51 protein-coding genes, 1 tRNA gene and 2 pseudogenes (2 of these 54 running past the window's edge) are annotated in these 57,671 nt (G+C 59.1%); 31 read left to right on the top strand and 23 right to left on the bottom strand.

The genetic code is table 11. The features are described from left to right. Together C5B85_RS09060 and C5B85_RS09055 are read left to right on the top strand one after the other, a co-directional pair. Nucleotides 1-627, top strand: partial view of an acetoin reductase gene (locus C5B85_RS09060; protein WP_104285698.1) — the 3' portion only. The gene continues 156 nt to the left of window position 1, outside the view; only the last 627 of its 783 coding nucleotides appear in the window; its start codon lies beyond the left edge, outside the window; the stop codon is at nt 625-627. A gap of 127 nt (nt 628-754) precedes the next feature. Then, a tRNA-Pro gene (locus C5B85_RS09055) sits at nt 755-831 on the top strand. Here the strand turns inward: C5B85_RS09055 and C5B85_RS09050 are convergent. The 4 genes from C5B85_RS09050 to C5B85_RS19385 all read right to left on the bottom strand — a co-directional run bounded on the left by C5B85_RS09050 (nt 794) and on the right by C5B85_RS19385 (nt 5,357). Continuing rightward, nucleotides 794-2,548, bottom strand: a complete 1,755-nt coding sequence (locus tag C5B85_RS09050) for a recombinase family protein (protein WP_181064362.1) — start codon at nt 2,546-2,548, stop codon at nt 794-796. The two genes, C5B85_RS09055 and C5B85_RS09050, sit on opposite strands and share 38 nt — an antisense overlap. 91 nt (nt 2,549-2,639) lie before the next feature. Continuing rightward, the gene (locus C5B85_RS09045) at nt 2,640-3,056 is read right to left on the bottom strand and encodes a hypothetical protein (protein WP_104285696.1); all 417 of its coding nucleotides are present in this window, start codon (nt 3,054-3,056) and stop codon (nt 2,640-2,642) included. Nucleotides 3,057-3,073: 17 nt separating this feature from the next. Then, entirely contained in the window at nt 3,074-3,805 is a 732-nt protein-coding gene (locus tag C5B85_RS09040) for a replication-relaxation family protein (protein ID WP_219819386.1), read from the bottom strand. Nucleotides 3,806-4,037: 232 nt separating this feature from the next. Next, a complete protein-coding gene (locus C5B85_RS19385) occupies nt 4,038-5,357 on the bottom strand; it encodes a type IV secretory system conjugative DNA transfer family protein (protein ID WP_219819385.1) in 1,320 nt (439 codons plus the stop codon). 405 nt (nt 5,358-5,762) lie between these two features. On the opposite strand from C5B85_RS19385, the gene C5B85_RS19380 reads away from it, so the two are divergent. Further along, nucleotides 5,763-5,963, top strand: a complete 201-nt coding sequence (locus C5B85_RS19380) for a hypothetical protein (protein ID WP_219819384.1) — start codon at nt 5,763-5,765, stop codon at nt 5,961-5,963. Nucleotides 5,964-6,406: 443 nt separating this feature from the next. On the opposite strand, the gene C5B85_RS09030 is transcribed toward C5B85_RS19380, so the two are convergent. The 4 genes from C5B85_RS09030 to C5B85_RS09015 form a co-directional block, all read right to left on the bottom strand. Further along, entirely contained in the window at nt 6,407-6,607 is a 201-nt protein-coding gene (locus C5B85_RS09030; protein WP_104285693.1) for a hypothetical protein, read from the bottom strand. Between the two features lie 12 nt (nt 6,608-6,619). Beyond that, nucleotides 6,620-7,264, bottom strand: coding sequence for an MT-A70 family methyltransferase (locus tag C5B85_RS09025; RefSeq protein WP_104285692.1), 645 nt, complete (start codon nt 7,262-7,264; stop codon nt 6,620-6,622). A gap of 234 nt (nt 7,265-7,498) precedes the next feature. Then, nucleotides 7,499-7,786, bottom strand: coding sequence for a hypothetical protein (locus C5B85_RS09020; RefSeq protein ID WP_104285691.1), 288 nt, complete (start codon nt 7,784-7,786; stop codon nt 7,499-7,501). Continuing rightward, complete coding sequence (locus C5B85_RS09015) at nt 7,787-8,089, bottom strand: hypothetical protein (protein ID WP_219819383.1); 303 nt, start codon at nt 8,087-8,089, stop codon at nt 7,787-7,789. It lies immediately after the preceding gene. A gap of 127 nt (nt 8,090-8,216) precedes the next feature. On the opposite strand from C5B85_RS09015, the gene C5B85_RS09010 reads away from it, so the two are divergent. The 6 genes from C5B85_RS09010 (at nt 8,217) to C5B85_RS08990 (ending at nt 14,671) form a co-directional block, all read left to right on the top strand. After that, nucleotides 8,217-8,981 (top strand): hypothetical protein, encoded by a 765-nt coding sequence (locus C5B85_RS09010; RefSeq protein ID WP_104285690.1) that lies wholly within the window; start codon nt 8,217-8,219, stop codon nt 8,979-8,981. Between the two features lie 255 nt (nt 8,982-9,236). Then, a complete protein-coding gene (locus C5B85_RS09005; protein WP_181064361.1) occupies nt 9,237-11,153 on the top strand; it encodes a hypothetical protein in 1,917 nt (638 codons plus the stop codon). A 366-nt stretch (nt 11,154-11,519) separates the two neighbouring features. Next, entirely contained in the window at nt 11,520-12,218 is a 699-nt protein-coding gene (locus C5B85_RS18955) for a hypothetical protein (protein ID WP_146077911.1), read from the top strand. Between the two features lie 170 nt (nt 12,219-12,388). Then, a complete protein-coding gene (locus tag C5B85_RS09000; RefSeq protein ID WP_104285689.1) occupies nt 12,389-13,558 on the top strand; it encodes a hypothetical protein in 1,170 nt (389 codons plus the stop codon). Nucleotides 13,559-13,734: 176 nt separating this feature from the next. Continuing rightward, nucleotides 13,735-14,022, top strand: a complete 288-nt coding sequence (locus C5B85_RS08995) for a helix-turn-helix domain-containing protein (protein ID WP_104285688.1) — start codon at nt 13,735-13,737, stop codon at nt 14,020-14,022. A 202-nt stretch (nt 14,023-14,224) separates the two neighbouring features. Beyond that, the gene (locus C5B85_RS08990) at nt 14,225-14,671 is read left to right on the top strand and encodes a hypothetical protein (RefSeq protein ID WP_181064360.1); all 447 of its coding nucleotides are present in this window, start codon (nt 14,225-14,227) and stop codon (nt 14,669-14,671) included. A gap of 216 nt (nt 14,672-14,887) precedes the next feature. Here the strand turns inward: C5B85_RS08990 and C5B85_RS08985 are convergent, their stop codons facing one another. The 7 genes from C5B85_RS08985 to C5B85_RS08950 form a co-directional block, all read right to left on the bottom strand. Beyond that, nucleotides 14,888-15,508: a zinc ribbon domain-containing protein gene (locus tag C5B85_RS08985; protein WP_146077909.1), complete on the bottom strand. Its 621-nt coding sequence runs from the start codon at nt 15,506-15,508 to the stop codon at nt 14,888-14,890. Nucleotides 15,509-15,752: 244 nt separating this feature from the next. Further along, nucleotides 15,753-16,277 carry a hypothetical protein gene (locus C5B85_RS08980; RefSeq protein ID WP_104285685.1) on the bottom strand — a complete coding sequence of 175 codons (525 nt, stop codon included), beginning with the start codon at nt 16,275-16,277 and terminating at the stop codon, nt 15,753-15,755. Then, complete coding sequence (locus tag C5B85_RS08975; protein WP_146077908.1) at nt 16,274-18,643, bottom strand: hypothetical protein; 2,370 nt, start codon at nt 18,641-18,643, stop codon at nt 16,274-16,276. Before C5B85_RS08975 ends, C5B85_RS08980 begins: the two co-directional genes overlap by 4 nt. A gap of 2 nt (nt 18,644-18,645) precedes the next feature. After that, a complete protein-coding gene (locus tag C5B85_RS08970) occupies nt 18,646-19,008 on the bottom strand; it encodes a DUF6507 family protein (protein ID WP_146077907.1) in 363 nt (120 codons plus the stop codon). A 445-nt stretch (nt 19,009-19,453) separates the two neighbouring features. Further along, nucleotides 19,454-20,506, bottom strand: coding sequence for a DUF6177 family protein (locus C5B85_RS08960; RefSeq protein WP_146077906.1), 1,053 nt, complete (start codon nt 20,504-20,506; stop codon nt 19,454-19,456). 178 nt (nt 20,507-20,684) lie between these two features. Further along, a complete protein-coding gene (locus tag C5B85_RS08955; RefSeq protein ID WP_104285680.1) occupies nt 20,685-20,993 on the bottom strand; it encodes a hypothetical protein in 309 nt (102 codons plus the stop codon). A 40-nt stretch (nt 20,994-21,033) separates the two neighbouring features. Continuing rightward, on the bottom strand, nt 21,034-21,381 hold the full coding sequence (locus tag C5B85_RS08950) for a hypothetical protein (protein ID WP_104285679.1): 348 nt from the start codon (nt 21,379-21,381) through the stop codon (nt 21,034-21,036). 628 nt (nt 21,382-22,009) lie between these two features. On the opposite strand from C5B85_RS08950, the gene C5B85_RS08945 reads away from it, so the two are divergent. Beyond that, nucleotides 22,010-22,597, top strand: coding sequence for a DUF3846 domain-containing protein (locus C5B85_RS08945; protein ID WP_181064359.1), 588 nt, complete (start codon nt 22,010-22,012; stop codon nt 22,595-22,597). Nucleotides 22,598-22,800: 203 nt separating this feature from the next. On the opposite strand, the gene C5B85_RS08940 is transcribed toward C5B85_RS08945, so the two are convergent. Then, nucleotides 22,801-23,706 (bottom strand): NAD(P)-dependent oxidoreductase, encoded by a 906-nt coding sequence (locus C5B85_RS08940; RefSeq protein ID WP_104285677.1) that lies wholly within the window; start codon nt 23,704-23,706, stop codon nt 22,801-22,803. Nucleotides 23,707-23,768: 62 nt separating this feature from the next. On the opposite strand from C5B85_RS08940, the gene C5B85_RS08935 reads away from it, so the two are divergent. Then, nucleotides 23,769-24,410 (top strand): ScbR family autoregulator-binding transcription factor, encoded by a 642-nt coding sequence (locus C5B85_RS08935; protein ID WP_104285676.1) that lies wholly within the window; start codon nt 23,769-23,771, stop codon nt 24,408-24,410. On the opposite strand, the gene C5B85_RS19780 is transcribed toward C5B85_RS08935, so the two are convergent. Continuing rightward, on the bottom strand, nt 24,331-25,263 hold the full coding sequence (locus C5B85_RS19780; RefSeq protein WP_146077905.1) for a ScbA/BarX family gamma-butyrolactone biosynthesis protein: 933 nt from the start codon (nt 25,261-25,263) through the stop codon (nt 24,331-24,333). The genes C5B85_RS08935 and C5B85_RS19780 overlap by 80 nt on opposite strands. Before the next feature lie 616 nt (nt 25,264-25,879). Between C5B85_RS19780 and C5B85_RS08925 the strand changes: the two genes are divergently transcribed. Next, on the top strand, nt 25,880-27,010 hold the full coding sequence (locus tag C5B85_RS08925; RefSeq protein WP_104285674.1) for a glycine amidinotransferase: 1,131 nt from the start codon (nt 25,880-25,882) through the stop codon (nt 27,008-27,010). A gap of 7 nt (nt 27,011-27,017) precedes the next feature. Here C5B85_RS08925 and C5B85_RS08920 read toward each other — a convergent pair whose 3' ends face one another. After that, nucleotides 27,018-27,827: an enoyl-CoA hydratase-related protein gene (locus tag C5B85_RS08920; RefSeq protein ID WP_104285783.1), complete on the bottom strand. Its 810-nt coding sequence runs from the start codon at nt 27,825-27,827 to the stop codon at nt 27,018-27,020. Between C5B85_RS08920 and dpgA the strand changes: the two genes are divergently transcribed. The 9 genes and pseudogenes from dpgA to C5B85_RS18945 all read left to right on the top strand — a co-directional run bounded on the left by dpgA (nt 27,814) and on the right by C5B85_RS18945 (nt 38,299). Next, on the top strand, nt 27,814-28,938 hold the full coding sequence (gene dpgA, locus C5B85_RS08915) for a 3,5-dihydroxyphenylacetyl-CoA synthase DpgA (protein WP_219819382.1): 1,125 nt from the start codon (nt 27,814-27,816) through the stop codon (nt 28,936-28,938). The genes C5B85_RS08920 and dpgA overlap by 14 nt on opposite strands. A 966-nt stretch (nt 28,939-29,904) precedes the next feature. Beyond that, the gene (locus tag C5B85_RS08910; protein WP_181064358.1) at nt 29,905-30,783 is read left to right on the top strand and encodes an enoyl-CoA hydratase/isomerase family protein; all 879 of its coding nucleotides are present in this window, start codon (nt 29,905-29,907) and stop codon (nt 30,781-30,783) included. Then, nucleotides 30,773-31,993: a PLP-dependent aminotransferase family protein gene (locus C5B85_RS08905; protein WP_104285672.1), complete on the top strand. Its 1,221-nt coding sequence runs from the start codon at nt 30,773-30,775 to the stop codon at nt 31,991-31,993. The genes C5B85_RS08910 and C5B85_RS08905 overlap by 11 nt, the downstream gene beginning before the upstream one ends. Then, nucleotides 31,990-33,057, top strand: a complete 1,068-nt coding sequence (locus C5B85_RS08900; protein WP_219819381.1) for a methyltransferase — start codon at nt 31,990-31,992, stop codon at nt 33,055-33,057. The genes C5B85_RS08905 and C5B85_RS08900 overlap by 4 nt, the downstream gene beginning before the upstream one ends. A gap of 604 nt (nt 33,058-33,661) precedes the next feature. After that, nucleotides 33,662-34,507, top strand: a complete 846-nt coding sequence (locus tag C5B85_RS08895; protein ID WP_104285671.1) for a hypothetical protein — start codon at nt 33,662-33,664, stop codon at nt 34,505-34,507. Between the two features lie 121 nt (nt 34,508-34,628). Further along, nucleotides 34,629-35,555: a TauD/TfdA family dioxygenase gene (locus tag C5B85_RS18950; RefSeq protein ID WP_181064357.1), complete on the top strand. Its 927-nt coding sequence runs from the start codon at nt 34,629-34,631 to the stop codon at nt 35,553-35,555. 51 nt (nt 35,556-35,606) lie between these two features. Then, complete coding sequence (locus C5B85_RS08890; protein ID WP_104285670.1) at nt 35,607-36,836, top strand: MFS transporter; 1,230 nt, start codon at nt 35,607-35,609, stop codon at nt 36,834-36,836. 143 nt (nt 36,837-36,979) lie between these two features. Then, nucleotides 36,980-37,330: pseudogene (locus C5B85_RS19775) on the top strand (hypothetical protein); the annotation flags it as partial. Between the two features lie 21 nt (nt 37,331-37,351). Continuing rightward, nucleotides 37,352-38,299 (top strand): hypothetical protein, encoded by a 948-nt coding sequence (locus C5B85_RS18945; protein WP_146077903.1) that lies wholly within the window; start codon nt 37,352-37,354, stop codon nt 38,297-38,299. Nucleotides 38,300-38,383: 84 nt separating this feature from the next. Here the strand turns inward: C5B85_RS18945 and C5B85_RS08885 are convergent, their stop codons facing one another. Continuing rightward, a complete protein-coding gene (locus C5B85_RS08885; protein WP_104285669.1) occupies nt 38,384-39,142 on the bottom strand; it encodes a methyltransferase in 759 nt (252 codons plus the stop codon). A gap of 578 nt (nt 39,143-39,720) precedes the next feature. Beyond that, the gene (locus tag C5B85_RS08880; protein WP_104285668.1) at nt 39,721-40,059 is read right to left on the bottom strand and encodes an Lsr2 family protein; all 339 of its coding nucleotides are present in this window, start codon (nt 40,057-40,059) and stop codon (nt 39,721-39,723) included. A gap of 124 nt (nt 40,060-40,183) precedes the next feature. On the opposite strand from C5B85_RS08880, the gene C5B85_RS08875 reads away from it, so the two are divergent. Continuing rightward, complete coding sequence (locus C5B85_RS08875) at nt 40,184-41,107, top strand: hypothetical protein (RefSeq protein ID WP_104285667.1); 924 nt, start codon at nt 40,184-40,186, stop codon at nt 41,105-41,107. A gap of 1 nt (nt 41,108) precedes the next feature. Here the strand turns inward: C5B85_RS08875 and C5B85_RS08870 are convergent, their stop codons facing one another. Further along, a complete protein-coding gene (locus tag C5B85_RS08870; protein WP_181064354.1) occupies nt 41,109-42,200 on the bottom strand; it encodes a hypothetical protein in 1,092 nt (363 codons plus the stop codon). Between the two features lie 191 nt (nt 42,201-42,391). On the opposite strand from C5B85_RS08870, the gene C5B85_RS08865 reads away from it, so the two are divergent. The 6 genes from C5B85_RS08865 to C5B85_RS08840 all read left to right on the top strand — a co-directional run bounded on the left by C5B85_RS08865 (nt 42,392) and on the right by C5B85_RS08840 (nt 51,726). Next, nucleotides 42,392-44,221, top strand: coding sequence for an N-6 DNA methylase (locus tag C5B85_RS08865; RefSeq protein ID WP_104285665.1), 1,830 nt, complete (start codon nt 42,392-42,394; stop codon nt 44,219-44,221). Further along, nucleotides 44,218-45,432, top strand: coding sequence for a restriction endonuclease subunit S (locus tag C5B85_RS08860; protein ID WP_104285664.1), 1,215 nt, complete (start codon nt 44,218-44,220; stop codon nt 45,430-45,432). The genes C5B85_RS08865 and C5B85_RS08860 overlap by 4 nt, the downstream gene beginning before the upstream one ends. Next, nucleotides 45,429-48,365: a type I restriction endonuclease subunit R gene (locus C5B85_RS08855; RefSeq protein ID WP_104285663.1), complete on the top strand. Its 2,937-nt coding sequence runs from the start codon at nt 45,429-45,431 to the stop codon at nt 48,363-48,365. The genes C5B85_RS08860 and C5B85_RS08855 overlap by 4 nt, the downstream gene beginning before the upstream one ends. Continuing rightward, entirely contained in the window at nt 48,365-48,736 is a 372-nt protein-coding gene (locus C5B85_RS08850) for a M48 family metallopeptidase (protein WP_104285662.1), read from the top strand. Before C5B85_RS08855 ends, C5B85_RS08850 begins: the two co-directional genes overlap by 1 nt. Next, nucleotides 48,723-51,470 (top strand): ATP-dependent RecD-like DNA helicase, encoded by a 2,748-nt coding sequence (locus C5B85_RS08845; protein WP_104285661.1) that lies wholly within the window; start codon nt 48,723-48,725, stop codon nt 51,468-51,470. The genes C5B85_RS08850 and C5B85_RS08845 overlap by 14 nt, the downstream gene beginning before the upstream one ends. 67 nt (nt 51,471-51,537) lie before the next feature. Beyond that, the gene (locus C5B85_RS08840; RefSeq protein ID WP_104285660.1) at nt 51,538-51,726 is read left to right on the top strand and encodes a hypothetical protein; all 189 of its coding nucleotides are present in this window, start codon (nt 51,538-51,540) and stop codon (nt 51,724-51,726) included. Here the strand turns inward: C5B85_RS08840 and C5B85_RS08835 are convergent. Then, a complete protein-coding gene (locus C5B85_RS08835) occupies nt 51,710-51,931 on the bottom strand; it encodes a hypothetical protein (protein ID WP_146077901.1) in 222 nt (73 codons plus the stop codon). The genes C5B85_RS08840 and C5B85_RS08835 overlap by 17 nt on opposite strands. A 628-nt stretch (nt 51,932-52,559) precedes the next feature. Here C5B85_RS08835 and C5B85_RS19770 point away from each other — a divergent pair. The 3 genes and pseudogenes from C5B85_RS19770 to C5B85_RS08825 form a co-directional block, all read left to right on the top strand. After that, nucleotides 52,560-52,700: pseudogene (locus C5B85_RS19770) on the top strand (SEC-C metal-binding domain-containing protein); the annotation flags it as partial. Nucleotides 52,701-52,961: 261 nt separating this feature from the next. Next, complete coding sequence (locus C5B85_RS08830) at nt 52,962-54,140, top strand: hypothetical protein (protein ID WP_258070683.1); 1,179 nt, start codon at nt 52,962-52,964, stop codon at nt 54,138-54,140. Between the two features lie 461 nt (nt 54,141-54,601). Continuing rightward, the gene (locus tag C5B85_RS08825) at nt 54,602-55,156 is read left to right on the top strand and encodes a hypothetical protein (RefSeq protein WP_146077900.1); all 555 of its coding nucleotides are present in this window, start codon (nt 54,602-54,604) and stop codon (nt 55,154-55,156) included. Nucleotides 55,157-55,275: 119 nt separating this feature from the next. Here C5B85_RS08825 and C5B85_RS08820 read toward each other — a convergent pair whose 3' ends face one another. Next, nucleotides 55,276-57,671, bottom strand: partial view of a hypothetical protein gene (locus C5B85_RS08820; protein WP_104285656.1) — the 3' portion only. It continues 2,587 nt past the right edge of the window; the window shows 2,396 of its 4,983 coding nt (coding positions 2,588-4,983); its start codon lies beyond the right edge, outside the window — the gene reads right to left on this strand; its stop codon occupies nt 55,276-55,278.

The following is a 57,671-nucleotide window of genomic DNA, read 5'->3' as shown; positions in this document are numbered from 1 at the left end:
CTCGGTCGCCGTGCCGTGTTCGTGGCGGCGGATGTGTCGAAGAAGGCAGACGTTGAAGCGGCCGTCGCGACGGCGCTTGAGAAGCTCGGCGGGTTCGACGTGATCGTCAACAACGCCGGCATCGCGCAGGTGAAGCCGATCCTCGAGGTCACGGAGGAGGAACTCAACAAGATCTTCCAGATCAACGTGAACTCGGTCGTCTACGGCATCCAGGCCGCGGCGAAGTCGTTTATCGAGCGGGGCGTGAAGGGTCGCATCATCTCGGCGGCGTCGATCGCGGCCATCAAGGGCTTCCCGATCCTCGGGGCGTACTCGGCGTCGAAGTTCGCGGTGCGCGGCCTCACGCAGGTCGCCGCGCAGGAGCTCGCGACGCACGGTATCACCGTCAACGCGTACGGACCCGGCATCGTGGGCACGGGTATGTGGGAGCTCATCGATAGTGAGCTGTCGAAGATCAACGGGAAGCCGCTTGGCCAGAACCTGAAGGAGAATGTCGAGTCGATCCAGCTCGGCCGCATCGAGACGCCAGAGGACGTCGCGGGCGTGGTTTCGTTCTTCGCGAGCCCCAACGCCGGCTACGTGACCGGCCAGGTGCTGCTCGTCGACGGCGGGATGCTCTACAACTAGCAGGGGTGGCTCCGCGCGCCACAGCGATGCTCGCGACACGGCGGCGACACGGCGGCGACACGGTGGTGCGCGGAGGTCCCAGGTTCCGCTAGGATGGTCGAGTTGTCCTCGCGGAAAACGAAAGCCACGGGCTGTGGCGCAGCTTGGTAGCGCACTTGACTGGGGGTCAAGGGGTCGCAGGTTCAAATCCTGTCAGCCCGACCATTGTGCTCGTATTAGAAACACGGGCAAGAAAAACAGATTGCAACCATGGGAACTCCCCGCCATCACTGGCGGGGAGTTCTTCGTTTCGGCTGAAGGCTTTGACGTCGGTTCGGCTCTGTGAGCCTGCGCCAAGTAGTTCTGCGAACGGGACAGCCACGATGGCCTGGACGCGATGGTCGTCTTCGTCGGTCATAGTGACCTCGATGCGTTCGAAGAGCGCTTGATTCAGGAGCCGGCGGATCTGGTCAGGTGCTCGGCGGTAGGCGTCAGCGCTGTGTTGGGCGAGATCGATGGCTTGGTCAATGAGGCGAGCCTGGTCGTCGAGGTCGGTGTTGAGGGCTTCGAGCTGTCGGGTGACGTTGTTCAGCGCGGAGTCCAGAGAGTGCTGTTCTGTGCGGAGCATGTCGATGGGGATGGCGTCGTTGTAGTGGGCCTCGAGGAGCTTGCGCTGCTTGCGTTCAATCTCTAGTTTCTGCGTTTGCAGCGTCTCTCGTTGGCGGTTTGTGTCTTTCGTGAAGGTCCGGAGCTCTGCGAGCAGTACTCGACGGAGGCTGTCGGCGTGGCTGGGTCGGAGTGCGAGTCGGTCGTACTGCTCCTGAATGAGGTCCTCCACGGTGACTATGGAGATCGAGCGCAGGTCGCAGGTTGTTCGTTTGGAGTGCCGTCCGAGGCAGGAGTAGTACGGGTACTCGTCGCCGGTTCGCGCTTTGGCAACTTGCACGATCATGCGCATGTCGCACTGTCCGCAGTAGAGCGTGGACTTCAGGTAGTGCGGGTGTTGTCGGTTGCGTTCCCCGTTGATCTTGCTCTTCAGGATGCGCTGGACTTTCTCGAACGTTCCGGGGTCAACGAGGGCGTTGTGGTTGCCCGGGTGCTGTGCGCCTTTGTAGACGACCAGGCCCAGGTAGTACGGGTTGGTTAGGATCTGGTGGACCTGCCGGGTCTCGACGGCTTTCTCCGGGAGTTTTGCGGTGGGGAGCATCGTCAGCCCTCGTGCGATGAGTTCTGTCGTGAGTGAGCGCACGCTGTAGATTCCTGTGGCGTACTGCTCGAATGCCCAGGTGACCAGCGGTGCGCGTATTGGATCGACCTCGACCGTCCGTACTTCGCGTCCCTCGTGCACTTCCCGTACGTTGAGGTAGCCGATGGGTGCTCGACCCACGCTGCCGCCTGAGCGAACCTTTTCGTCCATACCCTTTTTGACCTCGTTGGACAGGTTCTTGGAGTAGAACTCCGCGATGCTGGACATGATTCCGTGTAGCAGGAGTCCACCGGGGGTTTGGTCGATGTTCTCGCTAGTCGAGACGAGCCGGATGCCGTAGTTGTCGAACCGAGCGTTCAGCGCGACGTCGTCGGCGCGGTTGCGAGCGAGGCGGTCGACCTTGTGGACGATGAGGTAGTCAATGCTGCCTTGTTCTGCTTCGAGGTAGCGGAGCATTTCCTGGAGCGCGGGACGATTCGTTGACGTACCTGAGACGCCGCGTTCGACGAACTCCTTGACCACCATTGCGCCCATGGACTGTGCCTTCTTCTTGTTCGCCTCACGCTGCGCCGGTATCGAGAAGCCCTCTTCCCTGCCACCGCGCTCCGCTTGTTCGCGAGTGGAGACACGCAAGTACGAGACGGCGCGCTTCGGCGTGAACGACTGGGTCAGCGCCGCGAAGGGATCGACTGCTGCGCTGGGTGCTTGGTGTGCGGTGTATGGAGAGGTGGGCATGCTCCCATTGACGCTCTCTTCCCCACTTGAGTCCAGTGCGAAATGAGCGCTCCGCATGGAGTTATCCACAGGCTGTGCATTGTCACCCCGGTTAGGCGATGAAGACATGGGTGACTCCGTCTCGTCGGATGAACTCGTAGTCGTTATCGAGGTTGCCCAGGACTGCTTGTCGGTCGAAGACGAGGACGTTCGCGGGAATAGCCCAGTCCTGGATGAGTTGCTTGCGTGCGTCTTCCCAGCCGAGGCTTTCGATGAAGTCGTCGACGAAGTGTTCAGTACGGTCGTAGGAAGCCCAGTAGAGGTTCTCGAAATCGGCTTCCATGTCGACTACGGCCGTGTTTCTCCAGACATGTTCGAGGTAGATGTCGAAGGCGGGTCCGAGTTGCTCGCTGAGACGTTCGACTTCCCTAGCTTCGTGTCGCGTTTTCGGGACGAAGCGTGAGTGCACGTCTTGAGCTTCCGACGGCGTGTACTCCTCTCGTGAGTAGGGATTGTGTTCAGGATTCATAGGTGTGGTCTCCTTTCTTAGGGATGAGTTGTTGAGGTTGGTGGTCCGTCTCGGAGGATCGTCGGAAGTTCGTCGAGCGTGCGCACGTGGAACATGCCGCTGGTGAGCTCGGCTTGTCGGATGTGTTGATTGAGCTGGTCTCGGCGTTTGGTGTGCGGGACGATCCAGAGCACGGCTGGGAAGGCGCCCGCCCTCTGCTGTTCTTGGCCGGTGCGGCGGTACCGCTGGTACTGCCTGCACTTTGCGATGACCCGGGCGGGATTTTCGGTGGCTCGGTCGACCTCGAGGAAGTAGCTGTCACGGAACTCCTGGGTGGTGATCTCGAGCCGGAGATCGGGGCGCAGGGTGAGCCGCTGCCCATGCAGGCCGAGGTAGGTGCGCCAGCACTCCGGTTCATGCTCGACATGCACGCTCGCGCCGTCAATCTCGCGGACCGTTTCGGCGACGATGACCCGGGTCTCGGTGACGGCGAGCAGGTGCTCCAGGAACGTAGTCGAGAGCAATCGCGGTCGTTGGCGAGCGCCCGTCGTGCCAGTGATCTGGTGGTAGCCGCTGGTCGTGAGCGCCCACACGGCTGGGCCGGAGCCTCCTGGCCAGCCACCGACTCTCCGCTCGAGCCTCAGGACGAGGCCGGCAGTTTCGAGCGACGCCAGGTGGCGGGTGGTTTGCCGGAGGGCGGACCCACGGCTGCCGTAGCGCTGGTGGTCGAGGCGTGCGAGTTGTGGTGTTGTTGCGAATCTGAATTTCAACAAGAAATTCATCAACATGACTTGAACGGGCGAGCGTCCTGGAGCTGGAGCTGGGGCCGGTGCGTTGTGGGTCATGGTCGTGGCCTCCAAAGCGATGCGGCCGGGTGGGGACCCCAAGTGGAGGGGTCAGTCACGTCCAAATGCGGGGCGTGTGCCGCGGTCTGGCGGCGCTGTCCCGGTTTGTTCAGTGGGGCGGATCGTCTCCCGATTCGTCTCGAACTCCTGGCATGTTTCATCGTCTGCTCCTCCCTATCGGTCCGTCGTCGCTGTCGCTGAAGTCGGCTGTAGTGGGCGCGATGAGGTCGCGGATCTGTTGTTCGGTGTCGCTTGCTGGGACGCCGTATCGCTCGTGGCTGACGGCGTAGATCGCGGCTGCATCGCTGCTGGCGGGCCGTGGTGGTGTGGTCGCGATGGAGATCCATCCGGTCGAGTTGCCGTTCTGCATGAGGTTCGCGTAGGCGTGGTACTTCGGCAGCAGCAGGAAGTCCTGCACGTCGAGCCCTGGCGTGTGCTTAGCGATCGTTGAGGCGTCACTGCCACCGAGGCCGAAGTAGATCTTGTTTCGCGTGTTCGCCTCGACCGAGGCTTGCATCGCCGGCGTGAACTGCTTCAGATACTGGTTGGCGAGCGTGAAGGCCGCTCCGAGTGATCTTGCTTGGGCGAGCGCGTCAGAGAGGTCACCGGGGATGCCTGCGAGGAAGTCGTGGACTTCGTCGATGTAGATGCCGACGATGTGCCGGTGCTCAAGTCCCGAGCGTTGCCGGGCGAGGATCTTCGTCCAGAGTTGCCCGATGAGCAGCGTGCCGAGCAGGCGCGCAGCGTCGGACCCGAGGAGCCCCTTGTTGAGGTTCACGACGACGATGCGCCGCTGCGTGAACAACTCGTTCAGATCGAATCGCGGCTGGCTCTGACCGAGTACGGCACGCAAACCTGGTCGGAGGATGAGCTGGCGCAGCTTGTTGAGCACCGGCCCAATCTCCTCGGCCTGCTGCGCCGGGGTCTTGGCATCGAACTGCGCCCAGAAGCCACCGAGCCCGATCGGGTCGTCAATCAGCTTCAAAACTCTGCGTCGGAACGCGGGGTCGGTCAGGAGTGGTGGGATCCAGAGCAGGTTCGCGTCCGGGGTTTGGGCGAGGGTGTTGAACGCGGCCGTGTAGATGTCGGCGGAGCGGATGCCCCAGTTCTTCGCGAAGACCGCCTCGAACGTTGCAAGGAGCGTGTCCGCGGTGACGGAAGCGTCCCGGGCCTTGCCCGCGAGCGGATTGAACCCGACGGGCGCGAGGTTGGTCGGGTCGATGACGACGACGTCCTGTTCGCGGTGGTCTGGTACGTGGTCGAGCACGCGGTCGGCGAGGTCCCCTTTGGGGTCGAGGACGAGCACGCCCCTGCCCGCTTCGATGTCCGCCGTGATGAGTGACAGCATGACGGTTGACTTCGCTGAACCGGTCGGGCCGAGCAGGTGTGTGTGGAAGGCGGCGTCCCGGATCGGGATACCGACCTGTTCGCCGTGTCCGGGTGCGACGGCGGTGCCGATAATCCGTTCCGTGCGCACGAGTGAGGCTGGTGGTGGCAGTTGCCTCGGGTGGATGCTGCCGAGCATGGGGAGTGGTGGTTCCCCGATCGGCCAACCCGTTAGCCCGAGGAGTTCTCCGCTGGTGAGGATCAGGGGCCAGCGCCACGGAGCTTTGGCCTCAGTGAGCTGTCGGGCGGTGTCGCCCGTGAGACGCAGCCTGGTACTTGACGTCTCGAGAACACGCAGAGCGCCGCTCAGGTCCCCGAAGAGTTGCCGTGCTCGGGGAGCTGTCGTGCCGCTGGCACCGACTCGGAGCGTGAGGGAAAAGCCGTGCTGGCTGCTGCGGTGTCGCTGCGATGCGGACGGCGTCCGTGTCGGGGCTGGACCGACCAGGAGTAGTCGGAGCCAATCCTGTGCGGACTCCTTTTGGCGGACCGGGGGCCGGTGACGCGTCCCCAGAAGCAACTGGAGCACGACCTCCTCGCCCTCTCGGAGACGGGACAGTGCCCCGCAGAGGCCACGAACGGCAGCGCTGATCCGGGTGTTCTCGAGCGAGAGATCGTTCCCTACGATCCGGAGCGCGGCCGCGTGCTCGACGTCGTGCCGGGTGCGACGAGGAGTGTGTGCCCGGAGGTTCAGGTGTGAGCTCAGCGTGGAGAGGACTTCCAGGATTCGTGCGGGCTGCGCGGCGAGCAGCCAGCGGAGGCCGGATTTCGTGGCCCGTAGTTCGAGCACGACGGGACCGAGGGAGGCTGACGAGGCCAGGTGTTCGAGGGCGTCGTGGGCTTGCCCGGGGGACAGGGCGTCTGGCCAGGTCAGTTCTCGCCATTCCCATGGCGAGTTTTTATTCGTGTGCATGTTTTCCACCCCCTTCTGTGTCTGTGTTCGTGTCTGTTGCTGTTGTTTGCCCTTGGTTATGAGGCTTGGGGTCCTCTTCGTCAAGATGCATCGCGAGAAGCAGGAGAGCTCTCGCGAGCGCTTCCCTGTCGAGCTCTGCCCGCCAGACCGGAGTGATGCGGTGTCGCTTGGCGGGTTCGCGTTTCGGTCGTTTCATGACCGACCTTCCTTCCGCGTGGTGGTTGTGGGTTTCAGTTCCAGCCGTTGCGGCGTCGCCACCACCAGATCCCGACCGTGATGAGCAGCACGATGACCGCACCGATGAGGAGATACACCCAGATGTTCTTCACGACCTCGATCGCGAGGGTGAGCAGGATCACGCCGCCGAAGACGTACAGGCAGGTCGTCCAGAACTTCTCCGCGAGCGAGCGCGGCCTGGTGTTGTCCGGCATGTTTCACGCCCCTCACGCCGTGGTGTCCTGCAACCGAGTGGCTGCTTCCGTGTTGGTGTCTGCGGGGACGGGGTAGCCCCACTTCGCGAGCGAGATCGTCGCATCGCACTCGTTGCCCCAGATGTCCCAGTGCTTGGCGGACGGAGCGGGACGACGGGCGAACAACTCGAGGAACGGCCCGTCGCCGCCGACGAGGCGCTCGGCGATGTGGTGCACCTCTTCTGGCTTTGCAGAGTGTTGCTGCAGCGGGTGCATGCCCCAGTTTGGTTGGCCCTTGAACGCGACCTTCGTCCCCTTCCCGCGCACTCCGAGCAGCAGCAGTTCGCCGGAGTTGCGGAAGGTGTTGCCGAGCATGAGCCGCGGTTTCGCCCAGAAGTAGAAGCTCGTGTACTTGAAACCCCACGCCTCCAGCACCTGGATGCCAAGTGGGACAGTTGCGGTGGTGACCCAGAGGAAGCAGAACGAGTTCTCCGCCATGATTTTCTTGAGGGCGTCGCCCATGCCGAGGATGCGTTGGTCGGTCATGAGGTCGTAGTGGTTGGCAGCCCCGAGCGTGCCCTTCTGCTGTAGCTGCCAGGGCGGATCCGCAAGGACCGCCTTGAAGCTGCCCGGCAGCGGAGTTTTATCTGGGTGATTGTGGGTGGTGTGAGAGTCCATGAAGAGACTCCTCCTTTCGAGGTAAAAGTTGACGCGACAAAGCAGCGCCCGAAGAGCTCGGGTAGCGGTGTCAGCGCCCATTACGGACCACCCGCTGCGAGCCGTGAAGACCCCAAGACAGCAGTTGGTTCAGCGAAGCGACGAGGACCGTTCAGAGATGAGCGCGTCGGGGCGGTGCCGCGAAAGCCGGTGTTGTAGAACCTGCAACGACACCGCACTCGACGAGGAGTGGAGCTATGCCTTCGGCTCCGGCGTACGCCCTGTGGCGAGGAACATGGCCCGGGTGAGCTCCCGCGAGGCATCGTCCCGCTCGGAGGCGAGGTCGTCTGCCAGGGACAGGATGGTGGCGCGCATTCGCTCGGCTCGGGCGTCGAGCTCTGCCTCGATTCGCTTGACCCGGGCAGCCTTCCAGTCGTCGTAGGTGTCGAGGACGAAGACCACGAGCACCGTCACGATGACCCAGAGCCCGAAGAGCGTTGCCGCGACTCCGACGATGAGCGTGACGGCGTCCCAGAAGCTCACCTACAGGCTCGCGATTCGCTGACCGGCACCGAGCGCGTACCCGGTGATGATGGCCTCGTAGAACTGAGCACCACCGGGCGCGATCTTCATCTGCGCCTCCGCCTGCATCACGAGCGTCGCTGTGTTCGTCATGGCCTGCGACGCGAGGAACGCGTGCGCTTGTTCCGTCACGGCCGCAATCTCGGCTCGAGCAGCCACTTGCTCCACCTCGCGCTTCGCGGCCCTGGCGATGCCGGTGCTGAGCACCTTGCCCTGCTGCGTGCGGTGTCCACCGAACAGCGGCACCATCTGATTGTTCGACATGAGTTCTGTCCCTTCTCGGAGGAGCGAGCCCCGGTTGTTTGGGGTACTTCGAGCCTCACGGAAAGAGGCGTAGCGGTCACTGACACGAAACTGACACGATCAGGGGATGAAAAATGATCCGCTCCGTATGCAGCTCGTGAAGGAACTTCGTGAGCTGCGCCGAGGAGCTGGGGCGCTCGTCCCCGAGCGCATCGCGCTCTGCGAAGCGTTAGTTCGCGTCGTGGGTATGGGAAGCGTTGAGCAGGCACACGCGACGCTGTTTGAGATGTTCAAGCGCTACGCCGTTGAACCTGAGGGCGATATCCGTGCCTACCTGGAAAGCAGCGGCGTTGGACTCGACGGCGAATCCCTGAACCAACGGTTGGACGCGTACGCCGCTCTCCATCACGTCGACCAGCGCACCGGGCTCCGTCGCAGCGACCGAGGCGCTGCGAAGCTGGCCACCTTGTTCCGTGACGAGGATCTGTTCTTCCGCCCATGGGGGCACCTGACGATGTACCAATTCGGGGAGCGGGTGCTGTGCACGATCGCATTGAACATCGATCCTCAGTCGGAGTACCGGCCACCGGCCGTGTGGGTGAACGATGAGCTGCTCGACGATTTCGTCTTCGAGTTCGGCGAACCCGACGAGGACACCGGCTACGTTCAGGCGCTTCAGAACGTCGATGGCTTCAGGCTCCAGCGGGGCGCGAAGTGGCTGTTCAAGATTGATGTGGAGTGGCGGATGGGCGTCTGGCCGCAGTGGGTCCTCGCCACCCAGCTCGCAGACGTCCGCCTTGCAGCCAAGATCCAGACGCAGCGGAACTTCATGACCGAGGCAACAATCTTCTGGGGAGCGTGGCCAGGAGGACCGATGCCGGTCGACCTGGACTTCAAAAGCTTCCCCATTTGAACCGTGGGCGTCGAGACGGTGGACGATACGCGGCGGCGTGATCCCGTGTCGATACGTGTCACCAAGAGTTCGGAACGGCCAATGCAACTTTCTCGAGGCCCTAGCACGGCTGCCAAATTTCGGCGAGGACAGGGACAGGAAGCAAAGCTGCGCCCCCGCAAGCTCAGGAAGTATGTCAAAAGCGGCGAGAGCTCCCGAATCGACACGCAGACACGATCGAGGAAGTGTACGACCCTGCCGGTAGACTCCATCGGCATGGAGAAGCCTACTGCGACGACGAACGTCGAGGGTGCGCGCGCACCGCAGCTGTCCTTCGGCGCAGAAAGAGCGGCGGAACGAGATGATTTTTCTTCCCTTCCTCGCCACCCGCTTTATTTCGCCATATCCAGACCGATTGGTACCCATACGAGTTCCATTGTGAACGCCTTGAAGCTGGATTTGGAGAAGATTGGGTATGCCGTAAGGCAGATTAAGCTCTCTAACTTAATCGAAAGAGCTTACAGGGACGTCACCGGTAATAGTTTACCGTCAACTTCTAGCGCCGAAGGTGAACGCGTGTTTTCCTCCTACAGAGGACTGATGCGTGCAGGCGATACATTGCGACTTCTTGATCCTGCTATCGTGGGGAAGCTCGCGGTGCTGGAAATAAATCAAAAACGGGAGCAGTTCACTCAGGAGGCCGTCCTGGGTGGCAAAAAAGGTGTGGCATACATCATTACTCACCTTATGCATCCTGCCGAGGTTCGCACTCTGCGATCGGTTTATGGGAGTCGATTTTTTCTCATCGCTGCGAACGCACGTCGCGCGGATCGCCTGGACTATCTGGTTGAAGGTTATCGGCAGGAACTAAGCAAGAGTCCTCGATCCAAAGTGTCAACAGATATTGGTCACTCTGACACAGATGAGGATGTTGAGAGTTCTGTAAACCCCACTGCGTTAGCGCGCGATCTTATTGCAATTGATGCTGGCATCAAGAGTTCTATGCTGTACCTCGATCCCAAAACTCGTCTGAATGTGGACGACACTTTCCAGCTCGCGGATCTTTTCGTTAGATCTCGAGCCGAGACGCGACAGTATCCTGCACGAGAAAGAGACAAAGAGATTGACCGTGTCGCTACGGCACAAATCACGCGACTAGTGATGCAGCTCTTCTCCTACCCGTTCGGTGCTCCGACCACCGAGGAGAGCGCAATGTCCACTGCATTCCTAGCTGCGCAGTCATCGGTGTCTCTCGGACGGAGCGTCGGTGCTGCATTGGTAGATTCCCATGGATCTGTAGTTTCGATCGGATGGAACGAGGTTGCAAAGCCGAATGGTGGCCCATATCGAGAAAACGATGGATTAGATCATCGAGACCACATCAATGGTTTCGACCCCAGTGATGTGGGTCGAATTGATGCCATCCGTTCTTTCTTGGACGTGTTGCTCACTCCGAAAAAATGGCGACACACGCTTGGCGCTATCGAAGAGAACTATCCCGAAGCAGTGGAATGGCTGACTTCGTTGCAGAGCTACCTCCCGGAGGAGGGGGTGGCGCCAGTCAAGGAGGCTGTGGCAGGTTTAGCTGGAGTTGAGTCCTTCAACAACACAAGGATCATGCATCTCATCGAGTTTGGTAGGAGTGTGCACGCTGAGATGGCAACTCTCTCGGATGCTTTCCGGCGAGGTGTCGGGGTCGTTGGTGGTTCGATGTACGTCACGACTTTCCCCTGTCACGAGTGTGCCAGAAATCTGGTCTCGTTCGGAATTGATAATGTTTTCTACGTAGAGCCCTATGGGAAGAGTATGGCTGAGTCGCTTTACTCACAAGAGATAAGTGTATTTCCGAGTAATGATGCTTCCATCAATAGTCACATGGTGAACTTTGTACCCTTTGCGGGGATCGCATCGCGGAGGCTCGCCGACTTGTTCTCACCGGTTGCCCGCAAGAGAGGGCTCAATGACAGGATGGGTGCTGCAAAAATCGGAAGTGCAATTGAATGGGACGAGCTGTCGGCGCCGATTCGAGCCACGTTTGTGGACTACCCTCCGGGATATGACCATCAGATCGTCATTCCTGAACTAGAAGTGGAGAGGTTGGGCGTGGAAGTCATTGTCGCTGCGGGTGTTCATATTCAACTGGCAAGGGCGGTAAATAGCGGAAGTGATCCTGGTAAGTCTTCTATTAATTAAGTTTTCGTTATACAATCAACTGAGAAGGAGTAACTAAGCAATGGAAAATTTCGAAAAACGTACAAATTTGCTCGTTGGTGAACATGAATACGACTTGACGCCACGTAATCTTGAACTACTGCGAAAGCTTGCTGATCAAGCCATGGAATCTGGTCTAATATTGGTCCCAGATGATGCGGCGTCTGACTATATCGACTCTCTACTTCCGGCCTAGGGGTCAGAAGGCCTTTGTATCAAGCCAACGTTCTCGAAGTATTTATTGCCTCACCCGGGGATCTGAAGCGGGATAGGGAGTCTATTCCTCAGATTTTCAGTGATTGGAATTCACGAAATGGCGCCAGGCTCAGGTGTTTCTTTCTTCCCCGCATGTGGGAATTTGATCTCCCGCATGGTGGCCATGATTCCCTCGGGGCTCAGCACCTGATCGACGCTAGTGCGATTGCCGGGGCGGATGCTTGCATTGCCATATTTTGGTCAACCTTAGGTGCTCCTGGTTCTGACTCTGTGCCAAACAGTGTCCACGAGCTCGATTTAGTCAGAAATTCCGGGCGTCCAACATATGTTTGGGTCAAGAACTCTCCAATTCCCACAAATCAAGATCTTAGTAGAAGATCTCAGGTCGATGAATACGTCAAGACTCTGCAGCAAAGCGGTTACTTGACGGGTACCTACAAGACAAAAAGCTCGCTAAGTTCCCTACTTGAGCGCGTTCTCACAGATCTGGCCTTGAAGAACGAACATGACTTGCCTGAGGTGCCAGCGTATGTTGGTTCGCTTTTCAGTGCTTCAATTCAACGTTCGGGGCAGGTCGGTTATGTTCTCCTCAAGAATGTTAGCTCCACTGATGCGACGGTTCAGTCTGTCGAAATCTCGACTCTGCATGGTGTCGCCCCACAGTTTTCCTCGGAAACTCCGCCTGGCCTTCTGGCGCCAGGAGGCGTTTGGCGCGAACTGCTCTATTTCTCAACTCCAGTTGATAACGTGCAAATCGCCGTCGATCACGTCGATGCAGGTGGGGCATCTCACACTGAGTACATAGAAGTGCAAGTCGCAACGTTGTCGTAAAGGGTGAAGAGCGATTGCGCATTAGTCTCACCTGCGGCCCGGCCGGGGCGTCTGCTTTATCAGGATCGGGCTAGGTTGACGAGCGTCTTCAAGTGTTGAAAGCATTTTTTGCACGATTGATTAGTACGGGTTGGCAAAAGGGCACTCTTCAGTCATAATTATGCTCAGCAATGAAGTACAACCCCGATTCGCTCGACCGCATCCAACAGCTCAAAGTCACGATCGTGGCCGTACTCGCGCTCGGAGTCGGTGTTGGGTTGCTGACGATAGCGAGGGCCCTCGCTGAGAATCCAGACTGGCTGTGGCTTACGTTCTGGCCGCTGGGCGAGCTTGGTGGCATTCTCTTTGGAGCTGGCCTTCTCGGTATCGTCTGGGATTACTTCGACGGCAAAGACAGAGAATTTCGCGACACCGAACGTCTGCGCCGAGTTTTGGCTGAAGCAGCCCCGGAGCTTCGCGACGCCGTTGTCGAGGGCTTCGCAGTGAACGTTGATGACCTCAAACGAGTTGCTACTCCAGAACTTCTGGACAGCGTGGCTAGCAATGCCCTCGCTCTGCGGCTTGCGGACAGCGAATTCGCACGCGAGATCTACGCTGACCTCCGTGACAATGCCATCCGCGCTCCTGAGCGGTGGCACGATGTCGATGTTCGTATCCGGCTCTCATCTATAGATGAGAGGAACACCAGTGTTCCTCGTGCTGGCCTACCCGCCTTTGCGGTGACCGTGACCTGGGAGTACACCGTCGTGCCAAGTCACTCAGTCAAGAAGTTCACCTGCACGTCTGACCGCGAGGAATTTCATGATCTCGTGTCCAACGTGCCGTCTACCTCAACCTGGTTCATGACGCCTCGCCCCGGCTTCGTGGCCAGTGATCAAAGCTCGTTCGAGCTTCTCGAGTTCAGCGTTGACGGTGAACCGCGCCGCATCCGGCGCTCGGCGAAGAAAAGCAGCCAGGTCTACAGTGTGAACATTGGCGACGATGTTGTGCGCGACGGCAAGCCGGTTCGGATTCGCCACGTGTACCGCACGATCACGTCGAAGAGTGGGCACATGCTCGCGGTCGCTATCGTCCAGCCGACTCGAGGTCTCACCCTCTCGCTCGACTACACGGACACCGACATCGCGACGATGCGTGTCAGTGATCTCGTTTCAAGCGCGCGCCGCCCACGTGTCTCGCGTCTGCCGGAAGTCACTCCCGGCAAGTTGGTCACGATCGACGTGGACGGCTGGCTCCTGCCGCAGGCAGAAGTGTCTTTTGTCTGGTCGCTTGCTAGCGAGTCGCAAATGCCAGTCGAAGCGCAGCCCACGCTCGCCGCAGGCTCAGACCGCGCCGCTTAGGCGTGCTCAGTGCGTATCCGTCTCCACCGCTCATGATTTCCTCCTTGTCGGTATCCCACTCGCCGTTCCCTGTCTGGGGTTGGGCCGCAGGTCTCGTAGCCAGATAATTCCAGCCAGAAATAGTATGCCGGATATATCTGGCTGACGTAAGTCCAATGGCTTGCCACGGTTGAGCAATGCCAGAAGCGCCTGCCCCATCGTCGTGGGAGGCCTATGCGCGCGAGTTGGGTGTGAACCTGCAACGGCAGCGAATGGCATGCGGTTTCACGCAGGAGGCTCTCGCGCATGCTGCGGGCCTGACGCGGACGCACTACCAGCAGATTGAGCGCGGCTTCTGGAAGAAGGATCAGCCCGCCAATACATCGATCAAGGTCCTGGCCCGAATCTCCCAGGCCTTAGGCATCGAGGTCGCCGGGCTGTTGCCTTCTGTTGCTCAGCTCGCCTGGCCAGACGGTGACCTGTAGGTCTACGACGCGGCACAACACGTACGTCCAGCCGAGGCCCTGTGATGCCGAGATCAGGTGCTCTCGATGCGCTTGGACGAGCGTCGGAACCTCGGCTTGTAGAGGTGCAGAAGTCGGGGGATACGGCCGGATCCACGAACGCCGCACGCCAAGAGCGGTGCGGCTTCGCCCGCGCGCTTCTGCAGCTGACTAGGTTGACTACGTGACTTCAAGCTCTCGTGCTCGACGCCTTCGCTTGGCAGCCGTCCTCCTCATTGTGCAGAGCGTGCTGATGGAACTCTCTGTCTTCGTCGGCCTCATCGCCTTGCTCGCATCTGGCGTGCCCCAGCAATCGGTCATCGACCGCGCTGACATCTTCGCGCTGCCCTACCTGAACGAGAACCTGTACTTGATGATGGCGATGAGCGGTATCTTCGGGACACTGAGGCTCATCGGAGCGATCGGCCTCTGGCGCAATCGCCTGTGGGGACTCGCGTTGTCCGCTATTAACTGTGCGGTCACCATGACCCTCATGCTGTTCATGCTCCCAGCCGGTGTCCTTGACGGGATACTGAGTGGCACGGCGCTCGTGCTGATGCTCGGCGGGTGGCTTGGCGCACGCTCCATCGTCGACGTGGATCTTGCCGAGGACCGCGGCGAGCTGGGCTGAAGTTATCCACAGTGCGGTCATAGGGGTGCGTCCATGGCTACGGTTGAGTCATGGATGAAGATGCCTCGATCGGCTGGCCCAGGTGCCCGAGATGCCTCGTGCTCCTGGACCTGCAATCGCTCCCACGATGTTCTCAGTGCAAGCTGGTGACGCTTTCCTGACCGCTGTTTCGTGGTTGTAGCGAGTACTTTTGGCGTTGTGTCGGTGGCTGCTCTCCTACGCTCCGGGGATGAGCTGCGGGAGCTGGGCTCCGTCGAAACCAATCTCGTGCTGAGCTGTGTGTCCACAGACCCACACTGGTCCCCTTATGGAGCGCTGAACGCGCATGACGCTCTGCTTATCCGCAGGGCACAAGGGGCACGCGGCGACCGGTTCGGTCAGCCAGTTGGCGCCGTCCTTTGTGCGCTCAAGCACGCCCAAGCCGAAGGGCAATACGTGGCTCCCATGCGCACGCAGATCGTTTCCGGCAGCGAAGGCGAAATACAGGACGACAGTGCTTCCGAATGCTACTGCGATCAGAGGCCAGAGGAACGTGCTCGGGAGCTGACTTGCCCCGAAGAAACTCAGGATCGCGATGGTGCCGGAGACTGCTGACACGAGATCAGCCGGCCAGATGCGCCGCTGGTTGCTACGGTCCATATGCATCCGGATGCGCGTATCCCAGCGATCCTCGTCTCTGAGAGTGACATCACGTCCAGCCACGATGTTCGTGCCGCCCTGGTTATGGCTCTGATCGACGGTCGCCGACGGGTATCGCGCCTGGCCGCAGTTCCCGCAGAATGAGTTGTTGGCGGCGTAGTACTCGTGGCACTTCGGGCAGGTGTTTCGATCTGTCAAGGTAGTGCTCCTTGGGTGAAGTGTGATTCACCAGCAGGCTACGAGCAGCCTCCGACATTTCGGCTCCGGCGTTGCCAGCCGCGACTTGCAAGTGCTGTGACGGCTTGGAGGGATGGTGCTGTTCTCGATGACCTGAGACCTCGGGGCATCTACGCACACGACTTGAGAAACCAACACAGAAGCTGAGCATTCTGTTCGAGACCGCCCTCGCAGCGAGTGACGCGACCTTTGGCGACGGTTTTGCTCAGACGAGCGCGTCCCACTCGCCCCATGTGGGCTCGGTCGAATAGAGGTCGTCCAGGAAAATACTGTCTCGTTCAGCGCTCATGAATGACCGAGGGTTGGACTCGATGAAGTTGACCCACCCGGTTCCATCTTCGCGGTTGTTTGTTTCGATTTTCGCGACGTGCCTGTACATCTTCGGAGGCAACTTCGGGTTGTACGGTCCGTACTCGTACACCGTGGCGAGGTGAGCGAACAGACGGCCGTCACCAAGGCCCTTCCACCAAACGTCCGATGCTCGCGCTCCGACCCCGAACGCAGGGCTGAGCTGCTTCACGACAGTGAAGGATGGATGCTCGCCCGGCGTAATGACGATGAAATATGGCACGATGCCTGTCGTCTCATCAACCGGGGGTACCACTGTCAACCGTTCCCCGACCGTTTGATAGCGCCGCCGCGCCTCCTGCTCGTCGATCCACGACAACTCGTCAGTGACGGCATCCTGCCGCCACGTATTGAACTCGCCACAAAATCGCCACTCGATCACGTACTCATCCCCTCCACTGGGTAGTCCTGGCTCGTGCCGTCTTCCTGCACCGCCGTGACGGTGCGGCCATCATCCGACACTACCCACTCGGTGCCTGACACGTCCTTGACCTGGATTTCCTTGTCGTCCGCGAGCTTGAGCAGTTCTGCTGGTGGTGGCCCGTTCTGAACTGGCACCTCCAGAACCTGCTGCCCTTGCAGTGGCTTGCCGATGTACTTATCCGGATCGAGCCCCGCTGCCACAAGGTCAGCGCGATTCGTCGGAGTATCTGCAACAAGAACTCCATCGTTCGCGGTCGCGTATTTAGTCTTGATCTCGTTGAGAAATGACTTCCAAGTCGAGGGTTGCACCTCGGCGAGCTGCGTGTTCTTCCGCTCGACAATCAATCCGCTGGGGTCCCAAGAATCGATGCGGTTGTAGTACGAGGACCCCTTTTGCGTAACATGAAGCTCAGGCACCGGGTATCGGTCATAGTTCTCGAGGTTGAATATGTTGCCGCGGAATGCCGCCCGCACATGCTCGTCGTAGACGTAGTTGCCGTCCGCGTCGCGCATGTTCAGTAGCTGCTCATAGCGGGCAATGCGAGCCTGGTACTCCGGCGATATGCCAGAGTCGGGGTCGATGGTGAAGACCGGCTTCTCCGGTGCCCCGACGGGGACATCCACCGGCTTGCCGTCGGCCTGCGGCTTCCACTCGCCTCCAGTACCCGCATCGTCGAGACTGCCGTCTGGCTTGGGTTGACGGACGTTCCCGTCCGGGTCTCGCAGATCCGGCTTCCCGTCGCCGTCGCCGTCGCCGTCGGGCCCACGCCCGCCGGGATCACGAACGCCGCCGTGTTCGTCCAGCAGTCCACTCGGTGACCCCGGAGTTCGTGCCGGCGCTGAGGCTTCCGGCGAGCGAACGTCAGATGAGGTCGCCGTTGACGTCCATGCATCAGGCTTCCCGCCAGACGGCGCGTCGGGCTTGATCCCGGTCGGCACCCCAGCCAGCTGCCCGTCAGGTCCTTGGAATTCAGGGAGCGACTTCACCCACGCGGCGAACTCGGCGACGCTCGTGTCTGCCTTCGCCAGGGCCGTCGCGAACGGTTCGAGCGCTGCGTTCAACGCGTCGTCGAGCTTCGTGAGGCCGCCGCCGACCGTGAGGAGTCCGTCGGCGAGCACCTGGCCGAGCTTCACCGAAAGGGAAGCCGGGACCCCGGCGTCGGCAGCTGCGGCCGCAGCTTTCGCGGCTACCGACGAGACTTTCTCGCCCAACGCCGTCGCTTTCGCCGCAGCGCCCGCACCGGTCGGGATCAGCACCGTCGCGACGTTGAACGTCAGCGAGCCTGCGGCCTGGGCAGGGTTCGTCTCCCAGCCCTCGGGAGTGCCGACGAAACCTTCCCAGGTCGTCTTCCACGCCTCATCCCCGACAACGGTGGAGAGCCCGTTGTCTGCACCATCCAGCCAGTCATCGTCGACTTTCCCCTGCTGGAGCCCGTCGAGGAGATCGTCGAGGGGTTGCACGACGAGGGCACCAGCCAGCGCGAGCGTGCTCACCCACGACGGACCCCAGACAGAGCCGTCGAAGAAACCGCCAGTCTCTGCGTTGAACCCGAGGACGAGGGTGCCGAGGCCGGTGATCGTCTCGGCCAGGCTCTCCAGGAGGCCCGTCGTGAAGTGGATGCCGTCGGTGTACGCATCTGGGACATCCACGCCCCAGGGGAGTGTGCCGCCCTCTGCTTCGAACTCCGCATAGTCGATTGGTACGTACTCGGGGATCTCCTCGCCCAGCACAGTCTCGACCATCGGCAGCAGCGCGTTGATGCAGGTTGCGACCTTCTCCGCCAGCAGCGTCGCCTGCGTCGTCACGTCCGTCTGCCGTTCTTCGTTCTCGTCCACCCACGGCTGGTACTGGTCCCAGTCGAGATGCACCGATTCCGGCTTGTCGTCAGCGCTCGGTGGCGGGGAGAACTTGCCTTTCGGCTTCGCCTTCTCGTAGATGTTGTAGGGGCTGTCGCCTGGGATCGTGATGCCGTACTCGGTCTTGGTGAGGAAGTTCCACGCCGCGACCTTGAGATCGACGAGCTTCTTCACGATCGGCGCCGCCTCGTCCGCGAACGTCGCCAACGCTCCTTGCGCTGTGCCTGTGTCAGCGCTGACGGCGGACGTCATCGTCTCCACCGGGCCCATCAGGCCCAGCAGCAGGTCGCCTTCCGGTGCGACGTAGTGCGTCGCCATGCTCTGCCACTCCAGCGCTGCGTCCGCACCCGCACCACCAATCGCGGCGCCCGTCGAGCCCAAAGTTGCCGCTTGATCGGCGATCGTGTCCGTGTCGAGCTTCGTGCCCGGAATCGACTCCGGATCCAAGCGCCCGCGCAGATCCACCACGGCTACTCGCCCTCGGGCAGGAAGTAGTCGAAGTCGCCGTCGGACGCGGCGGAGAGCGCTTCGTTCTGCGCGGTCTGCACGCCGTCAGCCATCTCGTAACCAGCGTTGACGTACACGGTCGTGGCTTCCTGGGTGCCCAGGGATGCAGCAGCCAGATGGTTGCCCGCGACGCCACTCTGCTGCAGCTGCGCAGACACGAACGCGTTGATCGCGGTCGCGAGGTCCGCCTGATCGTCACAGGCCCCGGCTAGCGACTCCGCGATGCCCGGGAACAACGAGGCGTTCGTCGAAAGTGTCTCGCTCGGTGCCTGCAGCTTCTGCAAGACGCCCAGCACCCCATCCGGATAGATCCGATACTCCGACACCAACGCCCCCTCGCCTGGACCGATCCCTGCGGTCCAGGAATCAACCTATGAGCGAACGGGCATTCCTACAACGGGGAGAACTCCCCGTCGCCGCCACCGAGCGGCACCACCCAGCCCTCGGACAGTCGAGCGATCCCAGCGAGGAGTAGCTCGGCCCTGCCCGGTTCCCACCCATTCGAATGGATCTCTGTCCACCACGCCGCGCCCGCGCTCTCGGCGCGATCGGCATACCCAGCAGGCAGGAGAGAGCCAAGCGAGGGCCAGGAACCGATCCGCGTGGACTGTACGAATGTCAGCTCGGCTCGCGACGATGGTTGTTGCACGTAGAAGCCCCCGCCGCTCCACAGTGCACCCACCACGATCTCGGGGTCCACGATTCCTGCCGCGGCGATGCAGGCCTGCGTTGACACTGGGTTCACCGTGAGCAGAGCCCAATCACGTCGCGTCATTCCGAGTCCTCCGCCCACGACTGCCAGTCGAGTCTGGCCGCCGCCGACTTCCGCGCATCGCTTGTGTCAGGGGCATCGAACCGCGTCAGGACACGACCTGACCCCACCGTGCCGAAGCGGCTCACAGGCGCAGGTCCATCCGCCGTCGGGGATACAGGCGGAGCCCCCGCTGCGACGCTCACAAGTAGTCGAGGTGCCACGAACACTCCAGCACCGGTCGTCAAGTCAGCACTGCCGCGATCAACGGATCCGAGCGCCTTCACAACCACGCATTGCTGCTCCAGCCGGCGCAGCACACGCTCCGCTTCCCGAGGCAGCGCTTCACCCTCCAGCAACAGATGCGTCTCCTCGAGCATGGCCCCAGTGCCACGCCGCACCGACGTCGTCGCAACGAGTCCCTCACCCTCCACGAACAGTCGGGTCGGCGCGGGCACCCGCGCACGTAGGAACTCCGTCAGTCCGCCGCGGCTCCACCCCGTCAGCGCAGGCTCCGACGTGCCCCAACCGCTCGGCTTCCGGTCAAGCACTCCACCGAGCAGCTCGATCGTGCCCCCGAGCAGCAACGACGACGTCGGCTTGTGACGGATCCGCAGCGAAAAGAGTGTGCGGGGAACACCAGGCTCGGCGTCGCCTGCAAGGGTGATCACCGTCGATGCCTCCGGGCCGCTGAATACATCGTCCAGTGAAGACACAACGACGCCAGTCCCCGCGAACCGCAGCCCTTCGGGATCACGAACAATCCAACGACCACCCGTTCCGCGCATCGCGCGGAGCATGCCAAGCGTCAGAGAGCTTGATGACGGCGTCACCCACGCGACACGTGCGCCGGCTTCCCCCGCGGCGCGCATCAACCCGAGACGCATCGAGCTGGCGTGCAGCACTCGAGCGTCTGACTCGGCGACCACGAAATCCGACCCGACGTGCGAGACAAGTGGATGCTGCACCCGAAGCTTCCCGCCAGCATCTGGCGCCACACCCTGCGGCGGCAGCGCGAACCGACGCGCGGCTGATACGAGCCCCCGGTTGAACTCCGGCGATTTCTGCACCATGCGCACCCCCATGCGAATCAGTGCCAGCGTAAGACCCCGAGTGGCAGCACGTCTGGGGGAGTAGTGCCCGGTGCGCACGCACGGTCCTGCGTACGCTCCGAAAATCCGACGGGTTCACGGAAGTAGGCGGTGGGTATCCGCGCCGGGTCCCACCGCCTCACATGCGTCCGGAGTCGATCTATCCGGGGATGGACGCGCGCGCCGCCGACAGGGCGCGGCGTGCGACGTCGTCGTTCTCGACGAGCGAGTTACGGATTGCGGCGATGACGTCGCGCACCTGCTGTCCCGCCGAGTTCCACTGCTGCTCGAGGTGCGCGTACTCCTCGGAGACGCCATCGGCCTGGTAGTCGGCCATTGCCTGCTTCACATCGGCGTCGCGGCGGTCGAGCGCCGATTCGAGCCGAGAGGCGACCTGCTCGAAGTTCGCCTGCGTCGCTTCCGACGAGCCGATGTTGTAGTCGTTGCGATCCATCTGGTTCGTGAACATGCGTGTCCTCTAAAAGTCTCTGCTGATGGTGTGGCGGCGCTCAGGCCTGCGGGCGGATGCGCGTCAGGAACGATTCGGCGCTGAAGTCCGTCGAACCAGCCGCGGCTTCGTGGGTCGCGGCACCGTCGTCTGCGGCAGCGACGAACGCCTTGTTCTGGCCGCTGATCGAGGTGACAATTCCGGCAAGCGCCGAGTTGAGCGCGTTCGAGATGTCGTCGGTCTTCGCCTTGAAGTTGTTGAAGCTCGCCTTGGCGGGGCCGTTGAAGGTGGAGGCGAGCGGCTCGGCCGCGTCGAAGAGCTGCTTCACGAGCTCGCCGAGGTCGTCCGATTCCGTCTGCGACTTGTGGCCGAGCGTGACCAGGGTCTGGTCTTCCATTGCGAACTTCATGCTTCCCCCTTGTACACCCCAGCGGTGCGCTTCCAAATTGTGAATCGCCAGTCCAGCACGTGGGACCCAGTGGGGTCCAGTGAAACGACGGGGAGTTCTCCCCACGCCGTGATGGGCCGCTGGTCTCCAAGCGGACTTTGGTTGGCATCGCCAACCATCCGGGTGGCTGCCCCGACCACTATTTGATCAGTGGCATATGCCAACTCAGTGGCATATGCCACCTGAGGGCGACAGCGTGCGCTCGGTGCGATTGCAAGGGGTGAGTGTCCGCGCAGAGCCCGGCGTGCAACTGGGCTGGGTCCTACTCGTGCACCGTGACGCTATGCAGTAGGTCGTCCTGTAATACGGCATAGCGGGGGTCGGACCGATCTCTCGGATGACGTGGTCTTGAATGCCGAGGAATCACTTATGCGAGGAAACGTCAGAATGCTCACGGGCTCCTGCTCTGTGGTAAGTCCGCGATTCCCTATTTTTGGGCTGGTTGGCGCGGCCCTGTTAGCCGAACGAACTCTTGACAGAACCGATCAGCTAGTTCATAGTCACTCGGCGAGGGCTTCCACAGCTCACTCGTTCCATGCGGTTACCCGGCAACGATCCGTTGCCAGCCGCTCGAACGAGGGAGAACAACATGGTTACATGCCTGCGTATAGCAGCAGATGTCGATGAGCCAATCGAGCTCATCGACATCGAGTCGGACGATGAGTATCGCCGGCTCGTCGACGGATGGACCGAAGCCGTGGATGTCCCTGCATTGGGGATCAGCATCTACGTCAACGAAGAGGGGCTCGTTCGTCGCCTGCCGTTCAATGCTCGCGCCTCCGCAATCTGGTGGGCGAATTGCGAACGGCTACCCGATGCCATGTTGGTCGGAGATGCTGTTGTGGTCGGGTACCCCGACGATGACGGCAAAGCCACGGATGTGCCCGCTGAGACCGTCGCGCTCCTGACACAACCTCGGGAGTATGCGGTCATGATCCGGTTAGGTTCTGAGAGCGAGCGGATTGGATCCGGCAGTCGTTTCAACGCTGTCCTACTGCCGTTCGTCGCGGGAAACCCGAACTGGCTCTTGAGTAGCGCCCGCTACGAGGACTACTTCTCGGCGGCTTTGTGGTCGGTAGCGCTATCGGAGCATCGCTGTGATGTGGGCGCGACCAAGGTTGTTCCGTCCGCGCAACTCCCCGGTCACCTCGCCGAGAAGTGGCAGCCGCAGGCATAAGTCAGGCGGCAGTCAACGCAGGCGGTAGTCACCTTTGGTGAAGAGCACTGATCTTCATGGGTGGCTACCGCCTTTTCTAATGCCAAAAATGACGCGCTCCTGGTTGGCAGGCTTAGTCCGGCTGTGTTCACTGACGCCGCACCGAACGGCATGCAGGTGCACTAGCTGTCGTTTCGATCGATTCGGTTTGGTGGGCCTGCACCTCAGTGGGCCAAGGAGCGCTCGTACCAGGCGAGATCGCCTCGATCGAGGCCTGTCTCGCTTTCCGGCGGCTCGTATCCTGATGCGAGTAGCTTGCTGATGTCGAACGTGTGATGAACCCCCAGGAGGTTGACCGCGTTCCGAAGAAAAGCGTTCTCGTCCAGACTGGACTGCGCACTGCTGAGCGAGAGCGACCCTGCAGGCGAGACACTAGGGTCAGCGGTTTCGGCCCACTTCGTGAGTACACGGGCAGACGTTGGAACCTTCGTGGACGCGTTGTACGCGCCAGGTGCAATGTCCGGGTGCGTTGCCAGCCACGCGACTACCTCGCCAAGCTCTCGAACATGGATGGTCGAGTGGAGCGCAATCCCTTCGTCAATGTGCGAACCTAGAGCCTTGATCAGTCTTGCAATCGTTGGTAGGACCCACTTGTCGCCTGCACCCACCACAAGGTGGGGACGCACGACGATGCCACCGGCGTCTAGGACGAGCTGCTCAGCTTGTGCGCGCGTTTGGCTCAATACCGAAGCAGGTGCGATCGCGAGGCTGCGTTCGTTGCGTTCGTGGAACGGGCCGCGTCCGTATACAGCCGCTGTACTGACGTAGACGAAGCGGTGAACCTGCGCGGTTCTGGCCGCGGCCAGAAGATTCTGTGTACCGATTACGTTCACTTCAAGTGCGGTGCTCACATCGCTTCCGACGTAGGAGGCTGCATGTACGACTGTCAGAGGGCGGCCAAGCGTGGCCAGTACCGATGAAGGCTCGCGCAAATCGAATCCTGTTGGGCTTTCATCCGGGTGACGCCGCACGTGTTGGGCTACGGTGATTCCTGTCCGCTCTCCAAGCGACTCACTCACCCGACGGCCTATAAAACCGTTGGCACCGACAACTGCAATCTCAGAGCGCATGTTGTTCTCACATCCCTCATTTTGTCCGTGAGTCCGCACGATGCGGACAGAAGTGGAGCATCATGCCTCGTCAAGATCGGGCTGTGCAGACCAGAGCCAGGATCCTGCAGGCCGCTGCAACGCTCATTCAGGAGTCCGGTTACTCGGACATGAGCCTTTCGCGCGTGAGCGATCATGCCGGCGTAACAAAGGGCGCCTTGTACTTTCATTTTGCCTCCAAAGAGGCACTCGCGCTAGCTCTTATCGCGCAGCAGCATGAAACAGTTCGGTTGGATGCCGTAACGATCTTCGCTTCATCGGCCAACCCCCTCGTAAAAATGATGCGTCTCTGTGAAGACCTTTCTCGCAAACTGATGACGGATCCCATCGTTCGCGCCGGCATTCAGCTCACTACCGATTCAAGAACGGTGGGCACCCCCGTCCGCAAGCCATACGAAGATTGGATCCGTACGTTCAGCGTTCTTGCGGAACAGGCGGTTAAAGAGGGTTTCTTCACCAGGTCGACAGATCCAGTGTTGCTAGCCAATCTCATTATCCCCTGCTATACCGGCATCCAGCTCGTATCCGAGGCGTTCAGCGAGCGGAAAGATCTCCTGGAGCGCATGACGGGCTTTTGGGAATTGGTTATTCGAGCAACAGTGCCCCCGGAGCAGGTTGAGCGCCGCCTTTTACAGATGAAGGAAATTTTCGAGACACCTGTGTAGGCCCGAACACCCGGAGCGTTGCCGTGGCGCGAACGCATACGGCGGGTCCCTGCGTAATCAGAAACAAGTTCTCAGAGTGCGGGCTGGCGTGAACCGTTGCTGACGGTGAGTGTTCTACGACCCGCGTGAATGTGGCCTCGAATCGCTGAAGATCAACGTGCGGATTTGCGTGCTGGATGCAAGCGTGCTGACGTATGGCTTCGATGAGCGCGACCCCTGGTACATGGTCGAGAGCGTGATCGAAAAAGTACGGCTGGTCTAGGTCCGCCTGAATCGAGTGGATGGCGGGGTCGGACGTTCTGCCGATCATGACGTCGGAGGCGTGTTGCCTGCCAACGTCACTTGCTGGCAGTTTCTCCAACCGTTGAGTCTTCCCGAGACTATCGCCCAGACCCTGACGTCTGATCCGAGCGTATGTCGAAGCGCTACAAATGCGCGCCACGCCATACCCTTCCGCTATCAACTGGCCTTCACGAGTTCGAATCGCAACTTCTACTTTGCCGCCACGAAGATCGGTACCTGACCAACGTGCATCAACAAGAGAAACAAAACCCACAAGCTCCACGGCGGCGGCTCTTCGCACCACGCTCGGCTGCACGCCGTGAATCTGAAAGCCAAAGCCGGTCATCATGAACTTGTGCTCGAGTGGCACCCGGTAGCCCTCGTGCAGCGTCAGCACTGTCAGCTGCCGGATGGTCTCGGCAATGAGCGCTGAATCGAACCGCTCGGGGCCGTAGAAGGAATGTCGACGCGGCCACTGTATGCCCGCAACGAAGGTCCCTTTAGATGTGTCGGAGAACGAAGTAGGGAGCACCTCTGAGGTGGACGCGCGATGTACCAGCTCCCGATTCACGGGCGAACTGAAAGCGACTTCTCGTTCATGAGGGTTCACGATCAGCTCCAGTGGGATCGTACCGACCGAAATCAGCCGGTTAGCAGGTTTGGTTTGGTCAGGCTACATGATCAGTGAGAGCACGGGCGTGAGGGGCGGGCTACTTCCGAAGTGTCGGGGTGCGCTTGTCATGCTGAGTCGACGGGCGACGCCGAGGGGGCCCCAGCACCCTCTTCCGGAGTCATCAATTTGCTCTGCCAGAGGGACCTCGTCTGGTGGGGACCGGATCCTACTGAGGACGGATGCACTGGCTGTCGGACACCATGCAGATCCTCGCAGCAGCTCGCTACCAGTCGTTGCAAGATCCGCGCAGTTCAGGCGAGCGACGACCAGCGTTGACAGACTTCACGATCCGGCAGGGAGGTCATCTCGCTCGCTTCTTGCCACCTACCTCACCACACCCCCTAGGGCCAGTCGGGCTCTAGGAAGCGGTCTAATCCTGGCCAAGAAAATAGTGCTTGCGAAACAAACCTGCCGAGAGGTATGTTTCACCGACGGTCTGCTGTGGGGGGCGGCCCGCGGGCCAGAGGCTCCACCCTCCGCCAAAATGACACCGCTAGGGCAAAGGAGTTCAGGCTTGAGAGTGAACAGTTTCGATGAATGGTCACAGCTACGAGAAGTCGTGCTTGGATCTGCACTCAACTACACGTCGCACGAGCGAGAGATTTCGTTCGACCTCTTCTTCCACGACAATATTCAACGATCGGAGTGGGTCTACCCCCGCCTGGCGAATCCTGGGGGCCGACTCAACGCACGGACGTCGATCAATCAGAAATACGTGGATGAGCTAAACGAGGATCTGCAGGGCATGGAGGACGCTCTCGTGGGGTTGGGCGTAAAAGTTCTCAGGCCGATGGATCTTTCGGCCGAAACCGCAGACGTTCAAACACTTGATTGGAGTGCCTCGGTCGTGCCTCCACTCAACGTTCGCGACAACACGATAGTTCTAGGAAACGAAATTCTCGAAACTGCGCCCATGGTGCGGAGTCGATACTTCGAAACGCGATTTATGCAGAAGATTTTCATGGACTACTTCCGTGACGGTTCCGGCTGGGCGACGATGCCTCGTCCAATCATGACGGACAAAAGCTTTGACCCCTCTTATGCTGAGAGCTCTTTGGGCGGACCTACCGAACCGGTTCTAAACCCTACTGACTCACCATACGACGTTGGATATGAGATCATGATCGACGGAGCTCAGTGCCTGAAACTCGGCGCGGATGTTCTAGTCAATGTGTCCACAGCAAATCATCAACTCGGACTCGACTGGTTGCAACGTCACTACGAGGGCAGGTTCCGTTTCCACAGAGTCGACGGGCTCAGCGACAGCCACATTGACAGCATGGTGCTGGCACTCAAGCCGGGACTACTGCTAGTCCGGAACTCTGGGGTACTGGATTACCTGCCCGACAAACTGAAAAAATGGGACTACATTGTCCCACCGGCACCGTCTACAAACAATTTTCCCACATATGACCGCGAGGATCTAATCCTCACTAGTCCTTACATTGACCTCAACGTACTCTCGGTGAACGAGGATACCGTCATGGTGAATGAGGCTTGTCCAGAACTCGTATCTGAGCTAGAGCGACAAAAGTTCACAGTAGTGCCGGTCAAGCACCGTCACAGGCGTCTGTTCGGCGGCGGGTTCCACTGCTTTACGCTGGACACGGTGCGTGACGGTGGCCTCGAGAACTATCTTGACTAGATCGATGTCAAGAAGTCCAGTTCGGCGTCCTCTTCTCCGCAAAAGCTCGCGGGCCTTCAGCGGCATCGCTACTCCTACGTCGCGCTTCTTCCTCGGAGAAGGACTCAGTGAATGCAGCGGGCAGTGCAATATCAAGGGAAGACCACATTGCTTGTTTAGTAGCACGGAGTGCAACGGGCGAAACTCTGGAAAGTTCACGAACCCAACGTTCGACCGCGCCATTGAGTTCCAAGGTCGGCACGACTTCATTTACCAGGCCCCATTGGAAAGCTTCAGGGGCCCCGAACGTCCGTCCTGTCAAGAGATAACCCGCAGCTATGCGGGGAGGTATCTGACGAGGCAGTCTGAAGACTCCGCCGGCACCTGCCACAAGACCACGACTGACTTCGGGCAGCCCAAACACCGCATCGTCAGACGCAATAAGAATATCGCAGGCCATTGCGAGCTCGAGTCCACCTCCGAGCGCGTAGCCTCGTACCTTGGCGATGATGGGTTTCGTAATATCGAAGCGATCCGTCAAACGAGGCGAGCCTGGTCTTCCTTCGCTACCGAAGGTCGAGGCAAGGCCATTGTCTGCGGGTCTATGACTCGCCATCTCCTTGAGGTCGGCGCCAACGCTGAAGGAGCGCTCTCCCTCACCCGTCAGCACGGCGAGCGAGAGCTCCGGATCCGTTTGAAAATTCGTCCAAGCGGAATTCAGCTCGACGTGCATTGCATCGTTCATAGCGTTGAGAACTTCCGGTCGGCTGAGCGTCACGTACAGAACTCGGCCGACTCGTTCACAGCGGATAAACTTGAACTCCTTGCCATCTACCATTCTCAAAGAGTACCGCATGATGGGTAGGGAACGTGGCGGATTGCGTGCCGAATCCGGTATCGCGACCGTCAATTCTGTAGGAACAAGCGTGCCGCCGTACAGCTTCGACCAACAAGAAGTGCTTCGAATTCTAGGGATAGAGGACGATAAAAGGCGAGCCCTCTTTCTCAGGGGTGGTATTGAAAAGCGGCACTTGGTTCTTCCTTCTCGTGAGGGTGCTGGTGGCGCTAAGGTCGAGAGTCAGGGGGAACTGCTCAAGAAGCACGCGGAATGGAGTTTGAAACTTGCTTCGAAAGCTCTACTAGACGCACTGAGCGCAGTTGGTCGCATGCCGAGCGACGTTGAGTACCTGTGTTGCGTCACTAGCACAGGATTCATGACTCCGGGGATATCTGCACGGCTAATACACTCGCTATCCATGAACGAAAAATGCGCTCGTCTCGATGTAGTCGGTATGGGCTGCAACGCGGGGCTGAACGCGTTGCAAGCAGTGAGCAACTGGGCCAGCCTGAATCCTGATGGACTCGCCGTGGTCCTGTGTGTTGAGGTTTGCTCTGCTGCGTATATCCACGACGGAACAATGAGATCTGCTGTAGTAAATTCCCTATTTGGCGACGGAGCAGCGGCAGCCGTCGTGACTAAGACCGCGTTGCCGGGCGCAAAGACCTCGATCAAGCTTAAAAAATTCAGTAGTCACATCGACGCTACCGCCCTGGACGCCATGCGGTATGACTGGAACTCCGAGCAGAGTGTTTTTAGCTTCTATCTTGACCCCATGGTCCCGTATGTTGTTGGTGCAAATATGGAATCGGCCCTGGGCGGACTTTTGCACGACGCCGACATGACTAGTCGCGACATTGATCACTGGATTATTCACTCTGGCGGTAAGAAGGTAATTGATGCCACCCGGGTCAATTTGAGTCTTAGTCGCTACCAGCTCCGCCACACGGTCGGGGTACTGCGAGACTTCGGGAACTTGTCCAGCGGTTCTTTCTTGTTCTCGCTTTCGAGACTTATACAAGAGGACAGTCTCCGTCCCATGGATTCGTTGGCACTCGTGACCATGGGGCCCGGCGCAACTATAGAAACAGCACTAGCGGAAGTGGATTGATGCTCGAATTGGACGGATCGCCAGTGGGAACCTTCAATCCTGGCACGGACACAACATTAAGCCAGCTCGGCGCTGACCTGCGAGATTTTGTGCGATCGCGCCCTGAGGAATGGATAGAAATTGATCTGCGCGACTTATCGGTTTCGGTGAACGACACGGACCTTGACGTGCGATCTGTGGGCCGTTGGGAAAAAGCCCTACGAACACTCGAATCAGCTAGGCCTGTATCGATCGCTGTTGTCTCCGCCACTAGCTCTCACATTGCATGGGAAATAGCACTTGCATGCGACTTTCGTGTGGTTGATGATGAGCCGGAAATCCCTTGGTCTGGCCTTAGTGCGGCACCGCCAGGAATGTGGTTATACCGGCTGATTCGACTCGTTGGACGCGCAAATACTAGACGCATTCTTTATGCTAAGAGTTTCCCTCAACTGGGTTGGGCAAAGTGTGTTGGACTAGTAGATGAAGTCAGCCCAGAGGTGAATGAGGCCACCGCATCATTCAGAACCAAGGGCACCGACAGTGTCGCTTTTAAGCTCAGGTCACAGTTGATGACGGAAGCTGATGAGGTGTCCTATGAACAGGCGCTTGGCGTACATCTTGCTGCCGTGGATCGGACCCTGCGTCAGAATTCTCCAAGGACTCATGATGTCTAGGTCGACCAATCGCGGCTATGTCGCGTCCGCGAGCGACACTAATTCACTAGCCGAAGACAGCAGAGCGCGACGAATAGTTACCAACGCCACCGAGATGTACCTCCGTGCTGTGGCAGTTCGACCAGCGAAACGTCTCTCGCAGGTCGTGTGGAACGTAGTTGAACTGTACCCTGATGAATTTCGCGTGGCTGAAGGCTCGACAGACAGTTCTGACCCGTCGAAAGATGAAGGTCGTTCGGAGGTACTGCAGGCCTCATTTGTGGCAGCCCTTCTGCGAGCTGAGGAAACGCGACGCGATGTTCTTCGACTAATGGCAAATCCACTCGTTTCGAGTGAAGAACTTGCCAGGAAGTTTCAAACCGACCGCCTTCTGCGCTTGGAGACTCTCACCATGAGACAGCATGGAGGGCGGGTTGAAATTCAAATAGAGCTCCCCGAAACGCTCAACGCAGAGACGAACCAGCTTGCCTTAGATCTCGAAATTGCTGTTGACATCGGGACAACTACGCCCGGCGTTACGCTTGGAGTTATTCGAGGAGGGCTCATTAACTCTGGCAAGTATCAAGGATCGCGTGTGCTTTCTTCCGGGATCAACCTGAAGCATCTTGCAGAAGGAAAAATATCGTTCTTGGAATTTCTCCTCGAGAAAGAAGTTGGTCTACTACGCAAGATTTTTTCCGGCGTATATGATCCGACGGTGCGACGTAAGAAGGACCTGCTTTGGGTCTGCATTGTTGATAGCTTTGCCATCGGAGGAGGCCTGCAGCTGGCCCTCGCCTGTGACCACGTGATCCTCGTCGACAACGCATGGGTAGCGCTCCCTGCTGTAAACGAAGGGATAATTCCAGGTGTAGCTCCTCTGCGACTCAGGGAGAGGGTTTCACTCTCCGCGCTCAGAGAGATCTTATTCAGTGGTAGGCGTGTTCCATCATCAGACGCTCTTTCCATCGGCCTAGTCGACACCGTCTGTTCCAGCGATGAACTAAGTGCGCGCATTTCTGATCTTGAAAAGCAGAGTCAGATTCCAGCGGTTCTGGCCAATAAGGCAATCGTTAACGGGACTGTCGAACCTGACGACATTTTCGCGAGATACATGGCCGATTTCGCGGAGGCACAGGCCGAACTCATCCGATCACCCGAAATGCTAGCCAGGACCCGAAATTTCATGGGCGGTTCTCATGAGTCTTGAAGCGGATGATGAGATCTATGGTTCCATTGACTTTCTGAACACGATTGCTCATCGCTATCCCGCGTCACTTTCCCTGGCTGCTGGCGCACCGACGCTAGACCATGTATCCGGTGAAACATTCATGGACGCCTTGAACGAGCGCAAGCGTGACCGAAGCATGTTCTCCTACCACGCAAGCCGCGGGTTGATCAACGACGTTCTAGCACGGCACCTCTCAGCTGTTCTGAGTGCAACTGTTGACCCAGGCGACGTGGTGGTAACAGTGGGTGCACAAGAGGCGATGCTTCTCATCATGCGTGCACTAGACATTCGAGAACGGGGCAGCCTTGGGATCGTCGCACCTGCGTTTCCTGGTGTGAGGGGTGCTGCCGCATTTCTTGACCTTCCGACCGTGGATATAGACGAGCGTAGCGACGGCTTCAATCCAGAAGATCTCGAGGCGGCGATTCTTCGAGCCAAAACTGAGGAAAAGCCGATACGTGCGGTTTATCTCGCGACAGATAATAGCAATCCATCGGGAAGCGTGCTGGATCTGCAGAGTCGCATCAAATTGCTGAAACTAGCCCAGATGTACGAGCTAATACTCATTGAGGACACCACATATGCCTTTACCTCTGATGTCCCACTGCCTTCACTAGCGGAGTTGGACACCAATGGCTGCGTCGTGCAGATAGGAACGTTCTCCAAACTAGTAAGTCCTTCTCTTCGTGTGGGATACCTCCTGACCGAAGTAGTTCACGACGGGGCCTCTCTAGCTAAGCGAGTAGCCCTGTTAAAGAACATGACTACTGTCAATACGCCAGCGCTCAGTCAGATTATAGTGGCTCGGATGTTAGAGAAAGACTATCCGCTCCTGTCGCGTGCGTCGAGAGGTCTTGGTAGGGCTTATCGAAAGCGCCTAAGTGCACTTCTCGCGTACTTGGATGAAATGCTAGGGGACTTGCGTGCATTCGGCGTAACGTGGTCCAGTCCGAGCGCTGGTTTCTTCGTGGTCGTGGAGACGCCCTGGCGAATGGGCGAGGAGCAGCTTGAACTGTCGGCCGCGGAATTTAAGGTTTTATGGACACCAATGCGATTCTTCTACAAGGGGGCCGCAGGCGACACCAGTCTCCGGCTCTCATGTAGTGCGATTCGAGAGGACGACATGAGGATAGCTGTGCACAGGCTTGGATGCTTCCTGACACATTTGCAGAGAACGGAGACCTTGTGAACGAGGCACAGGATTCAAAGCGGGCGAGCAAGGCCGAGATGGACGACTTTGAGCGTTTTGCACTAATAGTCAACGGTCCGGCATTATTCAATGCGATCGTAACGGCAATAGACCTCGACCTTTTTCGATTTTTGGAGGAAAGTCCGGGTCGGCAGATGTCGGAGATCGCAGAATCTCTTGAAGTAGAGCCATCGAAACTTCGGGTCCTGCTGTTCGCTATCTGTGCAACCGGGTTGGTCAAAAAAAGAGGGGAAGGCTATTCTAATTCAGCACTGGCATCTGACTTCTTCGCGAAGGCTGGCCAGGACAGTTGGTCGCGGATACTCCCTGGCTGGCGTGCGCTGTACTATCCCGCCTTCGCTCACCTGACGAACTCGGTGAAAGAGTCACGAAACGCAGCGCTTGATGCCTATCCCGGATCTGAAGATACCCTATACGCACGCTTGCAGAGGGACAATGTTGCGGAAGCCTTATTGCACGATGCCATGTCCGCGTTCACCCTGCGCTCCCTTCCATCGTTGCTGCAGAAGATGGACCTGGGTGGCTGCAGGCGACTATTGGACCTTGGCGGTGGCGACGGTACTACTGCACTTGCGTTGGTCGAGATGTATCCGGAGCTGCAGGTAACACTGGTGGATCTTCCCTCTGTGGCAGAGCGGGCTCGGGACGTGAACGATCATGAACGTATTGAGGTTTTGTCCGGTGATGCTTTTGCACTGACGTTTGACGAGGAATTTGATGCGGTGCTCTGCTCGCATTTCCTCGAAGTCTTCTCACCGACGCAGATTCTATCTATCCTGTCGGGCGTCCGCCACGCTCTCAGGAACAACGGGCGAATCTATATCTACGGCTTTGATCCCAACGACCAAGAGACGCGAGGGGTCTTCTCTGCCCGCCTTGCACTCTATTTGACGACTCTTGCTACGGGTAACGGAATGACCTACCCGGCGGGAGATTACGAAACTTGGCTCATTGAGTCGGGATTTGTGGATGTGTCCTCCTCACGCGGCCTTCCGTATGAGCACGGGTTGACGCAAGGGGTGAAAGTGGACTCACTGGGGTAGGTCAGAGTTAAAGCGTGATAGTTGCTCGTGAATCATGAGGACTGGTTGATTCGACGCCAAGGCAATCATATAACGCTGATGATTGTTGAGACGGACTAAGCCCACCCTGCAGAATGCAGTGGTTGTATCAATGGAGAGGAGGAGAACATGTTCACAGACACCGGAAGCTGGAAAGAGTCGGACGAGGACAACGTCCGCGAGTGAAAATAGTCAAGTGTGCCTTTGAAAGCGCATAGGGGGATAGGGGGAGCTAGCTGCCCCCCTATCCCCTGTAAACACGAATGAGCTGCCCTGATGAGTGTACTTCTCTTGATCTTCGCTGGTTTTTCAGTACTACTTGGATACGTTTTACCCTATCGTGCCGTTCTGCAGTGGCCCATGTTCACGAGCCATTCGTGCGTAGTCGCCGAACTTGAGCGGATAGACGGTAGTGACAGTGTCAAAGTTAACCCTTACGATTTCGTCGTATCGCACACGTTGGCACTGTCGAAGCGAGATTTTGATCTGTTTCTTGCATGGGCCTGTCTGCAGAATTGGAATCTTGGGGGTACAGTAACCCACTACGGATTGAACAAAGTCCAACTATATCGTGTCAGGAACACTCATGTGGTTGATTGATGCCATTGTCTTGGACTTTGACTATCAAACATCTGAGTGGCGGGTTCAGGTCTTCAGAGTTCTCTTGGGCTTGGCTTGTCTGGTAAAGAACATCGAAGCACTGCGCCATGGAGGGTGGAAGCGTTTTGAGAACGGCAGCTTCGAGCGCCATAGACTGATTAGTTCTCGACCGGGGGCTTCCAGGCTAGTGCTGCCATTATATAGGGTCGTTCTAATACTGCGAGTTTTTTGCGCATTCGGAATCATCGTGGGATTCGGCTTGTGGTTTTGGATTTCAGTGTTGATTTTGGCCTACTTGCTGGAATTATGCTTCGAGTTCCGTTTTCACACAGTATTCACTATTCTCATGTTGGCAATTCTTGCGACAGCACGAGCGCCCGGCGTCATGTTCAATTTCTCGCACGAGACCTCGAGCGCCAATACCTGGACTCAGGGTCTAGCGGTGGTGGCAGTCACTCACCTCTACGTCAACTCGGCCTGGATGAAACTTCGTTCGAGGCAATTCATGTCTGGCCGAACGTTGGCACAGTTCATTTACGTAAACAGTCTGATTGGGCCCTACTTGTCGTTTAGGGAGTTCTGGTATCCGCGATGGTTGGTGCGCGTTGCCGATATCAAGGAGTGGCGTTTTGCTGTCATCTGGAAAACTGCAGCGGTTATGACGGTCGTCGCCGAGATCATACTTCCCTTATTGCTTCTGTCTAATTTCACGTACGACTTAGCACTAGTTGCTGGAATTGTGATGCACGCGCTGTTCACGTTCCTGCTGCCGAGACGACTCCTTCCGTTCTCGATAGCAACAGTTTCAACGTACCTCTTATTTCAGCCGTAGTAATTCGATCGAAAGGATTATCATGCATCCAGTATTTTCTCACGCCCGATCAGAGTTGGGCCCTGCTTGGTCGCAAGCTCTGCTTGACGCATCGAAGAAGTTCGCGTCCGCTTCGTTGCCCGTGGAATCGCCGGCGCAGACCGTAGAAGTCGACATACATGTCGAGAGAATTCAAGACGGAGTCAAAGAACTTGCTGAGGAATACTCAAGAACAGGTGTGGCTCTTTTCAACTATTTGGGAGACGCGGAACTGCCGGTTCACCCTCTGTTACTAGTTGGTAGATTGCTGGCTGATGAGGTGGGCTGGCGAAGCGAGGTGGTGCACCCCGCCGAGCGTGAAGATGCTCGTGACGGCACGGTGAAGCTCTACCATTCCCCCAAATGGCTCGGGCCAGCGATGGACTCGTCAGCACTTGCAGTCCATCAAGATGGATTCGGTAACGCGGGAAGTGTTGAATCTGTCGGCCTATTTGTAGAGTCGGGCGGTGCACGCGCTGCAACCACATACTTCACTAATCTTGCACTGGTCGTCAGGAATCTGATGCTTGATGACCCGACGTCTGTGGAGGGACTCTTCGCCCCGGACGCCATTCACGTCACGTCTCGAAGAGGAAGTAGTAGCCTCAGGACTACGGGCCCGATTCTCTTCCTGGATGAATTGGATCGACCAGCTGTGAACTTCCGTGAGTCAGATTCAGACACGGTTGTGTCGATACGTGAAGATCTCTTGGATATGTATCATTATCTGCTGAGCGCGTCTCGACCCGGTGCTAGCGGGGTTCTTGAAGTTCAGTTCAATCAGACTGGAACAGGGGTATTCTCCAATAACCGTCTACTTGTGCACGGGCGCACAGCGTTCACTGACGGCGAGAGACAGCGGAGGGTCCTTGCCCGTAAATGGTGGAGTTCGTACGCTGGCTTCGAGAGGCCAATAAAGGTGCCTGGTTTCAGGGTGAGTCGGTTGTATTCTGAGGTACTGAACTCAGACCGCGTTGAAGGAGAATGGATCTTCGATGAAGTGTCTGGGCTCGAGTCTCGTGTTAGGTAGGGTTTGTCGTCCTGAGTGGGTCGTTGTTTGTGGTTGTCTTAGGAGGCGCCGATGAGAAGCATTATTGATTTGAGTCCGTTACGCGTCTCCCGTTCATTCAGGCTTTTCTGGGCAGGGACTTCTGCCCAGTCTCTAGCACGTCAGATGACCAACGTTGCAGTTCTTTTCCAGATCTGGGACATGACTGGTGATGCTTTTTGGGTTGGAGTTCTAGCCCTTGTGACTGCTGTCCCGATGATTGTGCTGGGCATGATCGGTGGCTGGTTGGCTGACAATTTTGATAGACGAGTGGTCATTTCCGTCACGACTTTAGGCGCTGTTATAGCGTCTCTCGTTCTTGTACTGCAGGCGTTTCTGGAGCTGAATTCTATCGCTCTACTTCTTGCTATCGTCTTTGTGCAGACATGCTTCACGTCTGCTGGAGGACCAGCTCGACGGAGTGTACTTCCGCGGATTCTGCCGGATCGAGTGCTTTCGGCAGGGTATGCCCTGACTCAACTCTCATTCCAAGTTGCAATGCTCCTCGGGCCAGTCCTTGGAGGAGTGCTGATTGCTACTTTCGGGCTGGGGGTGACTTACGGTGTGGAAGTAGTAGGGTTTACGCTTGCACTGCTCGGAATATGGAGCCTTCCGTCTATTCCGCCCGAGATCTCTGTGCGGAAGTTCAACCTTCAGAGTGTTTTTGCGGGTATCGCTGAGGTACGTAAACGTCCTGTCCTGCTGGGGTCCTTTCTGATCGATGCGTTCGCGACGATTCTGGTTATGCCGATCGCTGTGTTGCCTTTGCTGAATGCTGAGCGTTTTCTCAATTCACCGGACATGCTTGGCGTCTTGCTTAGTTCAATTGCGCTTGGTGGCGTCGTGGCGGGAGCGTTCTCGGGTCTGTACTCGAGGGTGCGTAGAATGGGTATTCTGCAGATCGTGAGCGCTGTTGTTTGGATAGCGTGTTTGGGAGCCCTGGCCTTGCCTGTTGGTCTTGCCGGCACGGTGGCATTACTGGCCTTAGCGGGTGCAGCCGACATGGTGGCCGTTGTAACGCGTGGAACGATGATTCAGCTGTCCACGCCCGATGAGCTACGTGGCCGGGTGAGCGCTGTTGAGCAGGTGGTAGGCGTCGCGGGTCCGGAGCTCGGAAACTTCCGTGGTGGAGTATCGGCTAGCCTACTCGGCCTTGGACCGAGCATAATTGGGGGTGCTCTGGCTGCACTTGCTGTAGTTGCTTGTACTTATTTTGCTATTCCGGCAGTTCGTGATTACAAGCTGGAGTCGGATTCGGTCTGATCTGGCCATTCTCCTACACATCGCTAAGCTGACGCAGGTTCTGTGGCATCAAACCAGGCGAGTTACCTCGCGGCGCTCTTGCGCCACGGCCTCTCGGTTGTGGTGGATGGTGGGGATTGGGTTCTGGCAGTTATGGAGTTAGTATGTCAAGTCTAGTTTTTGCGAATGATTTCGATCCGCGATTCTACTCCAGGCGTGATATCTCGGTCTGGGCTCAGAGAGTTTTCTGGCTCGTAGAACCCGACGATATCGTGGTCCTTCCGGCGGAGCATGATCGAGAGTTTTTGGAGTATGTGTGTTCGCTCCGTGGTATCCCAAGCGCGTCACTCACATTAGTGGTCCCGCCACCGGGATCCTCCGGCTACAGGTTGATGACAGGTGACCGGTTAAGGAATTCCGTCTTTGTGAACCATCTTAAGGATGTTCTTGAGCATAGGCCTGTGGATCGAGTCTGGAGTCTCTGGCCATCCAATGACGTGGCTCATGTGGCGCTCATGTGTGGAGTTGAGAATCTTATGCAGGGCTACGATTTTGTTGCGCAAGGCGGCGGAGTCAACGCAAATAGTAAAGCAACATTTCGACAGATCGCTGCGAGTAGTGGCGTTGCTGCGAGTGACGGTTTTGTTTGTGCTGACTCTGGAGAGATGTCCTGGGCAATTAAATTGCTACTCTCGGAACCAGGTAGCGCTTGCATGGTTAAACGAGTATTCGACACTGCCGCTAGCGGCAATGAGATAATCTGCAGGGCCGACAGTTCGTTGTCGGATTCTGTTGGCTCGTTGTCGGTGCGAGTACTTTCTGATGTCGAGCAGAGCGTGGAGGATTACGTCAGTGAACGATGGGACTGGGCTAGCTTCGGTTCTAGGGAAATGGTCGTTGTTGAGGGGGTTGTCCGTGATTCTCTTTCGGTATACGTCGAAACGGACATATCCGATCGTGGTATTGAAATTAACGGTTCCGGATTAATGGTTTATGATCCCGCTCCTAGTCGTCAAGTTATCCCGTTGAGCTCTCGTGAGCCTTGGTTTGAAGATCTACATGAAGGTGCTGTGGAGCTTTCCAGGGTTTTGTTCTCTATGGGCTACCGAGGGCACGCTAGCTGCGACGCAGTCGTGGACCAAGAATCAAAGGTTACATTCACTGAGATCAATGCGCAGATTACCGGTTCGACACATGTTCATCAAGGTGTCTTGAATTTACTCGAGGAGGGACCGGCCCAGTTCTCCGGAGTGGTTTGTGAGTTTGTCTGGAGTGAGGACTGGCACATTCAGTCTTTTGTGGAGATGATCGATCTGGTCGACGCTCTTGGTCTGGCTTACAATGCGGACTCCTGCACGGGTGTGATCTTGACACTTCCCTTTAGTGAACGCCATTCTTCGTCCGTCTTCTGCGTCGCGGAGCGTGATGAGGGATCAGCTCTCGTCGTACGGGACAGCTTGGCTGAATCACTATCGAGTCGGTGATTACTCTTCGTGTCGCTGTATTCCGTAGTTGACTTGCCGCTTTCTGCGTGGGATAGGTGTGTGTCGTTTGAGTTCGCGTCGAAGCTATCGTCTTCTGGCCATGAGATGAATTAGATGGCTGATGTCGCGATAGGGGCTCATCTTGGCGGCCATGATTTCAGCAGCGAGCAACTCTTCGTCCGGTTGCCCCAGCGTGTCGTCTGCGTAGCTTTCTGTGAAAGTGCGAACGCCGTACCATATATCGAGGTCCAGGTCGTTTCTGTCAAGTTCTTCCTGGAGTTCCTGTATTGCGTGCGCCCGGTGCAGAGGGTGCTCGCTTCTCTCACCCCGGAGCGCGCCAAGCACGGAGTTCCAATCGCTTCTTTCTGCATATTTAAACACTTGGGCTGCCTTGTTTCGCGTAACCACTGATAGTCTCCCGGTCTTGTTCATAAGTCCCGTAAGAGCGGTGATTGAGCTCGCTAGATCCGGCAGATACATGAGGACGGCGTGACACATTACTAGGTCGTAGCCTTGTCCGCCTACGGCTTGACTAGCACCCTGGAGGTTCGCGTCCAGTAAATGGATGCGGTCGGTTACAGCCTTCGGGCAATTATCTAGGGTTTCTCGCATGATGGTGCGCATGCTGGATGACGGTTCGATGCATGTTACGAAATGGCCACGCTTGGCCATTTCGATCGCGAGGTGCCCTGGTCCGCTACCCACGTCGATGATTGATATTGGGAATGACGGCAGAACCGATTCAACCTGGTCCAAGAGTACGAGGAGCCGGGTCTGGCCGCGAGTGGTTCTATAGTGATCGCTTGAGAACTGTTGTGCTTGTTCGTCCCAATTTATTCCCACTTTCTGTGCCCCGTTCTATGTGTGTTGGAAAGTATTGCGTTTGAGATCACGAGTGGAGTTGTCGGCTGAGAGCTGCAACTTCTGTTGAATCTTCGTACTTTTGAGTTGTCCTCGCTCCGAGAAGCTAAGGTGATCGGTTCGCCTCGCCTTCAAGCTGGACTCGGTGTCAGTGCGTTGGGGCGTCGGGTTGTAGATCGGTCACTAACTACATTTTTGCCTATCTCCATGCTGAAGTGTCCTGAATCGGAGATAGCCCTCGGAGATTTCGCGTGTTTTGTAGTGGGTTTCGCCAGCAACAACTTGGTCGATGCAAGAAAGCTCATGCTGCAATCGTTACATGTCAGAGAATTAGTGCCCTTTTACCTGTTCGCGATTGGGTGTCCGACGAATCGATTGTCGATGCAGGTCTATGGTCTCATCTTGGAAGCCGCTAAGTTTAGCCGCAAGGCCCGTGACGAGAACGCTTGTGCGTCCTCTGACCGACTGGCTCATTGCTCCTGGGGCTGTACATCTCTGCTGGTCTGAAGTGCAACAGCGTTGTTGAGCGAGATGCCCAGATTGGTTCTGCAGTCGCCAGGCTAGCCCACATGGTTCTCGTAGCGTTTGATGATCTCCGAGGCGACGCGGCCCCGCTCAGAAACTTGGTGACCGTTCTCGCGCGCCCAGGCTCGGATCTGTGCAAGATCGGGGCGCTTGCGTGCGTTCGTGGACGTCGTACCGGTTGTCGCGGGCTTCGCTTGTCGGGCGGCTTCGACGTAGCGATTCAACTGGCTGCGAAGTTTGGTCGCGTTCTTGCTGTTCAGGTCGATCTCGTACGACTTTCCGTCGAGGCCGAAACTAACCGTCTCTCCTTCTCCCTCGGCGAGTTCGGTCTGGTCTATGTCGTCGATGAGCTGGTAGATAACTTTGCGAGCCACGGGATTCCTTTGTTCAGACGAAAGATGTTCCTCAGAGCACAGAGGGCTAACAGCAGCGTAGAGCGGACGCGAGCGAAAACCTGGGCGACGTATCCGAGCCGCGCGCGTTTCGTAGACTCGCGACATGCGAATCGGTGACGAGTTGATCTATCGGGCTAAAGACACGGACGCGTCACAACGCGTGCAGCTCCTCGCGGTTGAGGAGGCGAAACGTCCGGTGCGCTACCGCATCGTGTTCCTCAACGCTGCTGAGGACGAGGAACGGGAATTGTCCGTGCCGGGTGTTCGACTTCGTGGACCGTGGTCATCGGTCGTCGAGTACGACGAGCTCATGGCCAACTGGGATCGGCTCCGAGATCTCGAGCTGACCGAGGGCGAAGATTCCGCCTGTTATATGGTCTTCGACGAGCTCATCGCCGGTGAAGTCGCCAGCATCGAGTCAAAGCCCGTCAAGTGGACGACGCGCATCCGTGATCGGGCGGCGTTCGAGCAGATCATCGGAGCAAGCGCGCTCGAGACGATCACGCAAGAGCTGCCCTCGTTCGAGACCGATGAGGGGCTTTACTTATCTCCGAAAGGCACGCTAGCGGTCGCAGAAACCCTAGCGTCCAAGCGCCCTGCTCCATTCCTTGAGTGGGTCGACCTTGACGAGCGAGAGTGCAAGACGCGGAGCAAGTACGGTCGCGAGTTTCGTGACTCCACCATCAACGAGAGACGCGGCACCTCCCCAGAATGGGAGTTCGAGCAGTACCAGCAGCGCGATCGCCCGCTCCATGAGTTGCTGCGGGCGTGGTGCGGTCACCGGGCCGTGACTCTGTACGAGCGATTGGCGGCGGCCGAGGCGGAGGTGCTCCGGCTGACCGAGGTCACTACGCAGGTCATCAACCAGCTACAACGTCTCGAGCATACGCAGGCTGCGTGGCTCCTCGAGCGAGAGCTCGAAGAAGGGCGCATCACCCCGTGGAACTACCGCAGCGTCGTCAACCGGCCGCTGCGCCCAGACGAGATCCCGGTTCAGTACGTCAACCGGCCCAGACGGTGGGGCTAACTCACCACTGCGGCCTGGGCGTGTGCTCCTGCAGCTGGGTGTAACTCGGCTCGGGTATGCGTGGCGCCTGCGCACCCTGAATGAGCGGATCGATTCGATCAGCCTCCTGTTCGATTTCACGCGCCCACTCGAGTGCTGCTTCACCGCGACTTCGATCTGTCTCAACGTTCTTGCGGATTGCGCTCGCGTAAGCGCGCAGCCTCCTTGCCTCCTGCCAGTGTTCGGCCTGCTCCTGCATCGCTTCGGTTAGGAACGCTGCTCGGAATGAAGCGCGAGCCAAGACCTCGTCGTGGCGTCGCTGCCTTTCCTTTTCATCATGGACGCGGTCGGCTTCTTCCTGAGCCGCAGTGAGTTGGTTGCAGCGGAGTTTCATCTCCTCGAGGACCTGTGCAAGATGGTCTTCGAGTCGCGGGCCTTCCTCCTCGGGAGCAGCGTCCGACCAGGACGACGCCCAAAACTGCTCTCCCTGCCCCTCGAGCTTGAGCGTCAGGTTCTCGCTCGGCACCTCGTCGAAGTCTGGAAACAAGTAGCCGCGCTTCGCACGGGTGGTCTCCCGCTCGCTGGGCTCGTGGGGCACCTTGTCGATCGGCTGCCGAAACCAGAGCTGGAATCGGTGGGCTCCAGTGGCGAACTCCACTTCGTCGCGTCGAACGTCACCACTCCAGTTCAGCTTCTTGCCGATGACCGCCCGGGCCGAGAAACCCTCGCTCCTGGCTGCTTCGACGAGCGCCTGCATGAGTCGGAGCGCTCGATGTCGAGCAGTATTGCCTTGAATAGTGAACGTGTCGCTCGCGGAAAGTGCCTGCGTGACATCGTTTGGGTCCGTTAGCCGCGCGGGGACAGGAATCGCGTCGAGCACGCGCGTCTGCCACTCGGGCAGAGGGCCGAGGCGAACCGCTAAGCGGACAGACTTCCCCTCCTCGTGTCGCGCGAAGGTAATCTCCCACCCGTCAGGGATCCGACCATGTCGCTTGGCTAGACCTGCCAGCTGCTTGAAACGCGGCTGCTCGTTCCAGTCGACCAGGAGGGTGCCGTCTGCTGCTTCGTGGAAGTTTGCCATGAACTTGTCCAAGGGGCGCGGAAGTCTGCTCATGGTCCCCACTTTCGCCTTGCCTGGCCCAGGTTTGAGCAAGGGCAGAATGGACTCATACTGACAACGTTGCCCAAAGGGGGCGGCCCGACAAGGCGGTGCGCGAGGCGCCGCAGCGGTCGTGCTCGAGCGGGAGGCGCGCCGATTCGGATGAGCACTTGACGCCGAGTTGTCATATCGCAAAGATAGCAAACATGACATCTTCGGCGACGGTCCCGGAAGCACTTCGGGCCATTAGGTCAAGCCTCGACCTCACGCAGGCGGGGCTCGCGGAACGACTCGGCGTGTCCTTCGCGACGGTGAACCGGTGGGAAGGCGGCGATGGGAGCATAAAGGTGCAGAAGGCAAAGCTGCAGAGCATTGTCGCCCTCGCCGAGGAGGCTGGCGTCGACTTCGCCGATCCAGGCAACGCACCGATCGTGAGCACTGGACGCCGTCGGCGCCCGGGCAAGGCTGACCCCAGAACGACGAGGCGCATGGAGCAGATGCTCTGGGACGCCGCCTGTTCGATTCGCGGTGAGAAGGACGCGGCCAAGTTCAAGGACTACCTCCTGCCGCTGCTCTTCATGAAGCGCCTCTCGGACGTCTTCGATGACGAGATCTCGCGCCTGGCTGAGGACTACGGCGACCGCGATGTCGCCCTGGAAATTGCCGAGTCCGACCACTCGTTGCTCCGCTTCTATCTGCCGCCTGAGGCTCGCTGGGCGGTGATCTCAGACCGGGAGACATACCAGTGGCCGTCGGACGAACGCGGGCGGTCGACCTCCCCGAAGGACATCGGGGAGCACCTTACGAAGGCCGTCCGGGCGATCGTCCGCTACAACCCGAGCTTGGCTGGCGTGATTGACATTGTCGACTTCGCCGAGGTGCGAAACGGCGAGCGTGACATCAACCCGTCCAAGCTCAAGGATGTCGTCCAGGCCTTCTCGGACCCCCGCTACCGCCTCGGCTTGGCCGACGTGCAGCCCGACTTCCTCGGTCGCGCCTACGAGTACCTGCTCCGGAAGTTCGCTGAAGGTTCGGGCCAGTCCGCAGGCGAGTTCTTTACACCGACCGAGGTCGGTTTCCTGATGGCTCGGATCCTGCGCGCCAAGCCGGGTGACACCTGCTATGACTATGCCTGCGGCTCTGGCGGACTCCTCATCAAGCTCCAGCTCATCTCTCGAGAACTCGACCCAACTAGCAAGGTGCCCCTCAAACTCTTTGGCCAGGAACTGCAAGCCGAGAGCTACGCCGTCGCCAAGATGAACGCGATCATCCACGACATGGACGTCGATATCCGCCGCGGTGACACCATGATCAACCCCAAGTTCCGGGACACAGGTGGCGGGCTCCAGCGATTCGACATCGTGGTCGCGAACCCGATGTGGAACCAGATCTTCTCCACTGAGATGTTCGACAGCGATCCCTACGATCGCTTCACGAAGTCCGGTGGTGTCACGTCAGGCAAGGGCGACTGGGCGTGGCTCCAGCACACGCTGGCCTCACTGGACGACGGAGGCCGCGCCGCGGTCGTTCTCGACACCGGGGCCGTGACGCGAGGTTCGGGTTCCAAGAACGAGGACAAAGAGCGCAACGTGCGCAAGTGGTTCGTCGACCGTGACTACATCGAGGGTGTCATCCTGCTGCCGGACAACCTCTTCTACAACACCGGTGCCGCGGGAATCATCGTCGTCCTCAACAAGCGCAAGCCCGCTGCGCGCAAGAACAAGATCGTGCTCCTGAACGCGTCTCGACGAGCGCGCAAGGGCCGTCCAAAGAACTACCTCGTGGAAGACGAGCTCCAACAGCTCGCTGACCTGTTTCGCGCGGATCATTCGGTTGAGGGCGAGGTTGCGATCATCACCACAGACGATGCTCGCGATGCCGGCTACAACCTCAGCCCGAGTCGGTGGGTGCCGCAGGGTACTGTGAGTAATCCTGCTGACATTCCAACGCTAATTGGCGCACTTCGCGCGCTCAGTATCGAGCAGCGCGCTTCCGATGAGCGACTGATGAAGATGCTCGGAGGGTTGCTCTCGTGAGTAAATGGCGAGATTCCACTCTTGGCGGAGAGATTGAGCTGTTGTACGGCAAGGCCCTCCCCGCTCATGTGCGCGCTCCGGGCGATTTCGTCGTTTACGGCTCAAACGGGCCGGTCGGCGTGCACGATGTCGGACTCATCGATGGTCCCGGAATCATCGTGGGCCGAAAGGGGTCTGTCGGAGAGGTGGTGTACTCGAGCGAAAGATTCTGGCCGATCGATACGACCTACTACGTGAAGAATAGGAGCGGTCTGGATTGGAGATATCTCTATCACCTGCTGGGAGCGAGTGGCCTTACGAAGTTGAACAGCCACAGTGCTGTGCCCGGCTTGAACAGAGCTGATGCCTACTCGATTCCTGTCCGAGTGCCGCCGCCATCCACCCAAGTGGATATTGCGCGAGTGCTTGACTGTCTGTCGTCTGCGGTTGAGCTTGAGACGCGTACCTTGCGTGCGGCTGAGGACCTGGTGAACGCTACGATCTCCGTTTCTTTCGGAGTTGGACTCAACGGTGGGGCGATGCAGGAGACGTCGATTGGTCCGATTCCCGTCGGGTGGGAACTCCGAACAATTTCGGAGCTATGTGAGATCTGGAGCGGGGGCACCCCGCGAAAGTCGGTACCTGAGTTCTGGGTTGGGGAAATCCCCTGGGTTTCTGGAAAAGACCTCAAGCGACCTGTGATTGCCGACGCGATCGATCACATCTCCGAGGCCGCCGTCGACGCCGGCAGTCGGCTTGCGCCCGAAGGCGCGGTACTGCTGCTTGTCCGAGGGATGGGCCTTGCGAAGGACTTGCCCGTCGCGACGGTCGCACGCCCGATGGCCTTTAACCAAGACGTCAAGGCGCTAGTCCTCAAGGGCGCCTACAGTTCCTACCCCGGACGTCTTCTGCGATCGGCGATCTACGCCGGTAGGGCGCGAATGCTCAGCCAGATCGTTCCGTCGGCTCATGGGACGATGACGCTCAACCTGAATGACGTCGAGACATTCGAGGTGGCGTGGCCCACCGACATTCACGAGGCGATGGCAGTAGTGGCGGCGGCGGATGCTGGCGAGCACAAGGTGGCCGTGCATCGCAGACGCGTTGCCGTTCTCGAGCAGCTCTTGGCCGCGCTCGCTGACGGTCTCTTGTCCGAGGCCATTGATGTGAGGGATGTCGACCTGTCAATGCTTTCCCACGTAGATCAGGGTCTCGAGGAGGCGCTCGTATGAGCACGCTCAAAATCGGGGAGGCTAATACCGTTCAGTTCCCCATGGTTGGCCACGCCACCGAGGTGGGCTGGACGCCTCTGACGCCGTTCGAGGCCGAGTCTCTTCGGCACGGACGTCAGAACATGCTCTTCGCGGACGTGCTTGAGGAAAAGATCCTCGACCTCAACCCGTGGCTCAGCGAGGACCAGGCGCGTTCGATTATCGAGACGATCGAAGCGATCACGTCGAGCATCGAGGGCAACTGGGACGTGCTCAAGTGGATGCGTGGCGAGCACATGTGGCGCGATGAGAACGAGAACCGGATGCGATCGGTCCGCCTCATCGACTTCGACCACCCCGAGAACAACGCCCTGCATGTCACCTGGGAGTGGCGCATCGATCCGGTCGTTCGCAAGGGCAACAGGGCCGACGTCATGTTCGTGGTAAACGGCATCCCCGTGTCCATCGTTGAGCACAAGAACCCCAAGGATAGCGACGCGCTGACTCGGTCAATCACTCAACTGCGTCGGTACGAGATCGAGACGCCGGAGCTGCTCGCTCAGGCCCAGCTCCACAACGTCACGCACCTGCTCGGGTACTGGTACGGCGTGACCTGGAACGTCAGTCGTCGCTTCATCTTCAAGTGGAAGCACACCGAGGACGAGGAGTACCGCTCAGCGGTTCAGGCGTTCTTCGAGCCGCACGATTTCCTGCGCACCCTCAAGGACTGGATCCTCTTCTACATCGAGGACGGTGAGACCAAGAAGTCGGTCCTGCGCGAGCACCAGCGCGTGGCAGTCGACAAGATCGTCGCCCGCTGCGCGGAACCCGAAAAAGACCGTGGCCTGATCTGGCACACCCAGGGCTCCGGCAAGACCTTCACGCTGCTCACGGCCGCGAAGCAGATCCTCGAAAACCAGTCCCGCTTCGCCGGCTCCACAGTCATCCTGGTGGTCGACCGAAATGAGCTGGAGGGGCAGCTCAACGGCTGGGTCGAGCGCCTCATCGGTGAGATGCAGTCGAGCGCCATCGCCTGGCGCCGAGCCGACAGCAAGGCCGACCTCCAGGACATCTTTGACTCGGACTTCCGCGGCCTGGTGGTCGCCATGATCCACAAGTTCGAGGACATCCGGAAGGACAGCTCGCTCCGCGACAACATCTACGTCTTCATCGACGAGGCGCACCGCTCCGTGGCTGCCGACCTCGGTTCCTACCTGATGGGAGCCGTGCCCAACGCCACCATCATCGGCTTCACCGGCACACCCGTCGGCAGCACTCGATCCGGCTCTGGTTCCTTCCAGATCTTCGGAGCGCAGGACTACGATGGCTACCTTGATAAATACTCGATCATAGAGTCGATCACGGACGAGACGACGCTGCCGATCAAGTACATGTTGGCGCCGTCCGAGATGACCATGGCCACCGAGGACCTGGAGGAGCAGTTCTTCGCGATCGCGGACGAAGACGACGTGACCGACATCGAGGAGCTCAATAAGGTCCTCGACCGAGCCGTTGGGTTGCGGGCGTTCCTTGGCTCGGATGACCGTATCGAAAAGGTCGCGAAGTTTGTGGCGGAGCACTTCAAGGAGAACGTGGATCCGCTCGGCTACAAAGCCTTCATGGTAGCCGTCGACCGCGAGGCATGCGCCAAGTACAAGCGCGCGCTCGACCGCTACCTCCCCAGCGAGTGGTCGGAGGTCGTCTATTCCAAGAACCCGAACGACATCGTCGACCGGCCCGATGTCCACGCCCTGCAGATCTCGGAGAGTCGCGAGGAGGACGTCCGCAAGCTGTTCAAGAAGGCTGACGTAGAGCCCAAGATCCTGATCGTCACCGACAAGCTCCTGACCGGCTACGACGCACCCGTGCTCTACACGATGTACCTCGATAAGCCAATGCGTAACCACGTCCTGCTGCAATCGTTGGCCCGCGTGAACCGGCCGTACATCGACGCCGACAACGTCATGAAGCGGATCGGCTTGGTCGTCGATTTCGTCGGGATCCTGCGCAACATCACGAAGGCGCTCAGCTTCGACGCTGCCGACGTCAATGGTGCCCTCGAGGATCTCGATCTCCTGATGGCCAGCCTTCACGAGAAAATCGCGGCAGTCGCTGTGAACTACCTTGAGGTCGATAGCGCCCTCTCTCCGGACGCCCAGTTGGAGAGCGTCGTCTACGGACGGTTCCTCGACCCGGAAGCGCGCAAGACCTTCTACGACGACTATAAGGACGTGGAAGCGCTTTGGGAGATTCTGTCGCCCGACGCCCAGCTCCGTGACCACATCACAACTTACAAGCGCCTGAGTCAGCTATACGCCGCGGTACGGGCGGCGTTCTCTGAGACCGGTTCCTTTCTTGGAGATCTTGAGCACAAGACCAAGCGTCTGATCGAAGAGGGGGCGATCCAGGAAAGGCTGGGTCGTTTCTCGAAGGTCGTCACGTTCGACATTCACGCACTGGAGTCTCTCAAGACCGATGACGGCCCGGATGAGGGCAAGGTCTACAACCTGCTGCGCGGTCTGAAGAAGGAAATGGAAGACGACCCGGCTGGAGCCGTGGTTCTTCAGAGCATTCGGGTCAAGGCCGATCGCATCCTCCAGGACATGGAGACCCGCAAGATCAACGGGCTCGCGGCGATGGACGAGCTGATGGCCCTTGCCCGCGAGAAGGCCGAGGCCAAGGAGCAAGCCGAGGCGAGCGGTCTGTCAGGCATTGGCTTCGCGGTGTTTTGGACGCTCAGCCACGAGAGCCACTCGGAAGCCGCAGGGTTCGATGCCATGACGGCGGCGGGGGAAATCGAGTCTGTTCTTGCGAAGTTCCCAACGTGGCAGGAGAACTCGGAGGAGCGTCGCCGGCTCCGGGCACAGCTCTACAAACCGGTCCTGGCGCTATCCAAGGACGATCGTGCCGCGGCCATCGACAAGATCATGCAGGTGCTGGAGGAGACCAGCTGATGGCTGCCAAGTCGCCGCTTTATCCCGAGGACCAGCTTCGGCGCCGTGCCATGAGCTGGGCGATCACGATTAAGGTCAATCCGGAGCAGATCCAGGTCCGGCGCCTGCCAGGCAAGTGGGGCTCCTGCGCCCCGGATGGCATCGTGACGTTCGCGGACGACCTTGCAAACGAAGCTGAACCCTTCCAGGACTACGTCATCGTCCATGAACTCTTGCATCTTCGCCACCGGCATCATGGCAAGCAGTTCAAGGCATTGATGAACGCTCTCGTGCCGGACTGGCGCGACCTTGAAAAGCAGAGTAGGCGCTCTGCCGATCGCGAACCTGCGCGATTGAGAGCGACGGGATGGGCGACCGATGCCGACGATTGAGGGGCAAGTGCGTGCCGCGAGCAACGGCATCGAGACGAACATCTCGATGATCACTGCCGATCGCGGTTTTCTCTCGAAGAACGTGCTGCAGTATCTGCGCGACCTCGTTGAGGCGATGATCGTATGGGCGCACACTGGCGATCCGTCCGAGCGATTCAGCTACCAGACACAGTTCGACCCGGCACGCGACTTCGCGAAGTCCCAGGCGAAGTACCGGCCACTCACGCGCTTCCACGCGATGCTGCAGGTCAGCGTGTCGCACTTCACGCTCGACGAGGACCCGTCCGAGCGCCTGATGTTGAAGTACTACGAGTACCTCCTTCGCACCCGCCAGATCGCGAAGGACCATCTCGGCATCGAGATCCTGCGAAACCTCGAGAAATTCCCGCTCGACCTCGATCCACTGCTACGCGAATACCACGAGAAGATCGCGACGAAGATCGAAGCGCCCGGGCTGATTCCGCCGGGCGGGCCGCGCCGCGACCGCTACTACGTTCTCAACTCTCGGCCGTTCTACGCGAGCGGGCGAATCTACTACGAGGTCACGTTCGCGCCAGCGCACAACCGAACGAGCAAGTTCGATCGCATTATCGGCTTCACCAACATCGAAGTCTCGGACTCGTACGCCGCGAACATGGAGCTGGAGAGCGCTTCGATCGACGTCTTCGGGCAGGCGATGCCGATCGTTCTGATTCGCTCATGGGAGGTGTCGATCCGCCCCTGCGAGTTCAACAACTACGCTCGCTTCTTCGGCCACCAGATGAAGGTGGGCGCGGGGCAGCTCGAGTACCGCAAACTCATGCAGTACCTCACGACGACCAAATTCAGCCTGCTCGATCTGATCGACATGACCGACGCGGACTTCGCGCACATCCGGACCTGGGCGACGGACGGCATTAAGCGGGCCGACGAGATCTTCACCATGCTCCAGAGCTCGCGCGACATCATCCGCAGGAACCGACCCGGCACGCGGCTCCTGCGCTACCTACTGCTCGGCATGAACAACAACGTAGTGCGCGCGCAGTACCAGCCCGACCGCTGTGGCTGGCTGTCGAACCTCTACATCACGCCGATGTCAAGGCCATTCGACACCATGCCCTTCTGCACGTACCCGCGGCGCCACACGCCGCGCTTCTACGACCTGGCCACGGCGATCGGCAGCAAGGGGCGCGAGCACGAGTTTCTAGCGCGGCGCGTCATGAACAACGTCGAACAGCACGGCGTCATCTACACGCCCGATGCGGGCCTCGAAGACTTGGGTGACTTGGATCAGCTGGTCACGACCTACAACGGGTTACTTCCACCGACCCAGAAGCACAAGCCCCGTATCATGGCCCACGACAAGGGGCATGTCCTCATCACCGGGTACGAGAACGACTCGGTCACGATCATCAACGAACTGCAGGCAATCGCCGCGAGCGGCCTGACCGACCACGAGACGGATGCAAAGGCGTGGCTCGCCGGCAACCCATTCGAGATCGATGATGACCTGAAGTCCGACGCCCTCACCCGGCTGTTCGCGGAGTCCAAAGTCGCTCTCATTTACGGGGCCGCCGGTACTGGCAAGACCCAAATGGTCGAGCACATCGCGTCATACTTCGATCGAGCTCGCCAGCTCTTCCTTGCCAAGACCAACACCGCCGTCGACAACCTTCGGAGCCGCGTCGAGGCGAGTGATGCCTACTTCAGCACAATCGACAGCCACCTCGGCTCGGGGCCGACAGGTTCACTGCACTACGACCTGCTCGTCATCGATGAGTGCAGCACGGTCAGCAACTCGGATCTGCTCAAGGTACTCGACCAGACCTCGTTCGATCTTCTGGTGCTCGTGGGCGATGTCTACCAGATCGAGTCCATCGAGTTCGGCAATTGGTTCCGAACCATCCGCTCTTACATCACGCCGGACTCGGTCTTCGAACTCACCGAGCCATACCGCACCAAGGACGACGCACTCCTGACGCTCTGGAACCGGGTACGCACGCTAGATGACCGGATCGAGGAGTCCATCTCCGGAAGTGACTACGCGGCCCCGCTCGACGCGTCCCTCTTCAAGCGCGCGGACCCGGACGAGATCGTGCTGTGTCTGAACTACGACGGCTTGTACGGCATCAACAACATCAATCGCTTCATGCAGACGAGCAACGCAGAGCTCGCTGTCGTGTGGGGCGACTCGACGTTCAAGGTCGGGGACCCTGTGCTCTTCAATGAGACAGATCGCTTCCGGCCGGTGATCTTCAACAACATGAAGGGCACAATCACCAAGATCGACTACGCCCCGGGTCAGATCACGTTTGATGTTGACATCAAGCGCACCGTCACCACCACGGACCTGTGGGGAACGGACCTACGTTGGGTGTCGGACACAGTCGTGCAGTTCGACGTCTTCGAACGGGCGAACACGGATGACGATGACGATTCCGCAACGACGGTGCTGCCATTCCAGATCGCCTACGCCGTATCGATCCATCGTGCGCAGGGTCTTGAGTTCTCCAGCGTCAAGGTGGTCATCACCGATGCCAACGAGAAGCGGATCTCGCACAGCATCTTCTACACCGCGATCACCCGGGCCCGTAAGCACCTCAAGATTTATTGGACGCCCGAGACGCAAAAGCGGGTACTTGGCCGCATGGTCGTGAGCGAGAACACGAAAGATGAGGCGCTGCTGCGCGCCAGGCGCGGTGTCGTTCCTGTCGCACAGAGGCCGCGGATGCAACACGCACGACAGGCGCCCTGAGCTCGCAACACCGACGAGAGGCGAAGCGCACACCACTCAGAGCAAGGATGAGTAGGTCAAGGCCGTTGTGATCGGCATGGCCCTGGGCGTGCTCGTCCAAGGCATCGACGCCGTGACGAGCAACAAGATGGCGCTCGAGCTCGAATTCAATCACGCATGGAGGAGCTGGCCGCAGGCGCGGCACAACGACGAAGCGAAAGCCAACGCGTCGAAGCCAGGGGCGACTGACACACCTGAACTCAAGCAGTCGAAGTGAGGTACTTGCGGATCGTCTTGTGATTTCGCTCGACCCGACGGGCGATGGTCTTGTAGCCGAGCCCCTGTGCGTAGAGCTCGCGCCAGTGTGCGATCTCGTCGTCTGTCGGCACAGCTACTCGAGATCGGACGCCTGCGGTGGCGAGGTGCCTCATGATCGTGCCGCGGTTGTGGCCGTACTTCTCGGCCAGGTCGTAGGCAGACATGCCAGCTTCGTAGTCAGCGACGATCAACCGGAGACGATCGCTCGTGACCCGAGCGTAGGAGCGATGCGCTTGCCGCTGCCCCACCTCGTCGACAGGCTGCGAAGCACAAGCGTCCTGCAGGGTGCGCCAACCCCGGTCAATCTGTTCTGCATAGCAGGAGAACAGCCCGGGCTGACAAGATTTGAACTTGCGACCCCTTGGGAGGATCCGGTCGATTTCCGGTCTCCGCCGATCGTCTCGGGAACTCGCGGATTCCCTTGTGTTTACAGGGAACCAGGCGGTTCGCTTGGTACGAGTGTAGCCGGTTGGTGGCGGTTTTTGGCGGGTAAATTAGATGGGTTCTTGATTGGCCGGGCTCGGACTCGCGCCAAGAACAATTGACGGGTTCGAGCGGGATCCGGATGGCGTGGGGATCACTGAGAGTCCGCCTGCTTTCGCGGTTATCGTGGCGGTCGTTCTACGGCACGCGCAGACGCAGTGATGTCCGCCAGGCCGCCGATACCAATGGCTGACGCATCGCGGGGTGCTTTGGGACTGAGCCAGCCACTCCACGGGAAGTGCAAGGCGGTGGTCAAGGCCAGAACGCGTTTTGCTTCGGGACGGCTCTCGAAAACGAGAGAGGTGTTGCATGTCCCCCTCGTGCGGCGCGACGGCGCAGAGGACTAGTTCCTCAGCCGGATATCCTGAGCAGGTGAATCCGCTTGCTCCGTTCGACCGCCAGGACCCATGTTGGTGCGGGTCCGGAAAAACGTATCGTCTATGCCACAAGCGATTCGCAGCACCACGTCATCCACCAGGAGCGCCTGTCAGGCCTGACGACGATGAATTCATCAGTCTGAGTCCGGATGTTCAGCTAGCGCGGACTGCTATTCCTTCGATGATGCCTGCCGGCACCCCACTCACCCTGCCGCCGGACGGGCCTACCCAGCGACCTCTGGGAGCTACCGCGTTCGACCGAGCTGTGGCAGCCTCCACGCCCGACGATGACCCAGCGACGGCTCAGGAGTTAGGACGCACACGAGTTGCTCTATTGCGCGAACTCGCTGCGCTCCCCGAAAGCGATGAACCCCTGAAGGACAGCTACATCGAAGCGATTGCGTCGTTTGCGGTGGACGCGTGGAAGACGTCAAGCTCGCTCCGTCAACTGATGCCGCGCCGGACCATCCTCTGGAATGAGGAGCTGGCAGTCAACAAGCTCATCGGACGCACCATGCTTCTCGCTGACCATGTTCTCTACCCAGATAGTCTGCTCCGCGCGCTTCGATCCACGCCGACAGCGCGGAGGGTGAGAGCGCTCGCTATCGAGGAGATGGAGTTTCAGCACCTTCTGCGCGGCGGGCACGTGCTTCCAATGCCTGACAGCGTCGCCGAGTTCATCGGAGGCAGATTGATCCACGACGCGACCGAACTTGCTCTCGCTAACGACTCCCTGGTGCGGTTCGTCCGGTCTCAGCTCGTGGTGGAAGGACCAAGCGCCCGTGAAGTCTTGTTCATCAACGCTGTGGATGACATCGAGCACAGCCCGGGTATGTGGTTTTACGGCCGTACGGATCCTGAATCGATCACTGAGGCTGACCGATCCATTGGCTTTCGGATGCTCCAGTCTTATGACCCGCAACACGACTATTCAGCTTGGATCAAGAAGGAGTCAGACACCGCTCTAGCGAACTATCTGCAGCGCACGGAGCGGCGGCTAGCAGTAGCCGACGTGCTCGGATCGGAGTACGTTGCCGCCTCTCCATTCGAAGCGCGCATGCTCCAGCGCAGAGATAGCAATAGGTCCAGTCTTGCGAATACAGCACTGTGGGCAGACGTTCCTTCGCTAGCGAACCTCGGAGCGAAGGACCTCGCGCGCATGCTGTCGGCTGAAGACGCAGTGGAAGACCTTCGAGTGCGAGTGCGCATCGCAATGGAAAGCGCCCCAGACTTCGGTTCGCAGATCTCCTCCATCCGCGCTGTAGCCTCCGACATCGAACAAGCTTCGCGAGTGTTGAACAAGCGCATGGGAACGTATCGCAGCTTTGCCCTCACCGCGCCGGTGATCGCTGGGGGCATGGGTCTAGTCGTGGGTTCAGCGGGTGGTGTGGCAGGTTTCGCGGGTGCGACACTCGGACTGGTCGGGGCCATCAGCCCCGCCATTGGGGAACGATTGAACCAGCGCCGCGAGGCAGCATTCCTCTTCACGATGCCAAAGCGAAAGCGCAAGTAGACCTAACTGCCGCCGCTCGAATAAGATTCGAGACTCGGATGCTTCATAGGTGATGGGAACTCTCCGGCACACCGGCCAGGCACGAGAGGGGCCCTCGGACGCTTCAAGGCTCACCTCACTAGGACCCACCCCTTCTGGGCGAACCTCATCGAGGTGTGGTTCGGTGCCTTCGACCGTCAGGCCTCCGCCGGCGAGTCTTCATATCCGCCAGAAGCCGTGCGTCCAGCGATGGCTGACACGACCGCGCCCACTGGTTCGTGTGGCCCAAGGCCACCGAGCAAGTCGTGACAGAGTCGAGCCGCTCAAGTACATCAAATCCGTGCCGTTGGTGGCAGGCTCTAGCTATGGCTAAGTCAGACCCGCAACTCCTAGACCTGTCAGGAATGGACAATCGCGAGAACGCGATTTCTCGGGCGTCTCATGGCTGCCCGCAGGAGTATACGGCGGTGGCTAAGAGGCACATGTCGAAGCAAACTACACTCACCGCGGAGTTCATGCTGTTCGGGTCGTTCGTCTCACGTATGCGGGGACTCCACGAGGGGGTTACACGAGAGATCGTGAACAACAACCCGCACGCCGTCCTACCCTTGATTCGAGCCTGGGTCGAGACCATCACCATCGGCCTCTACGTTCTCCGAAACCCCGGCTACGCAAAATTCCTTATGGAAGGTCCTGGGGATAGCCGACCGGCGAAGAAGAGCTTTCAGGCAATGTTTCATGCTGTTCGTGACGACGCGGGGCAACTTGAACCGGTCTACCGCCAACTCTCTGAATACAGTCACTTCGGCCCACTAGCCATCTGGAACGCGCACTCTCTCGACGACCAGGACGAGCGGCGTGTGACTTGGACGGATGCGCCGCGTTGGCGCGATGAACAGCATTTCCAGATCGCCTGCGCGCAGGCCGCGGAACTTGCGGCCGCGGGACTACGAACCCTAGATGCGCTGGGGCCCCTGCTCATCGCGCCGAACGCCCCAGGAGGAAACACAGGTCGTGGTCGTGGGCGCGATCTATGACTCCACAGGGGCAGAAGCGCCGTGAAGGACCCCGCCGGGAGACTTTCACAGGCATGAATAACGGCACCGAAGGCTCGCCCATCAGCGCCCGCACCACAGCAGCCGCTCTGTCGCGACATTCAACGCGAGAATCCTGCAAGCGCCGTGTTTCCCGCGTACACGAGACGATCGACGAAGTTGAGCCAGCTAGCGCTGTTTCCTCGCACGTCAGCTTCGTGTTTGACCTTTACCAGCCACTCCTCAAGCACCTCGGAGGAAGTGATCTGACGATCCGGCCGCGAGAAGCACATATCGCTCAGCCAGTTCAGACCTTCGCCGAGTTGGGTGTCTATGGGGAGTCGACGCAGAAAACGGACAAGATCAAGTAGCGCTGGCATTCTGCCTGCGGCGTGCGGCAGCCACCGAGGAATGAACTCCACCAGTACTTCAGGATGCACCCAATCGAAAGTCGAACGTCCGAACTCTTCGTGCAGGCCCCGGGCTGAGAGCGGATGGCTTGGCAGAAGATGTCCAAGGGCATAACCGCCGAAGGTATCGTCTCGCCCATAGAGGTCTTTGTTCGCGTCTAGTTCGTTTAGCACGTGCCCCAACAAGGTGGGCCACAGCTCTTTAGCTGAATCAGCAAGTTCTTGACTCTCGGTTCCCACGGCTGCCAGATCCCGCAGAAACGCACTGAAGACTTGACTGGCAGGCATCAGCGTTGTTACGTACGAGAGCAACAGATTCTCGTCTGAAAGTGATCTGTTCTGGAGTAATGCTCGGGCTGCGCTCACAGTCTCAGCGCCATGGTCGTCAATGAAGTGGACGCCTTCGGACGTCTCCTGGACGACCATCGCGATCGCTTGAGCCTGCAGAAGCCTCTTGAGATCGCTCTGAGCGCTCTTCGCGATGCACGCCTTCGAGATGGCGGCGTGTCCAGCGGCACGAATCGTCGCACTCAAGCGTGAGGTGTCGAGCCTTCCTGGTGCAACAGCGGAAACCCGATCTGCGATGTTCTCCGTGATGGGCTCCCTAGGCAGCGGCTCTTGAAGCTCGTCGTCAAAGTCAGGCACTTCGCAGAGCGCAGCGAGATCGAGCACCCACTTGTAGGCAGTCGTATGGATACAGGGGCTTCCGGAGCAAGGATGATCCCAGATGGCGTCGCAAGAGCGTGCGAATCTGAGGCAGGTGTCGGTCGCCGCGAGTTGGCCGAATGTCGCCACTGTTGTCTCGATATCGTCCATGATGACGCCTGCGATTGCGAGTTGTTCAGTCAGCTCGGGGAGCAGCAGATACGGCACCGCTGATGCCGCTGCACCTCGGGTCCCTATGTCGTCCTCGTACTCAAGCGCGTCGACGTCGTTTGTTGACGCGTCCGCGTACGCCCGGAGAATGCCGAGGGTGCAATTGATCGCGAAGGACGCGTTCACACCGAACGCTTCAATGTTGCCAGCCGCTGCGCTGCGCACTGCTGCGGCTGAGACGTGGGCGACTACGAGGGGAAGGTCGTATGCGGCGAACTCGGGTGGATTTTCATACAGATCTTTGACCTCTGATAGGTCCTCCGCAATCTCACCCGGCGTTGGCGGCTCCGAGCCGTCCTTCTGCTCCCGTGCAGGAATCCAGTACTTGTTCTGAAGCCCGATTAGAAGGTTGCCGCGACCGAGGTCAGCTCGTAGCGGAGCAAGCTCTTCTTCAATAGCCTTCGGCTCGTTGAACGAGACGAGAAGGCCGCCCTCTATAGGCTCAGTCTCCATATTGTCCGCATCAAGTGTCGCCGCCCAACGGATGACGGTTGACTCACCGATACCGGCACGATCGGAGTTCGCTATGAGATGCTGACCCAGGTCCCTTAGTTCTGAACGGCGTTCCGCACCGGCGTTCAACACAAGAAAAGCAGCGACATCGCGCAGTTGCCACTTGCGCCGTTCCGGATTGATGATTCCATCATCGGCCGCCAGCATGATTCCAACGGCTTCGTGAGTGGCGCGGCTCAGGTCAAGCTGCCAGACAAGGGGTTCCACGAGGTATCGATCGAGTACCGTAGCGTCGTCACCCAAGTGACGAATGGTGACCCCCAGGAGGAGCGCGGGAATTGCAAGGTTTTCGCATCCGCTCAGCAATGCGGTTGCAACATCACCAATAGCTGCGCCATCGCGGATCGAGTGGTCCACCCATCGTTCCACTGCCTGTAGTGCACTCATGCATGGGTATGGTCCGTTCGTGTTGCCGCGGTACCAGCCCCATACGTTGCCGTCGCCGACGTAGGTTCGTTCGGTGCCGTCGATCGCTAGTGTCACCTTCGAACCGGGATCGATCGATCCTGATCCATCCTCTGTCCGGCACCGGATGTTCGCTGCATGGTTGAGCATTCTGTTCACCACTGGAATCCAATCCACGTGTGAGCAGAACCGAGTCAGGACCCAAAACGGGCCATACATGTGGTTGCTGAGTTTGTAAGAGCCGTGCCGTTGGTGGTCGCGAATGCCGTCCCAGTGTCTCCACCCGCCGCTGCCCTCGTGATCGATGTAGTAGG

Origin of the sequence: Pseudoclavibacter sp. AY1F1 (genome assembly GCF_002931075.1) — a bacterium.
In the GTDB taxonomy this organism is placed as follows: Bacteria; Actinomycetota; Actinomycetes; order Actinomycetales; family Microbacteriaceae; genus Pseudoclavibacter.
The sequence above is the reverse complement of the archived record's forward strand: the minus strand, read 5'-3'. Positions and strand labels throughout refer to the sequence as shown.

Coding starts and splice junctions, on each gene's coding strand:
- C5B85_RS09050 (WP_181064362.1), bottom strand. CDS start 2,548: ATGCCCACCTCTCCATACACCGCACACCAAGCACCCAGCGCAGCAGTC.
- C5B85_RS09045 (WP_104285696.1), bottom strand. CDS start 3,056: ATGAATCCTGAACACAATCCCTACTCACGAGAGGAGTACACGCCGTCG.
- C5B85_RS09030 (WP_104285693.1), bottom strand. CDS start 6,607: ATGCCGGACAACACCAGGCCGCGCTCGCTCGCGGAGAAGTTCTGGACG.
- C5B85_RS09025 (WP_104285692.1), bottom strand. CDS start 7,264: ATGGACTCTCACACCACCCACAATCACCCAGATAAAACTCCGCTGCCG.
- C5B85_RS09015 (WP_219819383.1), bottom strand. CDS start 8,089: ATGTCGAACAATCAGATGGTGCCGCTGTTCGGTGGACACCGCACGCAG.
- C5B85_RS09010 (WP_104285690.1), top strand. CDS start 8,217: ATGCAGCTCGTGAAGGAACTTCGTGAGCTGCGCCGAGGAGCTGGGGCG.
- C5B85_RS09005 (WP_181064361.1), top strand. CDS start 9,237: ATGGAGAAGCCTACTGCGACGACGAACGTCGAGGGTGCGCGCGCACCG.
- C5B85_RS18955 (WP_146077911.1), top strand. CDS start 11,520: ATGTGGGAATTTGATCTCCCGCATGGTGGCCATGATTCCCTCGGGGCT.
- C5B85_RS09000 (WP_104285689.1), top strand. CDS start 12,389: ATGAAGTACAACCCCGATTCGCTCGACCGCATCCAACAGCTCAAAGTC.
- C5B85_RS08995 (WP_104285688.1), top strand. CDS start 13,735: ATGCCAGAAGCGCCTGCCCCATCGTCGTGGGAGGCCTATGCGCGCGAG.
- C5B85_RS08960 (WP_146077906.1), bottom strand. CDS start 20,506: ATGGTGCAGAAATCGCCGGAGTTCAACCGGGGGCTCGTATCAGCCGCG.
- C5B85_RS08955 (WP_104285680.1), bottom strand. CDS start 20,993: ATGTTCACGAACCAGATGGATCGCAACGACTACAACATCGGCTCGTCG.
- C5B85_RS08950 (WP_104285679.1), bottom strand. CDS start 21,381: ATGAAGTTCGCAATGGAAGACCAGACCCTGGTCACGCTCGGCCACAAG.
- C5B85_RS08945 (WP_181064359.1), top strand. CDS start 22,010: ATGGTTACATGCCTGCGTATAGCAGCAGATGTCGATGAGCCAATCGAG.
- C5B85_RS08940 (WP_104285677.1), bottom strand. CDS start 23,706: ATGCGCTCTGAGATTGCAGTTGTCGGTGCCAACGGTTTTATAGGCCGT.
- C5B85_RS08935 (WP_104285676.1), top strand. CDS start 23,769: ATGCCTCGTCAAGATCGGGCTGTGCAGACCAGAGCCAGGATCCTGCAG.
- C5B85_RS08920 (WP_104285783.1), bottom strand. CDS start 27,827: ATGGTAGATGGCAAGGAGTTCAAGTTTATCCGCTGTGAACGAGTCGGC.
- C5B85_RS08910 (WP_181064358.1), top strand. CDS start 29,905: ATGGCAAATCCACTCGTTTCGAGTGAAGAACTTGCCAGGAAGTTTCAA.
- C5B85_RS08905 (WP_104285672.1), top strand. CDS start 30,773: ATGAGTCTTGAAGCGGATGATGAGATCTATGGTTCCATTGACTTTCTG.
- C5B85_RS08895 (WP_104285671.1), top strand. CDS start 33,662: ATGTGGTTGATTGATGCCATTGTCTTGGACTTTGACTATCAAACATCT.
- C5B85_RS08890 (WP_104285670.1), top strand. CDS start 35,607: ATGAGAAGCATTATTGATTTGAGTCCGTTACGCGTCTCCCGTTCATTC.
- C5B85_RS18945 (WP_146077903.1), top strand. CDS start 37,352: ATGCAGGGCTACGATTTTGTTGCGCAAGGCGGCGGAGTCAACGCAAAT.
- C5B85_RS08875 (WP_104285667.1), top strand. CDS start 40,184: ATGCGAATCGGTGACGAGTTGATCTATCGGGCTAAAGACACGGACGCG.
- C5B85_RS08870 (WP_181064354.1), bottom strand. CDS start 42,200: ATGAGCAGACTTCCGCGCCCCTTGGACAAGTTCATGGCAAACTTCCAC.
- C5B85_RS08865 (WP_104285665.1), top strand. CDS start 42,392: ATGACATCTTCGGCGACGGTCCCGGAAGCACTTCGGGCCATTAGGTCA.
- C5B85_RS08855 (WP_104285663.1), top strand. CDS start 45,429: ATGAGCACGCTCAAAATCGGGGAGGCTAATACCGTTCAGTTCCCCATG.
- C5B85_RS08850 (WP_104285662.1), top strand. CDS start 48,365: ATGGCTGCCAAGTCGCCGCTTTATCCCGAGGACCAGCTTCGGCGCCGT.
- C5B85_RS08845 (WP_104285661.1), top strand. CDS start 48,723: ATGCCGACGATTGAGGGGCAAGTGCGTGCCGCGAGCAACGGCATCGAG.
- C5B85_RS08835 (WP_146077901.1), bottom strand. CDS start 51,931: ATGTCTGCCTACGACCTGGCCGAGAAGTACGGCCACAACCGCGGCACG.
- C5B85_RS08825 (WP_146077900.1), top strand. CDS start 54,602: ATGTCGAAGCAAACTACACTCACCGCGGAGTTCATGCTGTTCGGGTCG.